The sequence below is a fragment of the Ruegeria sp. BC3 genome, assembly GCF_056539265.1.
In genome coordinates this window covers 1-57076 of record NZ_JBQFUP010000010.1, presented here as the reverse complement: position 1 = coordinate 57076, position 57076 = coordinate 1, and the positions used below count along the sequence as shown (strand labels likewise).

General features: G+C 56.3%; 55 protein-coding genes, 2 tRNA genes and 1 pseudogene (1 of these 58 cut by a window edge). 14 read left to right on the top strand and 44 right to left on the bottom strand.

The features are described from left to right. The 4 genes in view from ACR0MV_RS20005 to ACR0MV_RS19990 are tightly spaced (at most 18 nt apart) and all read left to right on the top strand, a layout consistent with a single transcriptional unit that may run on beyond the window. On the top strand, nucleotides 1-11 hold the final stretch of the coding sequence (locus ACR0MV_RS20005) for a fumarylacetoacetate hydrolase family protein (RefSeq protein ID WP_480703443.1). It extends 1102 nt beyond the left edge of the window; the window shows 11 of its 1113 coding nt (coding positions 1103-1113); its start codon lies off the left edge, out of view; it ends in the stop codon at nucleotides 9-11. Between the two features lie 12 nt (nucleotides 12-23). After that, nucleotides 24-1526, top strand: coding sequence for an aldehyde dehydrogenase (NADP(+)) (locus tag ACR0MV_RS20000; protein WP_480703442.1), 1503 nt, complete (start codon nucleotides 24-26; stop codon nucleotides 1524-1526). 8 nt (nucleotides 1527-1534) lie between these two features. After that, the gene (locus ACR0MV_RS19995) at nucleotides 1535-2290 is read left to right on the top strand and encodes an SDR family oxidoreductase (protein ID WP_170427186.1); all 756 of its coding nucleotides are present in this window, start codon (nucleotides 1535-1537) and stop codon (nucleotides 2288-2290) included. A gap of 18 nt (nucleotides 2291-2308) precedes the next feature. Next, entirely contained in the window at nucleotides 2309-3151 is an 843-nt protein-coding gene (locus ACR0MV_RS19990; RefSeq protein ID WP_480703440.1) for a fumarylacetoacetate hydrolase family protein, read from the top strand. 129 nt (nucleotides 3152-3280) lie between these two features. Here the strand turns inward: ACR0MV_RS19990 and tcuB are convergent, their stop codons facing one another. Genes tcuB through ACR0MV_RS19975 form a run of 3 tightly spaced genes read right to left on the bottom strand, consistent with a single transcriptional unit; the run spans nucleotide 3281 to nucleotide 6424 of the window. Beyond that, nucleotides 3281-4348 (bottom strand): tricarballylate utilization 4Fe-4S protein TcuB, encoded by a 1068-nt coding sequence (gene tcuB / locus ACR0MV_RS19985; protein WP_480703439.1) that lies wholly within the window; start codon nucleotides 4346-4348, stop codon nucleotides 3281-3283. Beyond that, nucleotides 4338-5732, bottom strand: a complete 1395-nt coding sequence (tcuA, locus tag ACR0MV_RS19980; protein WP_480703438.1) for an FAD-dependent tricarballylate dehydrogenase TcuA — start codon at nucleotides 5730-5732, stop codon at nucleotides 4338-4340. The genes tcuB and tcuA overlap by 11 nt, the downstream gene beginning before the upstream one ends. Nucleotides 5733-5743: 11 nt before the next feature. Beyond that, nucleotides 5744-6424, bottom strand: a complete 681-nt coding sequence (locus tag ACR0MV_RS19975) for a GntR family transcriptional regulator (RefSeq protein ID WP_480703486.1) — start codon at nucleotides 6422-6424, stop codon at nucleotides 5744-5746. 207 nt (nucleotides 6425-6631) lie between these two features. Between ACR0MV_RS19975 and ACR0MV_RS19970 the strand changes: the two genes are divergently transcribed. The 3 genes from ACR0MV_RS19970 (at nucleotide 6632) to ACR0MV_RS19960 (ending at nucleotide 10407) form a co-directional block, all read left to right on the top strand. Beyond that, a complete protein-coding gene (locus ACR0MV_RS19970) occupies nucleotides 6632-8299 on the top strand; it encodes a sulfatase-like hydrolase/transferase (RefSeq protein ID WP_480703437.1) in 1668 nt (555 codons plus the stop codon). A gap of 63 nt (nucleotides 8300-8362) precedes the next feature. Continuing rightward, nucleotides 8363-9607 carry a DUF3179 domain-containing (seleno)protein gene (locus ACR0MV_RS19965; RefSeq protein ID WP_480703436.1) on the top strand — a complete coding sequence of 415 codons (1245 nt, stop codon included), beginning with the start codon at nucleotides 8363-8365 and terminating at the stop codon, nucleotides 9605-9607. Between the two features lie 47 nt (nucleotides 9608-9654). Then, nucleotides 9655-10407, top strand: a complete 753-nt coding sequence (locus ACR0MV_RS19960; RefSeq protein ID WP_480703435.1) for an outer membrane protein — start codon at nucleotides 9655-9657, stop codon at nucleotides 10405-10407. A gap of 117 nt (nucleotides 10408-10524) precedes the next feature. Here the strand turns inward: ACR0MV_RS19960 and comE are convergent, their stop codons facing one another. From comE to ACR0MV_RS19910, 10 genes are all read right to left on the bottom strand, one after another. Then, nucleotides 10525-11082, bottom strand: coding sequence for a sulfopyruvate decarboxylase subunit beta (comE, locus tag ACR0MV_RS19955; protein ID WP_480703434.1), 558 nt, complete (start codon nucleotides 11080-11082; stop codon nucleotides 10525-10527). Further along, nucleotides 11079-11585, bottom strand: coding sequence for a sulfopyruvate decarboxylase subunit alpha (gene comD / locus ACR0MV_RS19950; protein ID WP_170427194.1), 507 nt, complete (start codon nucleotides 11583-11585; stop codon nucleotides 11079-11081). Before comD ends, comE begins: the two co-directional genes overlap by 4 nt. 48 nt (nucleotides 11586-11633) lie before the next feature. Further along, on the bottom strand, nucleotides 11634-12044 hold the full coding sequence (locus ACR0MV_RS19945; RefSeq protein WP_480703433.1) for a universal stress protein: 411 nt from the start codon (nucleotides 12042-12044) through the stop codon (nucleotides 11634-11636). 23 nt (nucleotides 12045-12067) lie between these two features. Beyond that, a complete protein-coding gene (locus tag ACR0MV_RS19940; RefSeq protein ID WP_480703432.1) occupies nucleotides 12068-13048 on the bottom strand; it encodes a zinc-dependent alcohol dehydrogenase in 981 nt (326 codons plus the stop codon). Beyond that, complete coding sequence (locus ACR0MV_RS19935; protein WP_480703431.1) at nucleotides 13045-13806, bottom strand: SDR family NAD(P)-dependent oxidoreductase; 762 nt, start codon at nucleotides 13804-13806, stop codon at nucleotides 13045-13047. Before ACR0MV_RS19935 ends, ACR0MV_RS19940 begins: the two co-directional genes overlap by 4 nt. Then, nucleotides 13799-15106 carry a histidinol dehydrogenase gene (gene hisD, locus ACR0MV_RS19930; protein WP_170468965.1) on the bottom strand — a complete coding sequence of 436 codons (1308 nt, stop codon included), beginning with the start codon at nucleotides 15104-15106 and terminating at the stop codon, nucleotides 13799-13801. The genes ACR0MV_RS19935 and hisD (ACR0MV_RS19930) overlap by 8 nt, the downstream gene beginning before the upstream one ends. Nucleotides 15107-15118: 12 nt before the next feature. After that, nucleotides 15119-16447 carry a TRAP transporter large permease gene (locus ACR0MV_RS19925; RefSeq protein ID WP_170427199.1) on the bottom strand — a complete coding sequence of 443 codons (1329 nt, stop codon included), beginning with the start codon at nucleotides 16445-16447 and terminating at the stop codon, nucleotides 15119-15121. Between the two features lie 11 nt (nucleotides 16448-16458). Further along, nucleotides 16459-16971, bottom strand: coding sequence for a TRAP transporter small permease (locus ACR0MV_RS19920; protein ID WP_170427200.1), 513 nt, complete (start codon nucleotides 16969-16971; stop codon nucleotides 16459-16461). A gap of 112 nt (nucleotides 16972-17083) precedes the next feature. Beyond that, entirely contained in the window at nucleotides 17084-18229 is a 1146-nt protein-coding gene (locus ACR0MV_RS19915) for a TRAP transporter substrate-binding protein (RefSeq protein ID WP_170427201.1), read from the bottom strand. A gap of 23 nt (nucleotides 18230-18252) precedes the next feature. Further along, nucleotides 18253-18438: a hypothetical protein gene (locus ACR0MV_RS19910; RefSeq protein ID WP_170427202.1), complete on the bottom strand. Its 186-nt coding sequence runs from the start codon at nucleotides 18436-18438 to the stop codon at nucleotides 18253-18255. A 137-nt stretch (nucleotides 18439-18575) separates the two neighbouring features. On the opposite strand from ACR0MV_RS19910, the gene ACR0MV_RS19905 reads away from it, so the two are divergent. After that, nucleotides 18576-19595 (top strand): LacI family DNA-binding transcriptional regulator, encoded by a 1020-nt coding sequence (locus ACR0MV_RS19905; protein ID WP_480703430.1) that lies wholly within the window; start codon nucleotides 18576-18578, stop codon nucleotides 19593-19595. Here ACR0MV_RS19905 and ACR0MV_RS19900 read toward each other — a convergent pair. Together ACR0MV_RS19900 and ACR0MV_RS19895 are read right to left on the bottom strand one after the other, a co-directional pair. Continuing rightward, nucleotides 19592-20563, bottom strand: coding sequence for a LysR family transcriptional regulator (locus tag ACR0MV_RS19900; protein ID WP_480703429.1), 972 nt, complete (start codon nucleotides 20561-20563; stop codon nucleotides 19592-19594). The two genes, ACR0MV_RS19905 and ACR0MV_RS19900, sit on opposite strands and share 4 nt — an antisense overlap. Nucleotides 20564-20639: 76 nt before the next feature. After that, entirely contained in the window at nucleotides 20640-23075 is a 2436-nt protein-coding gene (locus tag ACR0MV_RS19895) for a GcvT family protein (RefSeq protein ID WP_480703428.1), read from the bottom strand. 183 nt (nucleotides 23076-23258) lie between these two features. Here ACR0MV_RS19895 and ACR0MV_RS19890 point away from each other — a divergent pair, with 183 nt between their 5' ends. Both ACR0MV_RS19890 and ACR0MV_RS19885 read left to right on the top strand, forming a co-directional pair. Then, complete coding sequence (locus ACR0MV_RS19890; RefSeq protein WP_480703426.1) at nucleotides 23259-24779, top strand: trimethylamine methyltransferase family protein; 1521 nt, start codon at nucleotides 23259-23261, stop codon at nucleotides 24777-24779. A 40-nt stretch (nucleotides 24780-24819) separates the two neighbouring features. Continuing rightward, nucleotides 24820-25788, top strand: coding sequence for an agmatinase (locus ACR0MV_RS19885; RefSeq protein ID WP_480703424.1), 969 nt, complete (start codon nucleotides 24820-24822; stop codon nucleotides 25786-25788). Here ACR0MV_RS19885 and ACR0MV_RS19880 read toward each other — a convergent pair. The 21 genes from ACR0MV_RS19880 to ACR0MV_RS19780 all read right to left on the bottom strand — a co-directional run bounded on the left by ACR0MV_RS19880 (nucleotide 25785) and on the right by ACR0MV_RS19780 (nucleotide 43677). Then, nucleotides 25785-26759 carry an arginase family protein gene (locus ACR0MV_RS19880; RefSeq protein WP_480703423.1) on the bottom strand — a complete coding sequence of 325 codons (975 nt, stop codon included), beginning with the start codon at nucleotides 26757-26759 and terminating at the stop codon, nucleotides 25785-25787. The genes ACR0MV_RS19885 and ACR0MV_RS19880 overlap by 4 nt on opposite strands. Before the next feature lie 54 nt (nucleotides 26760-26813). Beyond that, nucleotides 26814-28403 (bottom strand): ABC transporter permease, encoded by a 1590-nt coding sequence (locus ACR0MV_RS19875; RefSeq protein ID WP_480703421.1) that lies wholly within the window; start codon nucleotides 28401-28403, stop codon nucleotides 26814-26816. Beyond that, a complete protein-coding gene (locus tag ACR0MV_RS19870; protein WP_170427210.1) occupies nucleotides 28396-29433 on the bottom strand; it encodes a quaternary amine ABC transporter ATP-binding protein in 1038 nt (345 codons plus the stop codon). The genes ACR0MV_RS19875 and ACR0MV_RS19870 overlap by 8 nt, the downstream gene beginning before the upstream one ends. Nucleotides 29434-29517: 84 nt before the next feature. Beyond that, a complete protein-coding gene (locus tag ACR0MV_RS19865) occupies nucleotides 29518-30468 on the bottom strand; it encodes an ABC transporter substrate-binding protein (protein WP_170427211.1) in 951 nt (316 codons plus the stop codon). 405 nt (nucleotides 30469-30873) lie between these two features. Then, nucleotides 30874-32847, bottom strand: coding sequence for a DEAD/DEAH box helicase (locus ACR0MV_RS19860; protein ID WP_480703419.1), 1974 nt, complete (start codon nucleotides 32845-32847; stop codon nucleotides 30874-30876). Between the two features lie 815 nt (nucleotides 32848-33662). Continuing rightward, nucleotides 33663-33737, bottom strand: a tRNA-Phe gene (locus tag ACR0MV_RS19855). Nucleotides 33738-33816: 79 nt separating this feature from the next. Next, a complete protein-coding gene (locus tag ACR0MV_RS19850; RefSeq protein ID WP_170427229.1) occupies nucleotides 33817-33999 on the bottom strand; it encodes a DNA gyrase inhibitor YacG in 183 nt (60 codons plus the stop codon). Beyond that, nucleotides 33996-35018: a ribonuclease E/G gene (locus ACR0MV_RS19845; RefSeq protein ID WP_480703418.1), complete on the bottom strand. Its 1023-nt coding sequence runs from the start codon at nucleotides 35016-35018 to the stop codon at nucleotides 33996-33998. Before ACR0MV_RS19845 ends, ACR0MV_RS19850 begins: the two co-directional genes overlap by 4 nt. Continuing rightward, on the bottom strand, nucleotides 35015-35593 hold the full coding sequence (locus ACR0MV_RS19840; RefSeq protein ID WP_480703417.1) for a Maf family protein: 579 nt from the start codon (nucleotides 35591-35593) through the stop codon (nucleotides 35015-35017). Before ACR0MV_RS19840 ends, ACR0MV_RS19845 begins: the two co-directional genes overlap by 4 nt. Before the next feature lie 11 nt (nucleotides 35594-35604). After that, nucleotides 35605-35823 (bottom strand): translation initiation factor IF-1, encoded by a 219-nt coding sequence (gene infA / locus ACR0MV_RS19835; RefSeq protein ID WP_005978431.1) that lies wholly within the window; start codon nucleotides 35821-35823, stop codon nucleotides 35605-35607. Nucleotides 35824-35914: 91 nt separating this feature from the next. Continuing rightward, on the bottom strand, nucleotides 35915-36790 hold the full coding sequence (locus ACR0MV_RS19830) for a carbon-nitrogen hydrolase family protein (RefSeq protein WP_480703416.1): 876 nt from the start codon (nucleotides 36788-36790) through the stop codon (nucleotides 35915-35917). A gap of 193 nt (nucleotides 36791-36983) precedes the next feature. Next, the gene (locus ACR0MV_RS19825; protein ID WP_480703415.1) at nucleotides 36984-37577 is read right to left on the bottom strand and encodes a GNAT family N-acetyltransferase; all 594 of its coding nucleotides are present in this window, start codon (nucleotides 37575-37577) and stop codon (nucleotides 36984-36986) included. Continuing rightward, the gene (locus tag ACR0MV_RS19820) at nucleotides 37570-37968 is read right to left on the bottom strand and encodes a ketosteroid isomerase-related protein (RefSeq protein WP_480703414.1); all 399 of its coding nucleotides are present in this window, start codon (nucleotides 37966-37968) and stop codon (nucleotides 37570-37572) included. Before ACR0MV_RS19820 ends, ACR0MV_RS19825 begins: the two co-directional genes overlap by 8 nt. Next, complete coding sequence (locus tag ACR0MV_RS19815; protein WP_170427235.1) at nucleotides 37965-38423, bottom strand: arsenate-mycothiol transferase ArsC; 459 nt, start codon at nucleotides 38421-38423, stop codon at nucleotides 37965-37967. The genes ACR0MV_RS19820 and ACR0MV_RS19815 overlap by 4 nt, the downstream gene beginning before the upstream one ends. A gap of 3 nt (nucleotides 38424-38426) precedes the next feature. Next, a complete protein-coding gene (locus ACR0MV_RS19810; protein WP_170468915.1) occupies nucleotides 38427-38906 on the bottom strand; it encodes a UPF0262 family protein in 480 nt (159 codons plus the stop codon). A gap of 71 nt (nucleotides 38907-38977) precedes the next feature. After that, a complete protein-coding gene (locus ACR0MV_RS19805; RefSeq protein WP_480703413.1) occupies nucleotides 38978-39778 on the bottom strand; it encodes a hypothetical protein in 801 nt (266 codons plus the stop codon). A gap of 122 nt (nucleotides 39779-39900) precedes the next feature. Further along, a complete protein-coding gene (hisD, locus tag ACR0MV_RS19800; protein ID WP_480703412.1) occupies nucleotides 39901-41202 on the bottom strand; it encodes a histidinol dehydrogenase in 1302 nt (433 codons plus the stop codon). A gap of 60 nt (nucleotides 41203-41262) precedes the next feature. After that, a complete protein-coding gene (locus tag ACR0MV_RS19795; protein ID WP_480703411.1) occupies nucleotides 41263-41712 on the bottom strand; it encodes a GNAT family N-acetyltransferase in 450 nt (149 codons plus the stop codon). A gap of 61 nt (nucleotides 41713-41773) precedes the next feature. Next, nucleotides 41774-42250, bottom strand: a complete 477-nt coding sequence (locus tag ACR0MV_RS19790; RefSeq protein WP_480703410.1) for a DUF2948 family protein — start codon at nucleotides 42248-42250, stop codon at nucleotides 41774-41776. Next, nucleotides 42247-43515, bottom strand: a complete 1269-nt coding sequence (gene murA / locus ACR0MV_RS19785) for a UDP-N-acetylglucosamine 1-carboxyvinyltransferase (protein WP_480703409.1) — start codon at nucleotides 43513-43515, stop codon at nucleotides 42247-42249. Before murA ends, ACR0MV_RS19790 begins: the two co-directional genes overlap by 4 nt. Before the next feature lie 6 nt (nucleotides 43516-43521). Next, nucleotides 43522-43677: a hypothetical protein gene (locus ACR0MV_RS19780; protein ID WP_170427241.1), complete on the bottom strand. Its 156-nt coding sequence runs from the start codon at nucleotides 43675-43677 to the stop codon at nucleotides 43522-43524. Between the two features lie 83 nt (nucleotides 43678-43760). On the opposite strand from ACR0MV_RS19780, the gene ACR0MV_RS19775 reads away from it, so the two are divergent. Continuing rightward, nucleotides 43761-43835: transfer RNA gene (locus tag ACR0MV_RS19775), tRNA-Thr, on the top strand. A gap of 1307 nt (nucleotides 43836-45142) precedes the next feature. On the opposite strand, the gene ACR0MV_RS19770 is transcribed toward ACR0MV_RS19775, so the two are convergent. The 6 genes and pseudogenes from ACR0MV_RS19770 to ACR0MV_RS19745 form a co-directional block, all read right to left on the bottom strand. Continuing rightward, nucleotides 45143-45793, bottom strand: coding sequence for a sulfotransferase family 2 domain-containing protein (locus tag ACR0MV_RS19770; protein WP_480703408.1), 651 nt, complete (start codon nucleotides 45791-45793; stop codon nucleotides 45143-45145). A gap of 93 nt (nucleotides 45794-45886) precedes the next feature. After that, nucleotides 45887-46555: an outer membrane protein gene (locus ACR0MV_RS19765; RefSeq protein WP_480703407.1), complete on the bottom strand. Its 669-nt coding sequence runs from the start codon at nucleotides 46553-46555 to the stop codon at nucleotides 45887-45889. Nucleotides 46556-46903: 348 nt separating this feature from the next. Beyond that, nucleotides 46904-47128 (bottom strand): annotated as a pseudogene (locus ACR0MV_RS19760) (IS6 family transposase); the annotation flags it as partial. A gap of 230 nt (nucleotides 47129-47358) precedes the next feature. Beyond that, nucleotides 47359-47964, bottom strand: coding sequence for a YrbL family protein (locus ACR0MV_RS19755; RefSeq protein WP_480703406.1), 606 nt, complete (start codon nucleotides 47962-47964; stop codon nucleotides 47359-47361). A 202-nt stretch (nucleotides 47965-48166) separates the two neighbouring features. Further along, entirely contained in the window at nucleotides 48167-48724 is a 558-nt protein-coding gene (locus tag ACR0MV_RS19750) for a hypothetical protein (RefSeq protein WP_480703404.1), read from the bottom strand. Nucleotides 48725-48768: 44 nt separating this feature from the next. Further along, nucleotides 48769-50373, bottom strand: a complete 1605-nt coding sequence (locus tag ACR0MV_RS19745) for an amidohydrolase (protein WP_480703403.1) — start codon at nucleotides 50371-50373, stop codon at nucleotides 48769-48771. 519 nt (nucleotides 50374-50892) lie between these two features. Here ACR0MV_RS19745 and ACR0MV_RS19740 point away from each other — a divergent pair. After that, nucleotides 50893-51345 carry a hypothetical protein gene (locus ACR0MV_RS19740; RefSeq protein ID WP_480703402.1) on the top strand — a complete coding sequence of 151 codons (453 nt, stop codon included), beginning with the start codon at nucleotides 50893-50895 and terminating at the stop codon, nucleotides 51343-51345. A gap of 273 nt (nucleotides 51346-51618) precedes the next feature. Here ACR0MV_RS19740 and ACR0MV_RS19735 read toward each other — a convergent pair whose 3' ends face one another. After that, entirely contained in the window at nucleotides 51619-52959 is a 1341-nt protein-coding gene (locus ACR0MV_RS19735; RefSeq protein ID WP_480703401.1) for a mechanosensitive ion channel family protein, read from the bottom strand. A 97-nt stretch (nucleotides 52960-53056) separates the two neighbouring features. Further along, nucleotides 53057-54595, bottom strand: coding sequence for a hypothetical protein (locus ACR0MV_RS19730; protein ID WP_480703400.1), 1539 nt, complete (start codon nucleotides 54593-54595; stop codon nucleotides 53057-53059). A gap of 381 nt (nucleotides 54596-54976) precedes the next feature. Here ACR0MV_RS19730 and ACR0MV_RS19725 point away from each other — a divergent pair, with 381 nt between their 5' ends. After that, nucleotides 54977-56245: an agmatinase family protein gene (locus tag ACR0MV_RS19725; RefSeq protein ID WP_480703399.1), complete on the top strand. Its 1269-nt coding sequence runs from the start codon at nucleotides 54977-54979 to the stop codon at nucleotides 56243-56245. Next, nucleotides 56235-56768, top strand: coding sequence for a DUF3299 domain-containing protein (locus ACR0MV_RS19720; protein ID WP_480703398.1), 534 nt, complete (start codon nucleotides 56235-56237; stop codon nucleotides 56766-56768). Before ACR0MV_RS19725 ends, ACR0MV_RS19720 begins: the two co-directional genes overlap by 11 nt. Nucleotides 56769-57076: the final 308 nt, after the last annotated feature.

Below are 57076 nucleotides of genomic sequence, written 5' to 3'. Positions count from 1 at the left end.
GCCTGCTGTAAGAGAGAACAAATATGTTGACTGGAAAACACCTGATCGCCGGCGAATGGGTCGGCGCAGATGCGACTTTTGCATCCGAACCTGCGCATGGACCAAGCCATGACTTTTCTGTGGGGACAGCGGCATTGGTCGATACCGCGGTGGAAGCGGCCGAAGCGGCGTTTTCCGCTTTCGGGTGGTCTTCTCGTACCGAACGCGCCGCGCTTCTACGCAAGATCGCGGATGAAATTGACGCGCGCGGGGATGCCATCACCGAGATTGGCACTCAGGAAACCGGCTTGCCCGAGGCGCGTTTGCAGGGGGAACGTGGCCGTACGGTTGGCCAGCTGCGCCTCTTCGCCGATCACATCGAAGCGGGTGATTATCTGGACAGACGCCATGACCCGGCGATGCCGGATCGAGCACCCCTGCCTCGCCCTGACTTGCGTATGATCCAGCGCCCGCTGGGTCCTGTTGCGGTGTTTGGCGCGTCGAACTTCCCATTGGCCTTCTCGGTTGCGGGGGGCGATACGGCGGCGGCGCTGGCCGCAGGATGCCCGGTTGTCGTCAAAGGCCATTCGGCCCATCCCGGCACGGGCGAGATCGTGGCGAAAGCCATCGACGCCGCCATTAAGGCGACCGGGGTTCACCCCGGAGTGTTTTCTCTGGTTCAAGGCGGCAAACGGGATGTCGGCACGCGCCTGGTGCAGCATCCGCTGATCCGGGCGGTGGGCTTTACCGGCAGCCTGGCGGGCGGCCGCGCCCTGTTTGACCTGTGCGCACAAAGGGATGAACCCATTCCGTTCTTTGGCGAGCTGGGCTCAGTCAATCCAATGTTTATCTTGCCGCAAGCAGCAGCCGCGCGAGGGGCCGAGATCGGCACAAGTTGGGCGGCTTCGCTGACGATGGGCGCCGGTCAGTTCTGCACCAATCCCGGCATTGCCGTGATCATTGACGGACCCGATGCCGAAGCGTTTCAGGCGGCAGCCGAGACCGGCCTATCCGCCGTAGCCGAACAGACAATGCTGACCGACGGAATTGCGGCTGCGTATCGCGACGGCGTTTCGCGCGTCGCCGCCGGAACAGGTGTTTCCAAGATCATGGGCACCAGTTGCGAGACACGCGATGCCGCGCCTTACCTGTTCGCTGTTTCCGGCGATGACTGGCTGGCCGACCACAAGCTGCAGGAAGAAGTTTTCGGACCGTTAGGCATCATCGTGCGCGTGAAAGACACCGCTCAGATGCAACAGATAGCTCGCGCCATCGAGGGGCAACTGACCTGCACACTACATCTGGACGCAGGCGACAAACCCGACGCTCAGGCGCTGCTTCCGCTGCTGGAACGAAAGGCGGGGCGTCTGCTGGCCAACAGCTTCCCAACCGGCGTCGAAGTCTGCGACAGCATGGTCCACGGCGGCCCCTACCCCGCCTCAACCAACTTTGGCGCGACTTCCGTTGGCACATTGTCAATCCGGCGTTTTCTGCGGCCGGTTTGCTATCAGGACATCCCAACCGACCTTCTGCCCGAGAAACTGTGAGGCACCCAATGACGACATTCGAACCATCCAACCGGCTTGCAGGCAAAACCGCCCTGATCACGGCTGCGGGGCAGGGCATTGGCCGCGCTACGGCTGAATTGTTTGCAGCCGAAGGTGCACGTGTGATCGCCAGCGACATCAACGATGCTTCGCTTGCAGAATTGGGCGGTATCGCGGGTATCGAGCCGCTCAAGCTGGACGTAACAGACGGTGAGGCTGTGACGGCCGCTGTGGCCGACCTGCCGAACCTGGACGTTCTGTTTAACTGTGCGGGCTATGTTGCGGGAGGCTCAATCCTTGAGTGCAGCGAAAAGGACTGGGACTTCAGTTTCGATCTCAACGTCAAAGCCATGTTCACGCTGATCCGCCTGACCCTTCCGGGAATGCTGGAAGCAGGCGGTGGGTCGATCATCAACATGTCGTCGGTCGCATCATCCATGAAGGGCGTGCCCAACCGATTTGCATATTGCGCATCAAAGGCAGCGGTCATCGGCCTGACCAAATCCGTGGCCGCCGATTTCGTAACTCAAGGCATCCGATGCAATGCGATTTGCCCCGGAACCGTCGACAGCCCCAGCCTCCATGACAGGCTACGCGCCACTGGTAATTATGAAAAAGCAATGACGGATTTCATTGCACGTCAACCGATGGGTCGTATTGGTACAGCGGAAGAAATCGCAGAACTGGCTTTGTATTTGGCCAGCGATGCCAGCAAATACACTTCGGGTCAGCCTTTTGCCATTGATGGCGGCTGGACGATCTGAGCAGGAAGGAACCTTACAATGAAACTGCTACGTTATGGCGCTAAAGGCGCTGAAAAACCCGGTATTTTGGCGTCGGACGGCTCAGTTCGTGACCTTTCCGGCGTTATCGGTGACATCTCGGGCGACACGCTTGGCGACACCGTTCTTAAGAAATTGCGGGCAACAGATGTGGACAGCCTACCGGTGGTAGATGGCGATCCACGCATCGGCCCTTGCGTTGGCAATGTCGGCAAATTCATCTGTATAGGTCTGAACTATGCCGATCACGCCGCGGAAAGCGGAATGGAACTTCCTGCTGAGCCAGTGATTTTCTTCAAGGCCACCTCGGCCATCATCGGCCCCAACGATACGGTCGAAATCCCGCGCGGCTCGGTCAAAACCGACTGGGAAGTGGAACTGGGCGTGGTCATCGGCAAGGAAGCCAAATACGTATCCGAGGCCGAAGCCATGGATCACGTCGCGGGATACTGCGTTATCAACGACCTGTCAGAACGTGATTTTCAGCTTCATCGCTCGGGCCAATGGGTCAAAGGAAAGTCGGCGGACACATTCGGCCCAATTGGCCCTTGGCTGGTGACAAAAGACGAGGTACCTGATCCGCAAAACCTGCCCATGTATCTTGAGGTGAACGGACACCGGTACCAGGATGGGTCGACCAAAACGATGCATTTTGGTGTGGCAACTGTGATCTCACACTTGTCGCAGTTCATGTCTCTGCAACCCGGTGACGTGATTTCAACAGGAACACCTCCGGGTGTCGGCATGGGGCAGAACCCACAGACCTACCTGAAACCCGGTGACAAAATGGAGCTGGGCATCGAAGGGCTGGGCGTACAAAGGCAGCACGTTGTGGCCGGGTAACCGGACCGCAGTCAACTGAAGAAAACGCCATCCAGATCATGTCGGGACGTGTTTTACTGCCGTTAGAAGCGGGCTTTTGATACTGCAGTCAAATAACGCGTTCCGACCACTTGGTTAGACGCAAGGAACCTAAACCCCACGTTTCCGTTGCGCATCCCGAACAAGCGCGGCCATGCGATAAAACCCATGAGCCATTTTTGTGTAGGGCGTAAGGAGGAAAAACGTAAGGACCGATCCGAGATGGATGGCCAGCAGTGCGGGCATCAGAGGCGTTGAACCGAGGGCATAGAGAACCAGCCCGCTCAGCCCAACAAACCCGAGCAACAGGATGAAGCCGATATCACCGCCCCACGCAGACGGGTCGCCAAGTTCGCGATCCGACTTTTGCTTGAGCAGAACCATGGCTCCGCAACCCGCTGTCAGTAGAATGCCTCCGGAAACCCCGAAGAGTTTTGGCAGGGACCAGAACCCGTAGGGCGCGTGCAACCCGAACCCGTAGTGCATAATCGTCGCCACCGAGGTCGACGCAAAGCACAGCAGGAACCCGTACATGATGGCGTGGTGAATGTGGCGTCGGCCCTGACTGAAACGGTCTTCGTCCTCGAAGTTGCAACCCTCGCCATGGCCTGCGGCCAAGTCTTGCATCTTGCCAGCGCGTTTGAACGCAGCAGTCAGATCAGACATTTGGATGGGTTTGCCACCGACCTCCGCCCAATATCGCCTCAGGCTGATAGCCAAGCTGAAGAGTGGCACCAAGAATGCCGGCGCAAAGATTGCGATCATCGCATTGTGGGACAGAACGGCATAGAACCCTTCGCCTCCGCTGGAACCAATGGTGCGGATGGCCCAGAACAGCAGGGCAAAACCGATCACCAGCGCCAAGGCAATGGCCCCGCCGTGGGTATGAAACCGCCGCGCCAGAGGTTGCGGCCAGGCGAAGCTTTCCCAACTGTCCCGCCGCACTTCGGCCAGAGCTTTCGGCAGGTTTAGATCGAACTCATGCGGAGAAGTGTACTGACAGGCGTAGTAACACCCCCTGCAGTTGTGGCACAGGTTAGCCAGTTGCGTAATGTCTCCATCCGAGAACGCGCGTTCCGCGTGCAGCGACGGGAAAACCGAACAATAGCCCTCGCAGTACCGGCAGGCGTTGCAGATCTCGGCCTGACGGCGGGCTTCTTGAATAAGATCAGTTTGCATAGGCTGCAGCCTCACGTCCTGCGATGCGTCCAAAAACGGTTCCGATGGTCATGCCGAAGCCGGCCAGATACCCCTGCCCCAGGATCGAACCCGCCATCGTCTCGCCTGCGGCCCACAGGTTTTTGATCTTGCCGCTGGGGGTCGAACACTGGGCCGTATCGTCGACCTTCAGCCCCAGATAGGTGAAAGTCACGCCAGTGCGCAGCGAGTAGCCGTAGAAGGGCGGATCGGTGATCGGACGAGCCCAGTTGGTCTTGGGTGGCGTCAGACCCGAGGTGGTGACCCCGTCCAACTCGGTTGGATGAAATCCACTGGTGTCGCCGCATGCTTCGTTGAATTCAGCAACGGTTGCTTTCAACTTGTCCGCAGGCAAATCCATCATTCCAGCCAGGTCTTCCAAGGTATCCGCCTTCAACGGAGGGAACACCGAGGGCATAAACAGGTTCAGCGACTTCGCGTCGATGATCACATAGCCCACCTGATCAGGCTGCGCGGCGACCAGACGCCCCCAAATCGCATAGCGTTTGGGCCAGACATCTTCGCCCTCGTTATAGAACCGTTCGGCATTCTTATTCACGACGATCGAAAACGGCACGCAGTCCAAACGGGTGACGATGCCGCCGTCGAACTTCGGCGCGCGCCCGTCAATGGCGACGGCGTGGCATTGGGTCGGATCGCCGACGCTCTCGACGCCTTGATCCAACAGATCAGCCAGCACAACCCCCCGGTTATAGGGCGTGCCCCGGATCAGGAAGTTCTTTGCAGGCTCGCCCCATGCACGGGTGAGCCAATCCGTGTCGGCCTGAAACCCGCCCGAAGCAACGATGACGGCCTTGGGAGTGATGCGATGAGACTGGCCTTCATAGGTGTAGTCGACCCAATCGATCTGGTCGCCGTTCAGCTCAAGATGCGTCACGGCAGCTTCGTAAAGAACATCCACGCCTAAAGCTGCCGCAGTCCGATAATAGGCGTTCACCAGAGATTTCCCGCCCCCCATGAAGAAGGCGTTGGTCCGCGCCAGAGACAGTGTCCCGGAAAGCGATGGCTGGAAGCGAACGCCATGCTCTTCCATCCAGGGCAAGCATTCTTCCGATGTGCGGATTGCCAATCGCGCAAGATGCTCGTCCGTCTTGCCATCTGTAACCTTCAGCAGGTCCGCGAGGTACTCATCTTCACTGTATTCCTCGATGAGCGGGCCCAACGGCGATTTGTGCATGCAACGAAAGTTGCGCGTGTGGCGAGAGTTTCCCCCGCGATACGGTTTCGGAGCCGTTTCCAGGATCAACACGCGCGCACCAGCCTCGGCGGCTGTCATCGCGGCGCAGAGGGCCGCGTTGCCGCCCCCAATCACAGCAATATCGTAAGCTTCCCTTTGGGTGGCCATATCCTGTCTACCTATTGATTTTCGTCAATTGGACGGTCGCGATCCTGCAACGCGCGGATACGCATCCGCTGTGCAGCCTGAATATGCGCGCGCATCTCTGTCTCGGCCGCTGCGCCGTCACGGGCCTTCAATGCAGCCATGATGCGCCGATGTTCAGCAACGGCAGCTTCGGCGCGATCACTGTCCAGCAATTGTGATGGACCGAGGATCAGCAGCGCCTTTTGCAGGGACAGCATGGATTTCGCAAGAAACCTATTCTTGGCCGCATCCAACAGCGTGGCATGGAAAATCCGGTTGAGCCCCGCCGCATCCTGACTTGTACCTGCTTCGGCCAGTCGGTCATTCAGCACGTCCAATTCGTCCAGTTCGACGTCCGATGCCGCGCGAGCGGCCAGACGGGCTGCGGTGCCTTCAAGCACGGCGCGCATCTCGTAAAGCTCCATGACTTCGGCGTAGTCGAGGCTTCGCACTGTTGCGCCCTGCCTTGGGACATGGGTAACCAGCCCGTCAGCCTCCAACTGCCGGATCGCCTCGCGCACCGGTGTACGGCTGACGCCTAACCGTTCTGACAACTCAATCTCGCGCAGGCGATCTCCGGGCAGAAGGCTGCCGCCGCGAATCTCGTCCAGCAGGCGTTGATACGCGGAATTGCCCTGCGGGCCGGGTTGTATAGAGGCGTCTTGAATGGTCATCGAGGGTTCTTTTGTCATCTTGCGTCCAATTGCATACACTTGGATACATATTGAGTCAACAGCACTGAAACGCATACCCGTGCGTCTTGTCCCCGCCCAATCTCACCAAATTGAACAGCGCGTAGAAATTCTTCTAAAGACATAGTAATATCTCAATGTGAAAGACGCCCAGCAGTGTAAAATCAGGGGCGCTTGGGGGAGATTGGAATGAAGTTTCTATGTTTGGCCATTCTACCGATAGGCCTTGCTGTATCGGCGGCTGTTGCTCAGGAAAGCCCAATTCAGCACGATTCAGAGTTTTACATCCTGCAGGCACAGCACGCAGAGCAATGGGCGCAGGACGACGCCGCTGTCGATGAAGCTCTGGCCGCCTTTCGGGACGGAAACGCAGGAAAACCGCCCAACATCGTTAGTGTCTTGATCGACGACATGGGCTTTGGCGACATGGGTATTCCCGAACTGAACGCAGTGCGCGGGTATGAAACACCCAACATCAACGACTTTTCCGATCAAGCCATGCGCATGGTGCGAATGTATACTGAACCTTCGTGCACCCCTACCCGCGTGGCGCAGATGACTGGGCGGCTGCCTGTTCGCATGGGCATGGGCGACACAACCGTCGACATAGCCGGGTTCGGCCTGCCAAGCGATGAGGTCACGCTTGCCGAAGTGCTGAAACAGGCCGGGTACGCCACCAGCCATGTTGGTAAGTGGCACATGGGTGACATCGCTGAAAGCTGGGCGATGAACCAAGGGTTCGATTATGCCCAGCACGCCATCCACCAGCAGGGCCAACTGACGATCTTCAATGATGATGCGATCAAGGAACAGGTCTCGGTCGCGATCAAAGACTATGATGACAAGTACACTCTGGACAGCTGGTTCCGCCCGGATGCGGCCGCGATGATGACCGTGATCGAAGGTGAGACCGGTGGGCCGATCCGCGAGATTCGAATGGAGCCGGGCGAGCGCTGGAATGCCGCCAAGTACGATGAGATGAACCAGGCCTTTCAGGACAAGACACTAGAGGAACTGGACCGCCTGGCAGCTGGCGACACGCCTTTCTTCCTTCAGTATTGGCCGATGATCCCACTCGATAACACGCGCGCTGGCCGGTCAGGACCTGAAAGCGTGAATGGCGGTCTTTATGTGGATAAGATGCAGTTGTTGGATGAATGGCTCGGCGATCTGTTTGCGCGGCTGGACGAGCTCGGGCTGACCGAGAACACCGTCGTGGTTGTCATGGGCGACAACGGTCATTTCACCAAATACGCGCCGCAGTCCGGCTTCACTCCGCTCATCTACGCGGGTGGCAAGGGCGACACGACAGAGGGCGGCGTCCGCGTGGATGCGTTCATCCGCTGGCCCGGCATGATCGAGGCTGACGGGCTGCTGAACAGCATTATCCATGTCTCAGATCTTTACACAACGCTCTCGCGCTTTGCAGGGGCGGAGTCGTTTATACCGAGGGACCGATTGGTGGATGGCGTGGATCAGTCTGCCGCGCTGCTGTTTGCCGATGAGACCAAATCGCGCCGCGACCACGTCATCATCTATTCGGTCAATAAGCCCGAGGCGATCGTGAAGGATCAGCTTAAGCTGAAACTGCCAGGGCCGGGTGAAAGCGCAATTCTGGCGAAGTTCTTCGACCTTTATCGCGACACACGCGAACAGTATTCGGTCTCGACCGAAGTTGGCGCGTGGGGCGGACAGGAGTTCGCCAGAATTCTGGGGCGTCACATGGCGCGAAAGGAAAAGTTCCCTGACACAGCGCCCGCTTACGGCGTGCCCTATGAAGGGATCGAAAATTTGCGCCCGGAAACGCAGCAGGCGGTCGAGGCCTTCATGATCAAACGCGCCTCGCCCCAGCAATAACAACCGGCCAATCGGGCATCGCGCCCCGTTTGGCTTTCGAATTTGAACGATTAGGGTATCCAAATGGCAGGAAACATCATTTTCGCACTGGGGCTGCTTGTGTCGCTGGGTATCGGGTTCGTCTATTTTCGCGATCTGGGCGATGTCTCGCAAATGCTGCTGAAGGTTAAGCGCGAGAACATGATCCGATTCATTCGGCACGAATACCGCCTGATCGCGGTTGGATTGGGCGGATTTCTGGTCGCAACGCTCGCGCATTTCCTGCTTGGCGGTGGTCCGTTTTGGCTGTGGTTTGTTAGCGCGCTGCTGGTGCTGGTGCTCTATGGATTTCCTTATGTTTGGGTTCACTTGGGGCTGCGAAATCAGCTGAATGACGCGGCTTTTTTCCCAATCTCCGAAGCCCGAAAATACATCGGCCCGACCGCGCCCGTAATCGTGATCGAAAACAATGGCCATGCCCGCGCCCACCCCGATGCGCAAATCATGCGCCCTCATCTGGCCGGGAACGCCGATGGGTTGGGCGGCGAGGACATCGTCATGACCTTTTGCGCAATGGCGAACCTGGGACAAGGTTACGCCCCGCGCATCGAAGGCAACCGTCTGGACCTTGAGGTTCTGGCCCAGCATGGCAACAACCTGATCCTGCGGGACAACGAAACCGGAGAGCCGATCCAACAGATATACGGGTTTCGCGAGGCGGATCGCGACGCCGACGCCGACGGCCCCGCCTGCCCTTTGCGCCCCGAGGCCAAGATGCAGCCTTGGCCAACATTTCGAATGACATTTCGAGGCTTTCAAAAGGCATATCCGGACGGTGAGGTGTATATGAACGTCCCCTCGTCCAACCCTCTGCTGCGGCTCTTGGATATGGTGACCGAGATCACCTTTGGCTGGGGGATTGCCCGTCAGCATCAAGAGGACGCGCCGGTCATGGACAACATGGACCGCTCGGACGATCGGCTGCCGAACAAGACCTATGTCTGGGGCATAACGATCGGACAGGACGCCACCTGCTGGACCGATGATTTCGTGGTCGAGAACAACTGGATCGTGAATGCCAATGTCGGCGGGCGGGACGTCGTTGTCAGCCTGGACCCAAAATACGAAAGCCTTGGCGTTTGGTACAACGACAGCGGGCAGCCCGTGACCCGCTGCGATTTCTGGGGGATGTCGGATCGCGGAAAGTTGCAGCGCGTCGAAACCCTGCGCGCAGGTATTTTCTGGCATGTCTGGTCCGAGTTCTTTCCGGAAACCGATATTAACCGCGTCGGACCACGCGCGCAGCAGGCTGGTGAAGCAGCCGAATAACAACGAATTCAGTAAGACTGATATTTTGGAAAAAATGGAGGGGCAAAATGGTCTTGAAGAGGTTTTTTACAACTGCCGCAATTGCCGCGGCGTCCTACATGCCATTGGCCACGGCCTCGTGGGCGCAACTGTCCGATTGGTCCTATGCGGCGACCATCTATCTGTTTACGCCCGAAACAGACGTCTCTCAGCAAACGGCACGGGGCAAAGTGGAAGGTACGCTCAGTTTCTCGGACGCGCTGGAAAATCTGGACTTGGCGTTTATGGGCACCTTTTCTGCTACGAACGGGCGCTGGTCGATTCTGGCGGACTATAACTATACGGATTTGACGTTCAGCAATGACACTCCGGGGGGCGTCAGCTCAGGGGTGGAAACTGCGCTCACCACTCAGTTCTTTAGCGGCTACCTCGGCTACCGAGTCTATTCAAGCGATACGACCCTGGTCGACGTGGCTGGTGGTTTCCGTTGGTTCAAAACAGAAACAGGGTTCACCGTTCTGCCCGGCACCGCACCAGGTCGATCTGTCAACGTAAACTCCAACTGGACTGATCCGGTGATCGGGATCAGAGCTCGCACGGCCTTTAACGACAGGTGGTCGGGCACCGGCTTTTTTGACTATGGCGGCTTCACCAATGACAGTGAAACCTGGCAGGTGTTGCTGACGGCCGACTATGCAATCAACGAACGATGGCTGCTTCGGCTCGGATACCGCTACATCTCATTCGATCATGAAATCAACGGAAACGATTTCAAGTTCTCGCAATCGGGGCCTGTGATTGGGGCGACTTATCGATTCTGACGTATCGACCAGTCGGTTCCTGCCAAGACTGCCCGTCCGCTGAACCTGGATTGCCCGAACTGCCTTAAGGAAAACGCCGCCCTGGAATGGGCGGCGTTTGAGTTCGGGTGCCTGCACTTAGCCGGCTTGAACTGCTTTCATGAACCGATCACGGATCACCACCGGGTCCATCGTGATCGGAGGCATCTTGGCGTTTCCGCTTTCACATTTACTGACGATGATGGTCATCTGCTTGGCGTCCAGCGCCTCTTGCAGAACGCGCCCGGTGTCTTCGGCCTGACACTCGATGACCCGGTCGCAGCCAGCCGCCTCGGCCATTTTTGCCAGCGAGGTTTTCTGTCCCGCATAAGTGGGCTGATCCCCGGTCGAACCGTAAGAGCCATTGTCGACGATCAGCAGGATGTAGTTGTCAGCCACATTGTTCGCGATTGTCGGCAGCGTGCCCAGGTTGGTCAGAACCGATCCATCCCCATCGATTACGATCACCGGCTTAGGCTGCGACAGAGCCAACCCCAAACCTATGGACGAAGCCAGACCCATTGTGCCCAGCATGTAAAAATTGGTCGGCTGGTCGTCGATCGCGTGCAATTCCTGGCTGGGAATACCAATGTTACATACCACAAGCTGCTCCCGCAGGATCGGCGCGATTTCTTTCAGGATTTCAGAACGGATCATTGGTCGCCGTAGCCTCCCCAGAAATTGGCATCGGTCAGGATGGCGACCGGCTTGTTGCACATGAAGGTGTATTTCAGGATCGCGTCCAGTTCCGCGACATCTTCCTGATTGTGGAAGTGATAGGTCGGGATATTCAGCTGCGCCAGCAGCGCCTTGGTGTGAACCGCCATTTCGACCTGACAGGCGATCGGCTCGCGCAGTTCACCTCGGTACGAAATCAGCATCGGCAACGGCATCCGGTAGTACTGAATCAGAGTTGCAAGCGTGTTGATGGTCACGCCGATGGCCGTGTTCTGCATGATGATGGCGGGTCGTTTTCCACCCATCCAAGCACCGGCGCACAGCCCCATCCCTTCGTCCTCTTTGTTAGAGGGGATGTGATAGATACCATCGCGCTCGTCGATTTCCGCGATGACCCCGGCCAATTGCTTGCACGGAACCGTGGTGACGAACGAGATGTCGTTGGCCACCAGATCGTCGGTGATCTTCTTGTCTATGTTCATATCCGATATGTCAGTCCTGTATGGGGCGCACGAGGCGCGATTGACGGGTTATAGCCTGCGGTGCACATGCACGGCGCAAGGCGCGTGACGGACGACGCGCGAGGCAGTCGATCCAAGAAAGTAGTCGCTGATGCCCGGCTTGTGTGAGCCGATGACGATACAGTCAAAGCTGTTGTCTGTTGCATAGTCGATGATGGTCCGGGCTGTGTGCCCTTTGACGATTTCGGGTTGAACGCCCTCAAGCGCTGAAACCTTGTCACGCAGCAGATTGCGCGCGTCGCGGAACCCTTCGGCAACCACATCTTTGTCGAGATAGGCGCTCACGCTCCCCTGTGGCATCTCATAGACATGCAGGGCGACAATTTCGGCACCTTCGGCCGACAAGGCCTGCGCAACTTCCAGCGTGTGCGGGGAAATTCCATGATCCAATGCCATCGGAACCAGAATTTTCTTATACATGATTACCTCCGTTTCTGCCCGGTCTAATCCCAGGGTGCGAGGATGATCTTGGGGGCGGCAACCGCGCCGCTCCGTAATTCCCGAAACGCATCTGGTGCGTCAGACAAAGCGCGCTGTTCGATCCAGTCCAGCGCACCCAAACGCCCATCGAAAATGGCTTGCGCGGTGTTGCGAAAATCCTCGGCCGTATACGTATAGGTGCCGATAAATGTGATTTCCTGCAAGGTCATACGGCGCACATCCAGACCGCCGGTGTCTTCGCCAAGGCCAACATGAGCAATCACGCCACCCGGCGCGACCAATTGCGAGGCGGCGACACGGGTTGCGGAATATCCCACCGCGTCGATCACCAAAGCGAAACTTTCGGTGGTTGCCTCTACCGCGCGGAAGGCATCAAACCTTTGCAGATAGGCCCGCCTTGCCGCGTTCGGCTCAACGATGACTACATCCTGAACATCCGCGGCGTTCAGCGCCAAGGCCGCGGCCACCCCGATCGCACCGCCACCGATCACCAGCGCTTGCCGGTCCATCGCAGGGTGCAGCGCTTCAAGACCCAAACGAACGGCGTGCCAGCTAACGGCCAGTGGTTCGGCCAGCGCGGCTTGTTCAAAACTCACGTGATCCGGCACCTCGACGAGGTTGGATTCTGGCATGGCAACAAACTGGGCAAAGGCTCCTTCGCGCGGCGGCATCGAGATAATCTGGCGATCCGGGCACAGGTTTTCCCGTCCGGCTTTGCAGGCCGGGCAAACGCCACAGTTCACCAGCGGGTTGATCGTCACACGTGCCCCGTCGCGTGGGCCACCAACGATTGTACCTGCAGCCTCATGCCCCAGTATAAGAGGCGCAGGACGGCGCGCATCGTGACCCAGATATGCATGCATGTCCGAGCCGCAAATTCCGACGGCCTCGATCCGGATCAGATGCTCACCGAATCCCGGTGTGGCATCGGGAACATCCTCGTAGACCAGAGTTTCAACGCCTTGATACACAACCGCTTTCATTTCGCCGTGAATCCTCCATCAACCATCAGCACTTGCCCGGTGACATAGTCAGAGGCAGGTGAGCACAGGAACAGGATCGGGCCATCTATGTCTTGCATCCGCCCATTTCGGTTCGTGCAGGTTTGCGCGGCATTGCGGGCGGCGCGGTCGGGGTCATCAAACACGGCCTGGGTCAGCTCAGTCGGGAAGAAACCCGGCCCAATCGCATTGGCCGTGATGCCATGTGATGACCACGCTTCGGCCATGGCCCTGGTCAACTGGCCCACCCCGGCCTTGCTGGCCCCGTAAGCGATACCGCCGGGAAAAGCACGGGTTGTCTGCAACGAGGCGAAATTCACGATCCGACCCCATCCTTTGGATTTCATCGTTGGCACCATGGCCTGGCTCAGAAAGAACGGCGCGCTCAGGTTCAGCGCCAGCGTCTGGTCCCAGCCTTGGGCGGTCACATCGTCAGCCACTTCGCGTGTGTTGATACCCGCAGCATGCACAACGATGTCCGGTGCGCCAAAGGGCTGGGCGATCTGATCAACCAGCTTTTCAATGCCGGCCCGATCCGCAACGTCGGCGGCAACAGTCTCTACGTTGTCGCCAGCTTCAGCCTTCAGTTCGGCCAATGCCTCTGCCCGACGCGCCACGCCGACCACACGCGCGCCGGCGGCAGCCAGCACCAGTGCAACCCGTCGGCCAAGGCCCGAGCTTGCCCCGGTGACACAAGCGACCCGCCCCGTCAGATCAAACAACGCACGCAGGTCATCCATCGGCAGTCAGGTCGAACTGTTCGTCGGGGAAGTACTTTGCCAATCGAATATCCGCCGCGCGGGCATGCCCCTCCATCCCTTCAAGACGCGAGATACGCGCGGTTGCCTCGGCGATGGATTTTGACCCTTCGCGCGTGGCGCGCTGCCAGGTCACGATCTTCATGTACTTGTGGACGCTTAAACCGCCGGTATAGCTGGCCGCGCCAGAGGTCGGCAGCACATGGTTCGTGCCCGTCGCCTTGTCACCATAAGAAACCGTGGTTTCTTCGCCCAAAAACAATGACCCATAGCATGTGAGACGACCCAGCCACCAATCCAGATCCTCGGCCTGAACGGTCAGGTGCTCGGGCGCGTATTCGTCAGAGCAGGCTGCCATTTCCTCGCGATCCGAGCAGACAATGACCTCGGCATAGTCGCGCCACGCAGCGGCGGCGTTTTCGCGGTTCAGTTCGGGAAGGTCGTCGATCAGTGTCGGCACCAATTCCATGACTTTCTGCGCCAGATTGCGGTCATCTGTCACCAGCCAAACGGGGGAATTATAGCCATGCTCGGCCTGGCTTACCAAGTCGGTGGCCACTACCATCGCATCTGCTGAACCATCCGCCAGGATCAGGCTGTCGGTCGGGCCCGCAATCATGTCGATGCCAACCTTGCCGTAGAGAATTCGCTTGGCTTCGGCAACGAACTGGTTGCCCGGACCCACCAGGATGTTCGCGCGCGGCAGACCGAACAACCCATAGGTCATGGCAGCCACACCCTGAACGCCCCCCATCGCCAGAATGCTGTCCGCTCCACAGATATGTGCCGCGTAGACGATTGCGGGCGCAACACCCTCACCCGGGCGGGGCGGAGAACACGCGGTGATATGGCGGCAACCTGCAACTTTGGCTGTGGTGACCGTCATGATGGCACTGGCGATGTGGCTATAGCGGCCACCGGGCACATAACACCCCGCGGCGTCGACCGGGATAGCCTTCTGACCAGCGATGAAGCCAGGCACAATCTCCATCTGCACATCGGAAACAGTGGCTTTCTGCGTTTCGGCAAAACGGCGCACATTGTCGTGGGCGAAGCGGATGTCGGCCTTGAGCTTTTCTGGCACCTTTGCAATGGCCGCGTCGATTTCGTCCTGGGTCATCAGGACATTGCCTTCGAACTTGTCGAACTTGGCCGCGTACTCCAGCGCCTTGGCATTTCCACCGGCCTCGATATCGGCCAGGATGGTCTTGACCGTATCATGCACCTCGGAGGCATGGGATTGCGCCGTCAGGGTCGCCTTTTTCAGATAGTCACGAGGCATGGTCAGCAGGTCCTATTGGTAGATTTCAGGTAGCAAGGTGGTCGAGACCGCCGGAACGTAGGCGATCAGAAGAACAACGATCAGCATCGTCAGTACGAAAGGCACGGCCCGGGCGGCAATCTTCAGAATGGACTCACCCGTAATACCAGATACGACGAACAGGTTCAGGCCCAGCGGCGGGGTGATGAACCCGACGCCCAGCGCGGTGATCATCATGATACAGAACTGGATCTCGTTCATGCCGATATTGTCCGCTAACGGCTTCAGGATCGGCGCAAGGATAACGATGTTTGGCGTCGTTTCCATGACGCAGCCCGCAGCGATTAGGATGCCAATCATCAAAAGGATCAGCAGGTAGGGATCATCCGTCATGGCGGTGACTGAGGCGACGAAGCCCTGAGGCACCCCCATGATCGCCAGCGCCTCGGCCAGCGGTGCCGAAAACGCGATGATCGGAAGGATAACACCGTTCACCTTGGCGGAACTGACCAGCATCGACGGGAAATCTGCCAGTGTCAGTGTGCGCAGAATGAAGCCCATGATGATCGTTACAACGACGGCCGTCGCACCGGCCTCGGTCGGGGTCAGACGGCCCGAGAAAATACCATAGAAGATGATGCCGGGCACGATGAAGGCGTACCAGCCGGACTTCAAAGCCTTGCCCAGATTGGCCAGCCATTCGCCCATGGTCATCATGCCACCGCCCTCGTAGGCGTAGAGACGGTTCATGATGATGTTGGTGATCAGGATCGAGACCAGAATGGCCAGACCGGGGATCAGCGCCGCAAGGAACAGGGTCGATGCAGAGATACCCAGCACAAGGCCAATAATGATGTACGCAATCGACGGCGGGATCAGGATGCCGGTACAGGCCCCCGCCGCGACCAGTGCGCAGGCATAGGGGCGCGGATAGCCGCTTTCGACCAACCGATTGATCGTCATGCGCCCCACAGCGGCAGCACCAGCCGCGTCCGAGCCCGAAATCGCGGCGAACATGCCGCAGACCAGAACAGTGGCTGAACCGAAGCCGCCCTTGGCAAAGCAGGTTAGCGCCTCAGCGACGTCCAAGAATTTTCGCGACAACCCGGTGCGGACCAGCACGTCGCCAGTCAGGATGAACAACGGAACGGCGGTCAGGGCAAAGGCGTCGATGCCGGTAAACAGGCTCTCGCCGACCAGGCTTAGCGGCAGATCCCCGGACATGACCAGCATAACAATTGCGGCTGAACCAATAGCGGCCCAGACCGGGACGGCCATCGCGATCAAGGCAACAAACAGGATAACGGGAACGTAAAAATCCCATCCCAGTTCAACGGTTTGGTTGAGAGAATTCCAAAGCATCAGCGTTTCCCTCAGTCAAACAGCTTGTCGCCTTCGAAGACGGGTGTTCCGTCTCGCAGGCATTTCAGGTCACGCATCAGGGACTGGATCAGACGCCAGATCATCAGTGCAAAACCGGTCGGGACCGCCATCAGGAACCAGACCTTTGACACCCGAAGTCCGTCCGTTACCGATCCGAACTTGGCTGAGACGTGAACCGCCTCATACGACCAGTAGAGCGCGATGACAGCCACGACGAACATCACCAGATCGCCAAAGATATACAGCAGCGCTTTGGGGCGCGGTCCGAGGTAATGCATGATCACATCAATGCGGATATGCGCGCGTTCCTTGACCGCTGCCGCCGCCCCGATCCAGGCGAGATAGATAAAGGAATACCGGACGATCTCTTCGCCCCAGATCGAGGAATAGGCAAAAATTTCGCGCCGCAGAACCTCGATGGCCATGGTGATGACCAGCATCACGTAGAACACCAGCAACAGCCAGCGTTCGGCGTTGCGGTCTATGTTTTGAAGTAAGGTCATCACGTCCCTCGGCGAAAGAACAGTCAGGCGCAAGCCTTCTGTTTCGGGCCTTTTTTGGCCTGACTGAATTGGGGTGAATGCGGACGCCCGAATGACGTCCGCGAAATTAGGATCAGGCGTCGTGGACGTAGTATTTGCCCTGCGTCCCGGCGGCTTCGACGAGTTTCTCGAAGGCGTCCATTGATCCGGCCAGTTCTGTCTTGAACGGATCCCAATCGGCGTTTTGATATCCGCCAACGCTTTCCCATTCGGCCAGTTGATCCGCGCTGAGCGAATGGAATTCCACACCAGCCTTGTTCAGTTCGGCCATTGCATAGGCACGGGCTGACGGTACTTTGGCAAGGTTTTGGTGGCTGGTCATTTCCGACCCCCACATGATGCCTTCCTGCACGTCCGGCGGCATCGAATTGAACCATTCCAGATTGCAGGAATAGACTTGGCTGTCAGGCACGGCCTGCGTAAAGGTCACATGGCTGAGGATGTCCTTGAAGCCGAACACATACAGCGCGCCAACCGAGGGATCCAGCGCATCCGCGACCCCTTGCTTGATGGCCGAGGGGGTCTCACCCCAAGCAACAGGCGTTGGGTTTGCACCGACCATACGATAATATTGCTGCAGCATTTTCGATCCCGGCACGCGGAATTTAATGCCACTCATGTCTCCGGGCGTGATAATGGCATTGCCACCCTGACGCACGGCAACGACACGCGGGTCGATCACCACATAAAACAGCGCTTTGAATCCGGCGGCTTCGACCTTGGGGTGCACCTCGTTCTGCCAGGTGTCCGAGTGCACCAGGTTGGTGAATTTTTGGTTTGAACCGCACAGGTACGGCATGTTGATCAGGTCTACGGTTGACGCAAATGGCGCGAAGTTGGACAGCGAATGCTGCGCGGCCTGAATGGTTCCGCCCTGCACTTTCTGCACCAAGGCCCCGCCTGCACCCAACTGCCCACCGGGGGCCAGCTTGACATAGACCTTGCCGTTGGTGGCGTTCTGAATGTTTTCCTTCAGGTCCAGCTGCATGATCGGATAGCTGCGCGATGCGCCCAGCACATAGGCCGTGGCCACGGTCATCACGTGATCAGCGGCTTGCTCGCGCTCGCGTTCTTCCTTGGCGGTTTGCGCCGCGGCTTCGGAAGACCACAATACGCCCCCTGCCCCGGCGACCAGAGCAGCCGTAAATGCACCACTGGCGCTAAGCTTCAGGAAATTGCGACGCTCTTCCGACGCCAATTCGTTTCTGTCGTTGTTCATTTAGTGCCCTCCCAAGCGAAAATTCAGCTGTCGCTTTCTGCGTCGCGGTCAGCCTCCTTTTTCAGAATTGCGACAACGAACAGGATCGACGCCGCGAACAGGACCAACATTTCTCCCACGTCTCCAAGAAATGCGCTGCTGGCAAACGCCCCCATCGCCACGTTCGCAAAGTAGATGGCAAACACGATTATGGACGCAGCCAGAAACATCTTTTGGACTCCTTTTGGATTCGGCCCTGCATCACTTGTAAGCGCTTACATGCAAAATGCAAGCGCTTACATAATTGCTTTCATCGGACAGCGGATACGTTTAGACTTATAGGCAAAAGCAAAATGCGGGTTTGGAAATGGCGAAACTTCGGTCGGCGCCGACCTTGGATGACGTTGCCAAGATGGCGGGTGTTTCGACGGCAACGGTGTCGCGTTGCCTCAACAATCCTGACCGCGTGGTCGAAGCAACGCGCCAGCGCGTTCAGACGGCAGTTGATGCACTGGGATACACACCCAACTTTGCGGCACGAGTGATGGCCGCCAAACGGTCTTTCACGATCGGCGCGATCATTCCCACCATGGAGAACGCGATTTTCGCCCGCGGCCTTCAAGCTTTTCAGGAAGAGCTGCACCAGCGCGGATACACTCTGCTTGTTTCAAGTTCCGCCTATAAACCCGAGATTGAAGAGGAACAAATCCGCACCCTTATCGCGCGCGGAGCAGATGGGCTGTTGCTCATTGGTCATGATCGCGACCCAAAGATCTATGACTATCTGAACCAACGGAAAATCCCGGTTCTTAGTGCCTGGTCCTATGCGCCAGAGGCCCCGGTGCCTTCGGTCGGATTTGACAACCGCGCGGCCATGTTTGAGCTTGCGCGCCACGTGATCCAACTGGGGCACAAAAGGATCGGCGTGATTTCGGGCATCGTCGAAGGCAATGACCGTGCCCGAATGAGGGTCGAGGGTATTCGCGACGCGGTCAACAGGCTGGGCGCCGAAGCCCTGGCACTTATTGAAACCCCGTATGAGATTGAAAACGGTGCCAGCGCATTTCGTGATCTGATGCAGCGCGAAAGGCCGCCGACCGCGATCCTCTGTGGCAATGACGTTCTCGCCGTTGGTGCCTTGCGGCAGGCGCAAGAGATGGGGCTGGATGTGCCCGGCGATGTATCGATCACCGGATTTGACGACATCGAACTGGCCCGGATTGTCTCGCCCGCGCTGACGACCGTCCATGTCCCCCACCGCGAAATGGGGCGCAAAGCGGCCCAAAAGTTGATTGACATGGTCGAGACCCAAACTGCTGCCGAAGGAGAGCAACTGGCGACGCATATCGTCAATCGCCCATCCTTGGGCAAACCTGCTTTGACCTAGGCCGCCTCACCCTCCATCGTGCGGAAATCATCTTTCAGCCAGGGGTGTTTGGCGCACATCGGTCGGGTAAAATGCTGCCGGATCAGCTTGACCAGAACTTTCTGAAGCAGCTCCGACGTCGCCTCGGGATAAACCTCGGTCGTGAACAACGATACGGTGCGCACAAAGTTTCTGCCCGGAAACGGCGTGGCTTTGACACTGTTATGGAAGCGCTGTGTTCTATGGAAACAGGCGGCCGTCGTTATCGCCCAGCCACTGCCCTGCGCGACCAAACCGATGATGGATTGGTTGCACTCCAGCTCGAACCTGTTCGGCAGACTGAACTTGCTGCGGGTCAGCTGAGTCTCAATCTGCTTTCCGATCATGTAGTCGCGTGAATACCGCAGCAATGGCAGATCAGCATCCTCATCGAATAGGTCTTCGGTCGTGCCGTTATAGCTGTTGGGCAAAACGACTATGAACGGATCGCGCATCAAGGGATACTCGATCAACCCTTCTGTGCGCTCGGTCGGTCGCGTGGCGACCCCCACATCCAGTTTGTGCTCTTCCAGCTTGGCAATGATTTCGTGGCTGGGGCGCGTGAAATGACGAAAATTGCAGCGTGGCAAAGCCTGCGCCATGAAGCGGACCAGATCGGGCGCGATCTGGTTATCGAAATCGTTGATCAGTGCCAGTCGAAGGTCGGTTGCATGCTGCCAATTGCCAGTGCGGATTTCGGCTTCACCACGCTTCAGAACCATCAGACCATCGCGGACATAGCGCGAAAAGACTTCGCCTGCGGGGGTCAACCCCATGGGCCTGCGCCCATGATCGACCAGTTCGATGCCCAGCGCCTTTTCGAGGCTGCGCAGGTGGTTCGAAACCGTACTGATCGACAGCCCGGTTTCTGAGGCGACCTGTTGAATCGACCCGGACTTGGCAATCAACTGGAACACTTCCAGCCATCTCAGGCTCAGGGATTTGGACATGGGCATAGACCATTGTTTCGATTTATTCGAAACAACGAAGCAGAGAAACTTCATCACGGCAATGGTGAAATTCCCCTTAACCCTTCATCCGATCAAAGCCCGGATCGCAGGGGGACGGTGGAATGACGGTCGCCTGGACGCGTTCCCCGCAGCTATCCAACTCCATCTCACAACCGATCTCAGACAACGCGGGGTCAACAAACGCGTGCGCCAGATTCAGGCCCGTGCGATGGCCCCATTCACCCGAGGTGACGGTGCCCACAACCCGATCACCTTGCATCAGCGATGCGCCGGGATGCGCCGGGCCGCGGGTTGTGCCGATCTGCAGTGCGACAAGCTTTTTCCTCAGGCCCTCTGATTGTCGCTTCAGAAGCGCGTCTCGCCCGATGAAATCACCTTTCTCTAGCCGAACAAACCGGTCCAATCCGGTCTCAAACGGGTCGAACTCTGTGATCAGGTCCGCTTTCCAATGCAAAAAGCTCTTCTCCATCCGCATCGAGTCGATCGCGCGTGCGCCGAACAATTTCAGCCCGAACGCCTCACCCGCCTGACGCAACGCGAGGTAGGCAGCGTATAGCGAGGCGTTGGGCACGTGGATTTCATAAGCCAACTCTCCGGAAAAGCTCAGGTTCATGACTGTGGCTGGGGCAATCCCCACGAAACACTCGCGCAAGCTGAGCCAAGGGAATGCAGCCGCCGACCAATCCCCACGCGCGCAAGCCGACAGCACATCCCGCGCTTTGGGGCCTGCGAGGACCAGAATAGTCTGATCATTCGTGAGGCTTCTCAGGTGCACGTCTTCACCGTCCTGAAGGTGCAGGCGCAGCCAATCCATATCGTGAAACTCACTGGCCGCGGCAGAACCATACCAAACGCGCGCTGGCCCCCGGTCACTGGATGGCAGATTGGCAACTGTGGCCTCGGCTTTGACCATCCCGTTCTGGTTCAACAGATAACCCAACCCGACGCGCCCATCGCGACGGGTTACGGCACCGCAAAACATCCGGTCAAGAAAGGCGTGCCTGTCTGCGCCGGTGATTTCAATCCGGTTGAACCCGTTCACTTCGGCCAGACCAACGCCGGTTTGGATGTTCCGAACCTCGGCGGCGACCACGTCGAATGTTTCGTCAAAATCGAAACTATGCGTTGGCTCGAAATCTGGCGCGGGCTTGATGTAATCTACCCTCTCCCACCCATTGACCACTGTGAACTCCACGCCCTCAGCCGCTAGAACAGGTGTCAGAGGTGTCGTCTTAGCCGGACGCCCAGCGGGGCGATGTTCGTGCGGAAAGTGGAACCGGAATTCATTCTGGTAGTCTTCGATGGCCTTAAGCGCCGTCAGTTCTACATTTACGTGTCCGGTGAAGCGCCGAGGGTCGAGGCACCAGGTGTCATAGCACGCCTCGCCATGCACGATCTGTTGGGCCAGCAACCAACCGTGTCCGCCGCCCTCACCCAGACCGGCGCGCAGTCCGATGATGCAAAAGGCGTTGCGCTTGCCCGGGATTGGCCCAACCAACGGCGCTCCGTCGATCGTGTATGTGATCGGTCCGTTGACCACGGTATGAATGCCAACCTCCATCAGAGCAGGCATCCGCGCAAACGCGCCTTCCAGCACATCTGTCACCCGATCTAGGTCATCCGGACACAAGGCGTTCACAAAGTTCGGATCAATCCCGTCCATGCCCCAGGTCTTGCAATCCTGTTCGTAAAAACCGACGAGCAGGCCATTCTTCTCCTGTCGACAATAATAGTCACTGATCGGACAGCGCAGCAGAGGCATCCGATGCCCGGCATCGCGGATCGCCTGTATCTCTTCGGTCAGGAAATACTGATGCTCCATCGACGAGACGGGGTGATGCACCCCCATCATGGCCCCGACTTCGTTGACCCGGTAACCGCAGGCATTGACGACGATGTCGCAATCAATATCGCCCTGCTCGGTCTGCACCGTCCATGTATCATCGCTGTGTTGCACCAACCCCGTGACAGGCGTGTTGCGATACACCTCGGCCCCGGCTTTGCGGGCGCGACGGGCTAAAGCCTGACACAGCTGCGCTGGATCAATGTCGCCATCCAAGGGATCCCACAGCCCGCCGATCAGGTTCTCGGTTGAAATCAGCGGGTGTCGCCGCGCGCATTCATCGGCGTCAATCACTTCGAAATGCACATCCATGCCACGCGCCATCGAGGCGAAGTGGCGGTAGCCCTGCATCTGCCCTTCGGTATTCGCCAGGCGTATCCCGCCGTCCCCGTGGTGATAGTTGATCGGATAGTCCGGGTCGTCGGCCAGTTCCTTATACAGTCGGATCGAATGCGACTTCAGGCCCACCATCGTCTGGTTCATGCCAAAGTTGGTCACTTGCGCCGCGGAATGCCATGTTGTGCCCGAAGTCAGCTCATTCCGTTCGACCAGCACAACATCGGTCCAACCTTCCTGCGTCAGATGATACAGAGTTGAACATCCGGCGATCCCCCCACCGATCACAACAACTCGGGTGCGCGACTTCATTGGCTTTGCTCCGTTAGGTCTGGCCAAACCTTGCGGAAGAACGGGTTCATGCGACAACCGCGCAGATGCGCGTCCTGAAAAATCGAAACTGCGATTTCGGATTCTGAAAACAGCATTTCTTCTTTGCTGACGGGTTATCCTGCCGCTTACGCTGCTGAAAACCGCAAAATGGGGTCGGGCCGGATGACATCCGAGGGATCTAAACGCAGTGGACGAAAAGCGCGGCATGCGCAACGTGCCGCAAAACCTGTCATTGATCCGTGCCCGCCCGGCCAGACAGGCGGGACGTACAAACCTCTGCCCCAAGCCGAGATCGAACGAATTTACGACACCGCCCTGCAGTTGCTGGAACACCTTGGCATGGGCAATGTGCCCGACCGCCTTGCTGCCGATCTTCGGGCGGCAGGGGCGCAAGGTGGCCCGCAGGATCGACTGTTGTTTCCACGCGAAATGGTACAGCGCGCGATCAATACCGCCGCCAAGAGTTTTGTGTTCCACGGCCGGGACCAGAGCCGCTCGATCACGGTGGGCGGTGACCGAGTTTATTTTGGAACCGGCGGGGCCGCAGTGCAGACGCTGGACATTGACACTGGACTCTACCGTCCGTCAACGCTGGCCGACCTGCATGATTTTACCCGATTGCAAGACACGTTGGCCAACGTCAGTTGGTTCACTCGATGCTGCGTGGCGACGGACGTGCCGGATGTGTACGATCTGGACGTCAACACGGTTTACGCGCTGGTCCGCAACACAACCAAACCTGTGGCGACGTCTTTCACTCTGGCTGAACATGTCCGGCCAATTGTCGAGATGCTGGACATTGTGGCCGGCGGTCCGGGCGAACTTGCCAAACGTCCTTTTTTGAAAGCCCATATCAGTCCGGTGATTTCTCCGCTGCGTTACGGCGAAGATGCGGTGGACGTTGTCTACGAATGCGTCGCGCATAACATCCCGATGTCTTGCATCACGGCAGCGCAGGCCGGTGCCACCGCCCCTGCAACGCTGGCCGGGTTTCTGGCACAATCGCTGGCCGAGACTTTGGCGAGCCTTGTGATGGTCAATACCATCAAGCCGGGCTTTCCCATGGTGTTTTCCAACTGGCCTTTCATAGTGGATCTGCGCACCGGGTCCTTTGCCGGTGGCAGCGGAGAAACCGCCGTCCTGAACGCGGCTTCGGCGCAAATTACCAACTGGTTGGGCCTGCCTTCGGGCGTCGCAGCCTCGATGACGGACGCGAAGGCAATCGACGCGCAGTACGGCGCGGAAAAAGGCATGACCTCTCTGGCCGCTGCCCTGGCAGGAGGGAACCTGATCTATGAAAGCTCAGGCATGACCGCATCTCTTTTGGGGGCCAGCTTCGAAGGGTTTGTACTGGACAATGAAATGCACTCGCACACCTATCGGGCCTTGCGCGGGATAGAGGTGACCGACGAAAACCTGGGGTTTGACGCTATCTGTCATTCGGTTCTTGGGGACGGGCATTTCCTTGGCAGCGAACAAACCTATGCGGCGATGGAGCGAGACTACTTCTACCCCGAACTCGCCGACCGGCAAGAGCCGCGTACATGGCAGGAGGATGGGGCAAAGGACGCGTGGTCATCCGCCCGCGACCACGCCAAAGAGGTCCTGACCAGCCACCACCCGCAATACCTTACTGCCGAGCAAGATGTCGAAATACGCAAACGTTTCCGTATTCTGATCTGAGCCGTTAGGTTCACCGCGAATAACAGCAAAGGATGGGGCCATGGCCGATTCATTTTTTCAACCTGTATCGGCGATGGAGCTTGCGCGGTTTGCCGGCATCCCCTCATTCATGCGCTTGCCCAGTCTGGATCTGGAACACGACCGCATTTCGGATGTAGATGTCGGGCTGGTTGGCATTCCATGGGACGGCGGCACCACCAATCGTCCCGGCGCACGGCATGGGCCGCGACAGTTGCGCGACTTTTCCACGATGATCCGGGCGATGAACCCGGTGACCGGTGTCGCACCGTTCTCGCTGGTCAATTGCGCAGATTTGGGTGATGTCGCGCCCAACCCCGTCGATATCGAAGACACCCTGAACCGGGTCACCGACTTCTATGCGGCGCTGCGGGCCAAAGGCATTGCTCCGCTGACAGCTGGCGGGGACCACCTGACCACCCTTCCCGTTCTACGTGCGTTGGTCGCAAATGGCCCGGTGGGCCTGATCCAGTTCGACAGCCACACGGACCTGTTCGACGGTTATTTTGGCGGTCACAAGTTCACCCACGGGACTCCGTTCCGGCGCGCTGTCGAAGAAGGTCTGGTCGATCCCAAGCGCTTTGTGCAGGTTGGTATCCGCGGGACTGCCTACAACACCGAAGACATCGAATGGGGTGAGGCGCAGGGCGTCCGCATCATCCGCATCGAAGAGCTGTTCGACCGGGGCATCGACGACGTGATGGCGGAGGTGCGTGGCATCGTCGGCACAGAACCGACCTACTGCACCTATGACATCGACTTCGTTGACCCGACTTATGCGCCCGGCACCGGAACGCCCGAGATCGGCGGGCCGAACAGTTTTCAGGCACAACAAGTGATCCGGCAAATGTCCGGTGTGAACCTGATCGGCGCCGATCTGGTCGAGGTGTCACCCCCATTCGACCCGAACGGAGGCACAGCCTGGCTGGGCATTTCGCTGATGTTCGAACTGCTGTGTGTTCTGGCACAGGCCGTTGATGCGCGGCGCTAACTGACGTTTTCGGCGATCATCGAAATCATCTCGAACATCACCGCTGCTGCCGTTAACGCGGTGATGTTGTTGGGGCTGTCCTTGGTCGGCATCATGCAGACCACATCGCCACCCACGATATTCAACCCGCGCGCGGCGCGTAAAATACCAACCGCCTCGTCTATATCGAACCCTTTCTCGCCGGGTTCCAGATTGGACACCGCAGGCGCGACGGTCGGGTCGAGGCAATCCAGATCAAGGGTGATATAGACCGGTCGGTCGCCCAGAACCTCTTTGGTCTGGGCCACGACATCCTCAAGCCCGCGCTGGCGAAACTCGCGCATCGTGACGATGTTATAGCCATAGTCGTAGGACGGTTGCAGCCAATCCAAACTGCGAGGATGGCCACGCAGGCCGATCTGCATGGATCGCGTGGGGTCCACCTGTCCCTGGTCGGCCAGATACGCGCCCCAATGCGCCGCCGACTTCTTGGCGCCCAGAAAGTGATCGACCTTTGTGAACACGTCTGTATGGGCATCCAGATGCAGAAAGCTGATCGGCTCACCGCCTGCCAGTTTCCCACGACCCAGCGCCTGAACGATGCCGCCGGTGATTGAGTGATCGCCACCGATTGACACGGGTCGCGCACCTGCTGCGTCTATATCCTTGTAGAATTGGGTGATGCGCTCAATGCAGTCTTCGTTGTCATTGGCCCTGGGAAACGGAACATCACCAACATCGGCAATCCGCGCGCTGGTCCACGGGTCAATCTCGAACACCGAATGCACCCGACGCTGTACGGCCGAAACATGACGCAAAGCGCGTGGCCCCAAATGCTGATCCCGCTCGGTCGTTCCGTTGCCAGTGGAATGAGGCACGCCGACCAAGGCGATATCCTGTTCCTCGGGTCCGACGTTTGGACAGCGGAACATCGTCGGAATACCCCACCAATACAGGTTGTCCATCATGGACTGTTCATAGCGGTCAGCCATTTGCAACTCCGGTCAAAGAAAAACGCCCCCGATCGGAACCGGGGGCGTTTGAATTCAGATTTTTTCGTCTTCTCGCCGGAAGGCACCCTGGACGATCCGGTCCATGACCATCGCCAGGAACAGGATCGCAAACCCGCCCAGCAGGCCCGGCCCCTTGGCCGCGTATTGCAGAGCTTCAAGGATTTCCTTACCCAGACCGCCACCGCCAATCAGCGATATGATGACCACCATCGACAGACACATCAGGATGGTCTGGTTTACGCCCGTCATGATGGACGGAAGGGCCAGCGGGATTTCAACATCCTTGAGCAACTGCCATTTCGAGGCCCCAAAGGCCACAGCGGCCTCTTTGATGCTTTCGGGCACTCCGCGCATCCCCAAGGCCGTCAGGCGGATCACCGGCGGCATACCAAAGATGATGGTGGCCAGAATTCCCGGAGGGTTACCGGTGCCAAAGAAGGCAATGATCGGGATCAGGTACACGAACGCGGGCAGCGTCTGCATCAGGTCCAGAACCGGTTCGGCCGCGCGGTAGGCGCGTTTGGACTTGCCAAACCAAATACCCAGGGGGATGCCGAAGACTACGCAAAGCAGAACTGCCGCACCAACCAGAGCCACCGTCTCCATCGCGACGTCCCAATAGCCCAGCAGCGCGATGTATGCCAACGAAGCGGCGGTAAAGATCGCCACCCGAGGTCCAGCGGCACGCCACGCGGTCACGCAGATCACCAGCATCACGACCGGCCATGGTGAGCCGATCAGGGCTACCGTCAGCGCGTCCAGAACTGATCGCACCCCAGCCACGATACCGTCAAAGACGTCACCGCCCGCCGCGGCAGCAGCGTCGATCTGCGCCTCCATCCAGCTTGCTAAAGTCGAGAACAACGTTCCGTTGCCTTCGCCCAGGATCATCGCCGACACTTGCTGTTCGGGGAATGCATCCAGCAGCGGAAGCGACGCGTTAACGGTGAACTTGTAGACGATCAATGGCCCGATGGCGGCGACAAGAACAGCGCCCAGAACCGTGTTGCGCGTAGACCGACCGCTTTCGGTCTTGTCCGGGTTAATCCGCCAGTGAGAGTATTGCTTTTCATACACACGATCCGCGTAAAACCCTTGCACCAGCTTAAAAACCAGCAGCATCAGCAATCCGGTGACCATGATGCCGAACGCCTCGGACTGAGCCGCGGCGGCTTTTTCCAAACTGGCATCTGCCGCCTTTTGGATATTCGCCGCAAGCTTGTTGAACCGGTCGATATCCGCCTTTTCGGTGGCCGCGGCCGCGCGCTCCAATAGTTCATTGGCGCGGGCCTGTTGGCGCTCGGCCCTTTCCGCCAGATCCGCGCCGGGGTTCCCCCAGGCACCGCGTCCGATCTGAACCCAGGCGATGATTTCCAGGATCAGGAACGTCCAGAACATCCCCCAAATTGCACGAGAGGCCGACCAGAACGGCCCCAGAACAGCCGCCCAGATATTGAACGTATTGGGAATACCGCTGGTTGCATCGTGGATCTTGTGGAACGCGTTGACGTAATACTCGCCGTTCGGGCCCGCAAATTCATGGATCGAGCGGTCCAGCGTCTCGCGATCGACTTCAATATCCGAGGCGGCGGTGACCTTCAGTTCGGTGGTTGCATCAGTCATTTTTGCCCCCTTGGATTCCGCGCAGCAGTCGCGGTTTTGTCACCACGCCCACATCACTGCCTGAATCGGTGATGATGACCGGCAGGTCGGTATTGACGGCAAGGTCGATCAACTGGTCCAGATCGGCCCCTTCATCCGCGCGCGGCGCGCCTTCGGTCGGGCCAGAGTAGCTGTCCAGCGGCTCCATGATCGAATGCGCCTTGACCAGTTTCAGCTTTGAGATGCCCTGCACGAATTCGCGGACATAATCGTCCGCCGGGTTCATGACGATGTCCTCGGGCGTGCCGATCTGTACGATCACACCATCCTTCATGATGGCGATGCGATGGCCAATGCGAATGGCCTCATCCAGATCGTGCGTGATGAACAGTGTGGTCTTTTTCAACTGCGCCACCAGCGCCTTGAACTGATCCTGCAGCTGAAGGCGGATCAGTGGATCCAGGGCCGAGAACGGCTCGTCCATCAACAAAATCTCGGGGTCCGAGGCAAGGGCACGGGCAATCCCCACCCGCTGCTGCATCCCGCCCGACAATTCTTTGGGCAGGCGATCTTCGTAACCTGTCAGGTCCACCAGCCCCAAGGCGTGATCCGAAACCGCCCAGCGTTTCGATTTCGAAACCTTCCGGATTTCCAGCGGGTAGGCGACATTATCGCGGACCGAACGGTGCGGCATCAGCGCCATATGCTGAAATACCATCCCGATCTGCATGGCCCGAATGCGGCGCAGCTCGGCCTCAGAAATTTTGGAGACATCCCGCCCCATGATTTCGATCTTACCGGCGGTCGGTTCGATCAGGCGATTGACGTGACGCACCAGGGTCGACTTGCCGGACCCGGACAGGCCCATGATGCAAAATATCTCGCCTCGCGGCACTTCGAAAGTCGCGCCTTGTACCCCGACGACGCAGTTATATCTCTCCAGAACTTCAGGTTTTCCAATCCCCTCGCTCCGAACCGCTGCCATGGCTTCTTCGGCCCTTGCGCCAAAGATTTTCCATACATTTTCTAGCTTTACGACAGGTTCGTCCATTTGCCCCTCATCTACGGAGACTATCCCCGGCAAAAACGCAAAAGGCCGCCGCGAACTTTCGCGACGGCCCTAAGAGTGTGTGCTTTAGTTGGTCAGCCAGCCGATAACGGTGTCTTCGTTATCAGCGACCCACTGCTTGGCAAAATCAGCCGCTTCGACATTGTCCACGGCAAGCGCTTTACCCATCGCGCTCAGGTCATCACCCTGCATCTGGTAGTTCCGGAACAGAGCCGCGACCTCCGGGTAATTTTCCTCCAGCTCTTTGGCATAGTGCAGGTGCAAGGTCGCGCCGTTCCATGCGCTGGACGCCTCGGATTTGCTCAGCCAATCCGGGTCGTCGGTGGGCTGCACGATAGTCCAGGTGGCCGGATCATGCGCTGGCTCTTCCAAAACGGTCAGGTCCTGCGTCACGAAGATGTAGTGAGGGCTGTAGCAGAACCCGATCCAAGGCTCGCCGGCTTTTGTCGCATTCGCAAGGTTGGCGTAGGCAATGGTTTCTTCGTATTCAGTCAGATCGAAAATCTGGTCATAGCCATAGGACTTGGCCCGGATCTTTTCGACCACGGTCGAGGCCCATCCGGGTGCACCGATCCAGACTTCTGGCGTTCCATTCCCGTCCGTGTCGAAAATGGCCATCTTGTCCGGATCACTCAGATCATCAATGGATGTGATGTCATTCTGCTCGGCGATATAGGTCGGGACGCACATCCCCTGCTCGGCCTGAACCGGGTTTTCGTTCATGACAACAGTGCCGTTGTCTTTGACATACGTGTCGTGCAGGTTCTGCTGGTTCGGCATCCACACTTCCGGGTGAACGTGCATTGCACCGGAATCCATCGCCTCGAACACAATTGGGTTTGTTCCGTTCTGAAGCTCTACATCCAGGCCCAGGTTTTCTTCGATCACGACTTCAAGGATATGCGCGGTGGCATTCACCGAGGCCCAGTTCGGCACGCCGATCACAATGTCTGCGGCAAGAGCTGGACCAGCGACGACAGCGGATGCGCCTCCCAGTAACGTGGCTAGTTTGTTCATTTGGTGTCTCCATGTTGGGCGTCTGCGGTGCCGTTCTTCCGTGCCCATGGGCAGTTGCGCACCTTACAAACAGTGTCGGAAAGCCGTTACTTCCCCCGTTTTTTGGTCAACGGCGCAGCGCGCCCAGCTGACACCAAAATTCAAGCACGCGGACGCGCCACCCATCAAGGGTTACCTCCTACAAACCCCCTTATTCGGAATTATCATAGGTGAGTTTTTGTTTTTCGAAATTTAGATTTGTGCAGCACGAACAAAGGAATTCTCGATTTTTGGGCGGTTTACCGACCCAATCAGGTGCCCGTAGCAAAGGAGTTGAACCCTAAAACGCAAACGCGGAGCAGCCAGATCGGCAGCTCCGCGACGCACAGTTTTTCTAGCTGCTCGGCCCATAGGTCAGGCCCAAAATCAGCTTTTTCGCCGTTTTGGCACCGCATCCCCACCCTTACCAGCTTTTGCAGCTGCAGCACGAGCACGGTTCTTCTTGCTGTTTGGTTTACCCTTAGGAGGTAGCGGACCTTTTGCAACCTTGCCGCCAAACTTTGGCTTATCGTCCTTGGCTTTATCATCGCGCGGGCTGCGCGGTTTGGATTTGACGCCTTTAGCCTGGAACTTACCGTCACCGGGCTCGGCACGCTCGGCTCTTACCGGCTTTGCTGTACTCTCCGTGTACCCGCGAGGTTTACGACCGTCGGGTTTCGAAGCGTCCTTGCGGCGCGGCGGGGTCTCTTTCCAATCGGGTCTACCGGTCTTTGGCCGTGGTTTTCCCTTGGGACCGCGCCCCGGCTTGGACCGCTCAAAGGCCGGGATGTCGGGCGCGCCCTCCAGTTGCACGACTTCCTTGGACCCTTCGATCATCATCTCAGAACCCAATGCGGTCAGAAAACCGGAAACACGGTCTGCGCGGATTTCGACATAAGAAAGATCATCGGCAATTCGGATTGCCCCTATATCATCCTTGGTCAAACCGCCTGCTTTGCAAATCATAGGCAACAAATGCCGGGGCGATGCGTTCTGGTTGCGCCCTTCCGACAAGGAGAACCAAACGCTTGGTCCAAAAGCCGCACGCGGTTTCGGACGCTCTGCCGTCACCGAGGCCAATTCTTCCGGCGCCGAATGGCGCAGCTTGTATTGGCGCAGATAGGCCGCCGCAATCTGTTCCGGCGCGAATGTATCGACCAGATGCTGAACCGCCGAGCGTTCGCTCTCCGTGATCTCGACCTGCCAGTCATCTGAGGCAAACATCCGGTCCTGATCGCGTGCGTTCACCTCATCCGCCGATGGGGCCGTCCCCCAATCCGCAGTGAGTTTGGCAAACTTCAGGATACGTTCAGCCTTTTTGCGCGAGGACGGTTCGACCACCAGCGCGCTGACACCTTTGCGCCCAGCCCGCCCTGTACGTCCTGAACGGTGCAACAGTGTTTCATGAGTCTTCGGCAATTCGGCATGCACAACCAGATCCAGGTTCGGCAGGTCGATCCCGCGAGCAGCAACGTCTGTAGCCACACAAACACGTGCCCGCCCATCCCGCATGGACTGCAGTGCATTGGAGCGCTCGCCCTGTGTCAGCTCGCCCGACAGCGCCACAACCGAGAACCCCCGGTTGGACAACCGCGTGGTCAAACGAGACACCATTGCGCGGGTATTGCAAAAGACGATGGCATTCGGCGCCTCGTAGTATCGCAATACGTTGATGATTGCATTTTCACCGTCCCGCGGAGCAACAATCATCGCACGGTATTCAATATCGGCATGCTGCGTTTGTTCGCTGACCGTACTGACCCGCGCCGCGTCTTGCTGGTACTTTGTCGCCAGATTGGCGATAGCGCGCGGGACGGTGGCAGAGAACAACAGGGTTTGGCGATCAGCAGGAGTTTCGTCCAGAATGAACTCCAGATCTTCGCGAAACCCGAGGTCAAGCATTTCGTCGGCCTCGTCCAGAACCACGGCCCGGATCGCAGTCAGATCGATGGATCCGCGCATGATATGGTCTCTGAGCCGCCCGGGTGTCGCGACAACTATATGCGCCCCGCGCGCCAGTGCTCGACGCTCGTCACGCATGTCCATACCACCAACGCAGGACGCCAGATAAGCGCCTGCGTCCGCATAGAGCCAGCTCAGTTCCCGCTTTACCTGCAACGCCAGTTCCCGCGTCGGCGCAACAACCAGAGCCAAGGGGGCACCAGACGCCCCGAATGTGTCACCATCACTCAGAATCTGCGGCGCAATCGCCAGCCCGAAACCGATGGTTTTACCCGAGCCGGTCTGTGCCGACACCAACATATCGCGCCCTTCCAAATCAGGCTGCGCCACAGCCTGTTGGACTTGTGTCAAAGTGTCATAACCCTTGCGGGCAAGCGCGTCTGCGATGGTTTTTTTCACGGTGGTATTCTTTGCGTAAGACGGGAGATACAGCCTAGAACTCAGCGCATCATCCATGGGTAAGGACCGCCCTTTATCTGGAGTTCTGGCCAATGTACAGCCGTGTCTTGCGCTCGGCCTTTTGAACATCGCCGACCCGCCTGGAACGGCAATAGGTAAAAAACGACAACACTGCGGTTCACACATTTAGTTGTGACACGTGCAACTAGTTGTGACACGTGCAACATAACGTATTTGCTTTTGAAAAGTGGTGCCGGGGGCGGAATCGAACCACCGACACGAGGATTTTCAACTCATAGGGAGTCTGTTGTTTTTATTTGGTATTTTCTCAGAGTGTGGGGGTAACGAGGATAATAGGTTCTCGTTTCTACCCCCAAAAGTACCCCCGTTTTCAATTGCTTAACTTATCACCAGGTTACGGACTACATAACGAGACAAAGTTGAGACAAAGAGGTACTATACTACCAGAGGCAGATTGCCATTTTTGAGAGGTTTGGGCGGGGGAGCTGTAGCATGGCTGATGTCACGCAGGCTCCAGAAACAACCAACAACTGCAATCAGGCAAGACTACCCTGACAGTAAACAAAACAAGTCTGTCCCCAGGAGTGGGTTCCCCTTGCCTCTCAAAAATGGCCATCAAGTGATAACTTCCGCAAAGCGGGATGCAAGAAAACCGGTTAGGATGAAACAGAGGGCCTATGCCGGTTCCTAGGTTTGCCCCGCCTTGCCGAGGTTGTGACTACAATTCCCAGAGACAAAAGTGAGACAATCGCCGTTTCCGGCTTTCTCAATTTTCCGTAAGTCTTTGATTTTGTTGGTGCCCGGGGGCGGAATCGAACCACCGACACGAGGATTTTCAATCCACTGCTCTACCCCTGAGCTACCCGGGCACGGGAACGGCGTTTGCCGTTGGGTGGAGGCCTTCTATGACTTGCTACAGGCAGTGTCCAGAGGCTTTTTTACATTTTTTCAATGCGGACGCGATTGCTCTGTTTCAACGTCCGAAACTTCTGCATCCAGCTCCTCTTCGCGCTGCGATGGAACGGCGTAGGAACCGTTCAGCCACTTGGCCAAGTCGATATCCGCGCAGCGTTTCGAACAGAAAGGGCGGAACTTGGTTATCGTCTCTTCTCCGCAGATTGGGCAGCTCATTTCAACACCTCAGCCAATGGGATACGACCGCGTTTGCGTTGCAGTTCGTAGTGACCCAGCGGTGTCCAGCCCGCCAGCGTGGTTTCAATGGAATCAGCCTTAAAAGCGGCGCGCAGGGCGGATTCGAACCCTCGGCGGTCTTTTTTCGGCATCGGCGCCAGATCCAGGGTGATTTGCCCGCCCAAACCTCGAACGCGTAAGGCACGCGCCAGAGCTTTGGCGCAGGCGAAGTTCGCCTTGGTTCCTGCTGCCAGCGACGTATCCGACCCGGTATTGACGTCCACGGCAACCAAAGCGCGGGTGGGCTGGATGTACAGATGCGCGCCGCCGGATAGCGGTTCCGAAACCCCGCGCACGACATCCAATGCGTCCAGAACGCCGTGGGATTCAAAACTGCCCGGTTGCGTCACAACCTCGGCCGGATCGGTCCAGTCGCGCCACGCAAGGACATGGGGGCCGTCGCCCTCTAGAAGCATCTCTGGCTCGGTTCCGGAGTCATTGAGGGCCTGATCTGCGTGCGCCAGCATCGTACCGATGTCATCGGCGATTTCGCCCGCATCTTCGCCAGCACAGCACGAGCGTAGAATCAGCCCATAATCGCTGCCTTCCATGCTCTCATGCGCAATTTCAAGCAGGCGGTCGCGTTCGTCCTCATCTCGGATCGAGCGAGAAATATTCAGACCCGGTGCATCGGGCGTGATGATTGCATAACGGCTTTTGAACAGAACGCGATCCGTCACCGGCAACGCTTTTCCGGGTTCGGCGTAACCGGTCACCTGAACCAGCATCAGCGCGCCCGGGGCCAATCCTTTAACCTGCCGCAGAAAGGCCGGTCCGTCGGGCGTGGTCAGGAACATACCACCCTGACCTTTGACCGGCCGGTCCGCGCGCGCGCGGTATATCGTACCCGGCGCAGGTGCATCAGCGGCGATCAGGAAATCATCCAATTGACCGTCGACCATAAGCGCCGCGGCTTCGCGGTTTTCGATGTGGTCCAGAACGATGGTGCGACCCTTCATGATGCCTCACGATACAGGGGATAGCCGATGCCTTGCAAAAGGGCGGCGGTTTCAGACAGAGGTAAGCCCACGATGCCGGTGAACGAGCCGGAAATCCACGGAATGAAAGCTCCGGCCGGGCCTTGAATAGCATAGGCCCCTGCTTTGCCTTGCCAGTCTCCGGTCGCCAGATAGGCGTTGATCTCAACATCCGACAGGCGCTTGACCTTGACCTGAGAAACCACATCACGCTGCAGCACCCGATCCCCGCGCCGCACAGCGACCGAGGTGATCACGCGGTGCCGCCGACCGGACAGTGCATGCAGGAATTCTGCGGCTTGTCCCGCGTCTTCGGGTTTGCCCAGAATTCGACGACCCAGCGCCACGGTGGTGTCCGCACACAGGGTAACGTCATCGCTATCGGCTTGAACTGCCTGAACTTTTGCGCGCGTAATGCGGCTGCAATAGGGCACCGGCAACTCGCCTTTCAAAGGCGTTTCATCGATGTCAGGCGCGCGAATTGCATCGGGCTGCACGCCAAGCTGGTCCAACAGGTCCAGCCGCCTTGGGCTGCCCGATCCTAAGATAAACGCCATTTCGGCAGGCGTTACTTGAAGCGGTAGTTGATCCGACCCTTGGTCAGATCATAGGGGGTCATCTCGACCTGAACCTTGTCGCCGGCCAGAACACGGATGCGGTTTTTGCGCATCTTGCCTGCCGTATGTGCGATGATCTCATGGCCGTTTTCCAGCTCGACCCGAAACGTCGCATTAGGCAGGAGTTCCTTCACGACACCGGGAAATTCGAGCGTATCTTCCTTGGCCATGTTGTCTCCATCATTACGTTGCACCCGCAGAATCTGCGGGGATGTGCGCTTAAATGAGCCTATTTCGGCCTTATTTCAAGGGCGGAATCACCTAAAGGGCGGATAATGTGACCGAATCGACTCGGGGTAACTGCTCGTCCCAGTGGGTTCGGTTAAGGACGTGGCCGTCCGCGCGCACGTTGGCGATGGCCGCCCGATCAACCTCAGCATAGGTCCAACCCGGCTGATTCAAAGTGCCTTCTGCCAGCACCCCGGTCGCCGGGAAACCCTTGTCCGGCGGGCCAAACACGCCGCCTGCTCCTGTATTCATGTCTACGGCCTGAGACCATTCGTTGTCGCCCACAAGCGACGACATTATGGTAACGCATTGATTTTCCAGCGCTCTGGACATCGCCCCGATCCGCACCCGCCAATATCCCGATAGAGCCTCGGTGCAGGACGGGACAAGGATGAAATCCGCATCCTGTAACGCCCGACCCAACAAAGGAAATTCGCTGTCGTAACAGATCAACACACCGATTTTGCCAAGCGCTGTATCGAAAAGCTTTAGCGGACCGCCAGCGGCGATGTCCCAGTCTTCACGCTCGAACCGGGTCATGATCTGTTTGTCCTGATGGTCCTGCCCACCATCCGGTGCATACAGAACGGCGCGATTTACCGGTCGATCGGGGCCGTCCACAACCGGGGCGGATGCACCCAGAATGTATGCTTGGTGGGCCCGCGCCAATCGTGCATGCAAGGCCTGCACGTCCTCCATCCGGTCAGAGACGGCACGGATCGAACGTTCCAGATCACCAGCAACCTCAGTTCCGTCCAGCGTCGACAGCTCCATCGCGCCGTATTCGGGAAACACCAGCAAGTCCGCACCCTGCCCCGCTGCGTCCGAGACCCAGCGGTCCAGTTTGTCCTCATACTGCGCCCAACTGTCGAGCCAATCGAGGTTGTAGGCGGCGGTGGCGACTTTCACAGGCTGCATCCTCTTTAAGTCAAAATCACCAGACCATAGTCGCGGATACCGCGCGCTGTACAGCGCCAATCAATTGGCAGTCGTCGGGTCGATAATCGTTGTGACCTCGGTGATGATATTGGCTGGGAAACCGCTGAGTTCTGCGTGCTTCTGGATCGCACCATAATTCGGAGAGTTTCTCAGCAGCTCAGCGTCACAGATCGCGTATCCAGAATTGCAGGGGCTTTCGCTTCTCGCCCTGCTCTCCGATATCCTTCCACGAAAACTCGGCAACTACGCCCGGAAGTGGCTCATAACCCCGTGCCCGCCAGAAGGCATCCAGAGGACGATAGTTCTCGGGCCGCAACGGGTGATCGGCTGGGCGCTGCACTCCGCAAAACACGCTTTTCTTAAATCCCAGCTCGCGGGCATGAGCCTCGCGCAGATCAAAGAAAGTGTGACCAACGCCCTGGCCGCGATAGTCGGACAATAGGACGGATTCGGCGCAGTAGAAAATTTCGGACAAATCCAGACCGGACCCTTCAAACGCGGCTGCAAAATCGTCAGCGTGATCAACCAGTGGCGCGCCGGTCGAAGCTCCGATCAGGCGGTCGCCTTCAAAGGCTCCGACCACGATGGCTTTGTCGCTGTCCCGGTAAGACTGCAGGTATTTGCGTTCGTATTCGAGGTCGCCATCGTAAAGGTACGGCCAAGCCCGAAACACCTCGATCCGCAGGCGCGCCACATCATCCAAGGCCTCTGCCAGAGCCGCTCCGACCAAGGGGCGGACGGCGGTGACCTCAGCCATTTGAAACCTGCTTGGTCCAGTCCGCGAGGTTATAGAACGTCGTGACACGGGTGATCTTGCCGTCCTTCAGGTCAAAGAACGACCCAGCGGGCAGGCGATAGGTCTGCCCATGCGCTTCGGGCAGGCCCTCGTCGGTTTGCAGATAGGTTCCGTTCACGATGAACTCGGCCGCTGCGCGGGTACCGTTTTCGGCTTCGAACACCACGATATCGGTCAGGTGTTCGTTGTAGCAGCGGTTCATATGCGCGCAAAACGCAGCGAATTGGTCTTTGCCGATACGGATCTGGCCTTCGTTCACGTGGTGGGCCACGTCATCGGACAGGCAAGCCAGCATGCCGTCGACATCGCCGGCGTTGAAGGCAGTGAAATAGGTTTTGACGGTCTCGCTCATATCCCCTCCGTTGGTTCGCCCCAGCTGTCTCTCAGATGCTGAATGATCTGATCGCGGGTCTGTCGGTAGTGGGTTAGCTTATCCGTTCGTGTCTCGCCCATCCCAGTAGGGTCCATTATTGGCCAATAATCGACATCCAGATGGAAAATTCTGGTCAGTTCCAACGCTCGACGCTGGCTGGCGGGTGACAAGGCAACGATCAGATCAAACGAGCTGAGATCGTCGCCCCATTCCTGCATTTCGTCGAACGAGCGGGACCGGTGACGGGACAGCTCGACACCCACCTCTTGGCAAACAGCGATACAAAAGCCGTCGATTTCCAGATCGTTGTGAACACCTGCCGACTGAACATAAGTCCCGGTGCCGTAGAATTTCTTCATGAGACCTTCGGCCATAGGAGACCGAACCGCGTTATGGTCGCAACAAAACAGGACCGACTGCGGCAAAGGCTTCACGCGTCAGCCTCCGAAATGCAGCACGCAGATTAGCGTGAACAAGCGACGCGCGGTATCGGTGTCAATCTCGGCCTTACCTTCAAGTCGCTCCTGCAAAACGCGGCTGCCTTCATTGTGAATGCCACGACGCGCCATGTCGATGGTTTCGATCTGACTGGGCGGCAGGGTTTTCACCGCGTCGAAATAGCTTTCGCAAATTTGGAAATAGTCTTTGACGACCTGCCGGAACGGCCCCAGCGACAGATGGAACTCAGCGGCTTTTTCCTCAGCCTCGGTTGCGATGTCAAAAACCAGCCGCTTGTCGCGGATTGACAGCTGCACCCGGTACGGACCATCGGGTACAACGCGATCATCGCGCGTGGGCAGCGCAAAGCTGTTTTCTTCCAGCAAGTCATAGATCGCAACCTTGCGCTCCTGCTCGATCTCAGGGGTCGGCGGGGGCAGGTTTCGGTCGTCCAGTTCGATATGCGAAATGCGGGTCATTTTTACGCTTGGTCCATTCAGGTCGGGAAAGCTTTATCGCACCAGAAATAAATGAACAACGCAGGAACCGATCAAATCGGAAACTCCGCAGGGTCGATTTTGTGGTTCTTTAGCAATTGATCGATCAACGAGCCCTGACTGAAGGCTGTCACGCCGGAAAACATGCGTCGAAACCATGATCCGTAGAAGTGCACCGACATCTTGTCCTGCCACTCCAGAAAGTCGAGTTTGGATATGTCAGGGTCATTCCACAACGCGCGAAATCTTGGCGGGATCGCATAGAGTTCGGTCCGCGGGACTGCGTTCGCTCCCTCTTCGCTTTTGGACACAAAGTGATAGAGCATCGGAGGGCCGAGGCTGAACAAAGGCAGGCTCCAATAGGTTGATCTGCCAAACAGGTCCAGGTAGGTCTGCTTTTGGTCGTCCGACCACCAGGGCGGCACGAGATCGCTGTCGAAGGCAAACTGGCACATGCGCTGCAACGCCGGACTTTCCGAAGGGAAGGCCAGCACTCCATTCATCATGCGCTTTCTCCTGTTGTTCCCCAAAGGGAACAAGTATCCATTCTGCGTCGCAAACGGCTTAAGCGCATAGGCGTCAGCGTCCACCCAGATATAGTCTGTATCGCGCAATAGCTTCAGACGAAAAAGGTCTGCATGTACGGCAACGGAACGGGTGACAGGGTCGCGGTAAATCTCGGACGTATCGAAGATTTCTCGGGCATCGCGGGCCTCGACGTAGTCGGGAATATCCTCAAGCTCACCATAGTGGTAGACGATCGGTTTCTGATCGACATCTGCGAAAGACTTCAAGCACAGATGTTCGAGGAAACTAAACCGCTTACCGATCCACAGAGTTGCCACACGTTCCAAGTTCAGTTCCTTCGCACCAAATCTTGCAGCCAAAGCGACGGTCAAAGGCAGGCGGGTTCAAGCACAATCGCCTACCAGTCTTTCAGGTTCACCTCAGGTGTGGCCCGCGGGCCATAAACCTTTTAGCCGTTCAGGCGTTTCAATCGCGCTGTTACCGACAGGCCATGCGCCTCAAGGCTCTCGGACTGTGCCAGCTTTTCGGCAGCTGGGCCTATTGCCCTCAAAGCCTCGGGGGTCATCTGGCTGATCGTTGTGCGCTTGAGAAAGTCCATCACGCTCAGACCCGAAGAGAACCGCGCCGAACGCGCCGTTGGCAGTACGTGGTTTGGCCCACCGACATAGTCGCCAATGGCTTCGGGGGTGTACTGACCCAAAAAGATAGCACCGGCGTGGATGGTCTTGGCACTCAGCGCCACAGGGTCGGCCACGCAAAGCTCCAAGTGCTCTGGAGCAATGCGATTTGACAACACCGCAGCCTCGTCCAGATCGCGCACTGTGATGATGGCACCAAAGTCCCGCCAGCTTGCCCCTGCGATGGCCCGGCGCTGCAGGGTTTCCAACCGTATGTCGACCGCTTCAGCAACAGCCTGGCCAAAACTCGCGTCGTCTGTGATCAGGATCGACTGCGCACTTTCATCGTGCTCTGCCTGGCTGAGCAGGTCCAATGCGATCCAGTCGGGGTCGTTGTCCTTGTCAGCGATCACCAGAATTTCGGACGGACCAGCGATCATGTCGATGCCAACCTTGCCGAACACACGTCGTTTGGCTGCAGCCACAAAGGCATTCCCAGGGCCAGTAATTTTGTCCACGGGCGCAATGCTGTTGGTGCCATAAGCCAACGCGGCGATCGCCTGCGCACCGCCGATACGATAGATTTCATCAACGCCGGAAAGTTGCGCGGCCAGCAGAACCAGCGGATTCGCCTGCCCGTCCGGCGTCGGCACCGCGATGGCCAGACGCTCGACGCCTGCCACCTTGGCCGGGATCGCGTTCATCAGGACCGACGACGGGTAAGACGCCAACCCACCCGGCACGTAGAGCCCAGCCGCAGAAACCGCTGACCAGCGCCAGCCCAGTGTCGCACCCGTGGCGTCGGTCCATTGTTGATCCTCTGGCAGCTGCTTTTCGTGATAGGCACGAATCCGGTCGGCGGCCAATTCCAGCGCTGCCCGATCCTCATCTGAGACCTGCGTGACCGCCGCCGCGATCTCATCCGCACTGAAGGCCAGTGTTTCAGGCGTAAGCTCCAACCGGTCGAACTTGGCGGTCAACTCGATGACTGCAGCGTCGCCACGCGATCGCACGTCGTCGATGATCTGGGCCACCACCGCGTCCACATCCGGGCTGTCTTCGCGCTTGGCGGACAGCAAGGTGGCGAAAGCGGTTTCAAACTCGGGCGACGTCGTGTCGAGGAAAACGGGCATATTCTGGCACTCCGGAGCGATTGACCGGGACATATCGCCCGGATGGGCTGGCCTCAACCCTCAGTGCTGGGGGTGCAGCGATTTGCGCATGTGCAAACAGGACAGTTCTGCGCGCTGGCTACATCCGCCGGTCGCCTGCCAGCCATGCCGTACATAAAACGCCTGCGCTGTTTTGGTCGCCTCCAGACGGCCTTCGGCATACCCCGCTCTGATCAATTCCTGCTCAAGCTTTTCCAACAGTGCCCGCCCCACGCCGCCGCCTGTGTGATCGGGATCAATGTACAACAGCGTGATGTCTCCGTTCCGCCCGAGGGCCCCAACCGCGGCAGGCTGCCCGGCCTGTTCGACCAGCCAGATCTGCGCCCCTGCGTCGATCCAGTCGCGGATGGTCGCCGGGTTCTTGTTGGCAGTCCACTGAGCGATGACCTCTGGATCATCTGCATGATCTGCAACACACAGTTTCGTAATCGATCTGATCAGAATGCGGCTGAGGTCGAAAACATCGAACACGGTCGCCCGGCGGATGCTCAGCCCCGTTGATGGCGCTGAGAACGCCTGAGCTATGCCGCGCTTATTCCGGATGGTGCGGGGCGTGACCCGATGGAGCCTGATAGGGCCGGGTCACATCTTTTAGGGTGGCGTCCAGTGCCTCGATGGACAGACGAATTGCACCATCGCCCGCCAAGGTCAGCGTAATCTCGCCCGCGCCGTCTTCGCCGGGTTCGAAATCGACCGACAACAGGGACATCACCAATTCCTTGTCTCTGCGGTCCACTCCCTGGCTGGCCACGGACAACACCGAGTCGAACACCAGAACCGATTGCACCCGCTCGAACGGGCGGTCGCGGCGCGTTGCGGCGTCTTTGTCCTCCCATCGGAACCGGTTCAGCAACAGGCCAAAACGGCGCTCCCACGGGCGCCATGTCATCTCGGTGATCGGAAACACCGCGTCCTGCGTCAGGGTCGAAATGACCTGAAGGTCATCGGCATCTTCGGCCCCCAGGTTCAGCGGGGCCTCACGTCCATCTTCGAAACTCGCGTCTGTCATTGGCCTTTGATCCGTTCAATCTTTGCGCCCACGCCTTCCAGCTTGCGCACCACATGCTCATATCCGCGGTCCAGATGATAGACCCGGCTGACTGTCGTCTCGCCTTCGGCGGCCAGCCCTGCGAGGATCAGCGAAACAGAAGCCCGCAAATCGGTCGCCATCACAGGGGCACCTTTCAGCTGGTCCACACCTGTCACCGTAGCTGTGCCGCCATGTACCTCGATATTCGCGCCCATGCGCACCAACTCGGGCGCGTGCATGAAGCGATTCTCGAAAATACGCTCTTCCAGAACCGAGGTGCCCTCGGCCGTGCACATCAGCGCCATCATCTGCGCCTGCAGATCAGTCGGGAAACCGGGGAACGGCTCAGTCACCACATCCACGGCGCTGACGCGACCGTTTTTTCGGCTGACTTTCAGACCGTTATTGGTTTCGGTGACATTCACACCCGCCGCATTCAGTTTGGCGGCAAAGGAGTCAACCAGAGACATCCGCCCGCCCAGCAGCTCAACCTCACCGCCACAAATGGCCGGAGCCAGCATATAGGTGCCAAGTTCGATCCGGTCGGTTACGACCTGATGGGTCGCACCATGCAACCGGTCGACGCCCTGAATCTCGATGGTCGAGGTTCCTTCGCCTGCGATTTGTGCGCCCATCTTGCGAAGGCACTCGACCAGATCGACGATCTCTGGCTCGCGCGCGGCATTTTTCAGAACCGTCGTGCCCTTGGCGAGCGTCGCCGCCATAACGATGTTTTCTGTCGCCCCGACCGAGGCAAAGCGCATCTCATGCACCGCGCCCTTCAACCCACCGGGGGCTTTGGCGTGCAGGTAACCATCCTTCAGTTCAATCTCAGCGCCCAGCGCCTCAAGCCCTTCGACATGCAGATCCATTGGCCGTGCACCGATCGCGCAGCCACCGGGCAATGACACAACGGCCTCTCCGAACCGAGCCAACAAAGGCCCCAGAACCAAATTCGAGGCCCGCATCTTGCGCACGATCTCATAGTCCGCGGTGTGGCTGGTCAGGTCGTGACTGGACATGGCCAGCACTTGACCGTCCTGCAGCGACGACACTTCGGCCCCGAGCGATTGCAGCAGAGCGGTCATAGTCTTGATGTCGCTCAGCCGCGGCGCATTGGTCAGCGTCAGCGGTTCTTCGCTCAGCAACGTCGCAGGCATCAGGGTCAGACATGCGTTCTTGGCCCCCGCAATAGGTATCTGCCCGTTCAACGGGCCGTTGCCCGTCACCAGAATCGAATCCATCTGCTCTTATCCCTCGTCCTTGCCGGTCTTGTCACCGGATGCAGCGCGTGCCTTGGCCTGCGCCTTGCGACGCGCCATATTCGCCTTCAAGGCGGCCTTCAGCCGCTCTTCGCGCGCGTCCCCGGATTTACCGTGTTTTTTGGGTGAATTTTTATCCGTCATGATCTTTCTCTACAGGAGGCGAAAAAAACCGTCCAGACACCCTTGCGCCCCGTTTCGTTTGAGTCTAATCACCCGCCCACAGCGCTGCTGTAGCTCAGAGGTAGAGCACTCCCTTGGTAAGGGAGAGGTCGAGAGTTCAATTCTCTCCAGCAGCACCATATCTCTTAAAAATTCATCTAATTTTCAATGCGTTGTGTTTTTGATTCCATTTACAGCCCACCCCTTGGCCCACCTTTTGAAGATTCTATTCCCAACTTCGTTGTTTGCTATCCGAAAAGTCGGCGCGAGTGCCAACTGTGGTATGCGAAATTGGTTTTCTCGAAGCCTTGCGACACTTCCACCTCAGAATTGGCAGGCCTTAACTGACAGAAAAGTAAGCTGATTCTCGGGGTTCTACACCTCAAGCTAAAGGACTATTCTTTAATTCTCACGTTCGTCCGAAACCTACGCATTCTGAAAAAATGTAGGTGGTGTTTTATTGAACATCCAAAATCAGAGCTTCACTTTAACCGCTAAAATTTCTCCACCACCAATTAATCACTTGAGTCGCTACAGTAATCGAGTTGCACAACGAAGGGGTCGGGTTGCGGGCAAAAGGAGCGTTGGCTGCAGCAAAAAGTAGGCAGCTGGCACATTACAGCTAAAGGTCACAATAAGGAGATGAGGTTTTTCGGTGAACACCAAATTCCCAGAGAAATCGCTGGTCCCTACAACCCAATCCATGCAATGCTATTCAGGTGAAAAGCCCAGCTAATACAAACGTTCAGGTGCTAAAATGTTAAAGCAGATGTGGGCGAAGATCACCTGGAAACCGTCGCATAAGCATCCGCAAGTTTTCCATTGCCTGACACCCTATCTGAACAGCCTAGACCCGATTGAAAATCCCCACACCCGGATCCGTGACGGACAAAAGGAACGCGAAGCTGGGCGAGACAGAAGGACCGGCAAAACAATCTGGTTGCCGCTTTCTGATTAAGCGTCCTTCGTGCGTCAGCGCTAGATCTGCCCCGACCATCGTAAGGTTCGCTAACCCGCGCCTTCGTTTCTCGACATTGAGCAGAAAACACAGCGACCTTGATTTGCGTAACACAAGCGGATGGAGCGCTCTTTATCAATTTCTTTTTCTTGTTCTTTGTCTATGTCTTGATGGAAGTACGGTCGCATCGCGTTCGTAGAAAACGCACATTGATTTCATTACAAAAACTCAAATCCTTTCGGTTTTGACGATCACTGATTGCTACTGAAACCGGTGCGTTATTTCCAACCTTGTATTGATTCGGAAGTTCCAACGGCCCTAACCGGCCCTTGACCGTCGGCAATCGGTGCTGCGACGCAGCCCGTCGAACCTGCCGTTTGCCGCAGGCGCAAATTCATCGGCTGGCTGAACTCACACAATGCGAACCCAGCAGCCATTGGCTCCTGTTAAGCCTTGGGCGGCACCAAACATCTTAAATGTAGAAAAAACCTAGTCGAGAAAACGAAGTAGGCTGGAATTTCTACGGCGCGTTCCGTTCTCGAACTCATAACTAAAAAGGTCAATGTCACGGGCATACACGCTCGCGATAACCCCACGGCTACTGCTACTATAGTAATCCCGGTAATCTTTGCGCTTGGTCTGTTTACGGTGACGGATGACGCTGCGTCGTAGGCCAATTGCTTTCAACGCGATCGCCAAGTCGTCTTCGAACTGTTCAAATCGACCGACGAAATCCATGGGCACCGAACCGGTGTGGTCAGTGAGGTATTTCCATTGCGGTTTGAAGTATCGGATACCCAAGAATCTATCAGGGTCGCGTGAGAATTCAGAAACGAAATTGTCAAAAGAACCTAAGGAAACCACTTCCTTGATCTCAGGACGCCTCTGACAAATGTAATGATATGCTGAAACAAAACGATCCCACGGGTTTCTAACAAAACTAAACTTGAAGTAACTCTCGGACTCGTCTTCTAGCGCCTGCAGGTAATCGGAGATTACTTCACAACCAGCACTACGCGGGTCCACACGGTTTACCCGCCTGCCTAGGAAACTATCGCGTTTCAATAACGTTGTGATTGTTGATCCGCCGTTCTTGGGGATATGAACAAAGACGGCGCGGTGATTAGGGTATATCGGCATCTAACTTCCCTTAACCCCTATTGTTTCGATTGATCGGTCGGGTGAGGGTCACAAGTGATTTCGTCCAGTTGCTAACCCTGTCTTTTGTCCTCTTTAAAACCGATAAGCCACACGAGCAGTTATTGTGCTTAGATCAATGTCGGAGTCTCGCGAAGCTTCGTCAAAACGACCGCTGATGTCGCGATAAGTATAATCCGCTCCAACGAACCAACGTTCGGAGAAATTATATTCCATACCCAAACCTATGTTGAACCCGTCTAAAGTCGTTTGGCTTTCGCGCCCTTCGAAGAAAAGGCTAGGATGGACGCGGAACCTGGCCCAAGACCAGCCTAACGCCCCATAGAAGAGAAAGTCTCCTTTAGCATAACCCACTCGACCTCTGATGTCGGCGAACTCCAAAACCTCACGGGTTTCCAGCGCCGGCGGGTTTTTTTGCAGAACATCGGTTAGGTTCGAGTACCGTACTTCCGCCCCATAGATGATGTCGCCGCGTTGCCAGTTGTAACCTGCCAGAGCTCCAAAACTTCGACCATTGCCCGGGTCGAAGGGCGCGTTGGATGTCCCCCCTGATACCAGCGGGTAATCGGTCGTACCGTCTGAAAATGCGGCACCAAGTTCTAGCCCGAAGTATGCCCCTTGGAAGGCGCTATAGTTAGCGATGTTCCCAGTCGCACCATTCTGCGCATTTGCCACGTCCGGAATGAACTGCAACAACGGGAAAACAAACACAGACGCGGCAAACCGCCAAAGTACGATCCTCAACGACAAACCCTTTTTGCAAAGTCAAACCAGCGCTCATAACATACAGGGCATCTGGCTGCGCGGAAATACATTCACTAGTCTTCTGTGCTATACAAATAATGCACAATGTCCAAAAGCGATCAAGACACCATTGCGGCGATGAATTTGTTAGCAAATTACAAAATCGTCATAGTCTTTAGGCTAAACTCGCTGCACTCACGTCGTGTCTCTCACCGCTGCGTTGTACCGCGAGGCTGAGTTTATGTTCGAATTAGGGGCGATCAGATACATTAGAACCAGTATCAGATAGGTCAATCAAAGCGTCCTTTAGACCGCGCCAAGTTCGCAACAATCGGCATTCGGGGCCGATCATATAAGCTTGAGTGTATCTCGGGTGGGTAGCGGCCTTTCTTGATTGAAGAGATTATAGACGGAGGAGTAAACGGTGGAGAATCTTGCAACCTGAGCATCCGCTTGCACCGGTGCATCGCGCGTTCTTGTCGTCAGAACGGGAATTGTGAGGTCTGAACCCGGTTATCGAGCCACCGTCCCAATCTCATATTTTTTTAGTGCACCCACTTCCCTGAACGCTGCTGTTCAGGAAGCGAACCTCTGGATTTGTCTTTAGCACTTAAATGGCGATCGTTTATTCATTAACAGGTGCAACGAAAGCACTCTACTCGCCACAACCCAACTTCTACTGACAACACCAGGGGCAACAATCAAGGTGATCGACGTCATGGGAAGACGCCTAATCATCTGGCGGCTTATGAAACGAAGTCAATTCGACGCGGGTTGATTGTTGCAGAAAGGGTTCGGGTCCATCAGCCCAGACCAAATTCACGGCCCATACGCGTCCGACGGCGCTCGATTGACTTGAGGAATGCTAGTTCAGAAACCAGCGTCAGCGGAAACAGAGTCCTTTCACCTAGGCCATCGATAACCACAAGTTTTCCATCGCGTTCTTGGGCTCGTACAATGTTGTCAAAACTCAGGTCACCCACGACAATCCTGCCACGTTCGAGGTCGCCCAAGAGTTCCATGAATTCACCGTGTAGCTGTTTTCGCTCTGACAAGTCATCGCCCAAAGCGACCCGTTCCGACTCCAGTGTCGGTGCCAAATCACCATTTGGACCGGTCATCTTCTCGACCACCAGCGCTGGTCCTTTCGACGTCGCAGAATATCCCATGAAGTTGGCAAGGCGTTCAATTTCAGGGCAGCCTCGCCTCAGTGCGGCTAAGTATTCGTTCGCTTCGCGGTTCCATTGACGGAGGTTACCGTAGCGTCTCTCTGCATAACGGGGAATCTTGTGTTTGCGCACGGGTACATCAACCCTGACCTTCAACAGCGCGCACTCAACCATCGGATGCTGATAAATCTCGTAGTTGCGACTTCTTATCAATGGCCGAAGTCCATTTAAGTCTATCATGTTGTTTTTCCGATCTAAAAAACGAAGGTCATCGACTAATAGAATCTTCCCGAACAAGAATTTCAGATTAGTTCTACTGATATTTGAGGGCAACCAGATGCCAGAGTCCGTTATGCCAGAACATTGCCGTTGTTACCCTTAGCTCTCGACGCTTCTACAGCTTTGGAAAACGTCTTCAGAAACCGGGCAAACTAAAGCAGCTTCAAGGCTTGAACGAAACCTTCGATACCTGACCAAAGACCGCTGAAAGCGTTTCAACAGCTTGAGGTCCTGAAATGACTAAGAGTTCGTTCTCCAACATTGAGTCAAATTTAAGGTCGTGCCGCCATCCTGAATGCAGAACGTTCACCGTTGTCGTAACATCGTAGTCCGAGATCGATTTGAGATCAGCGGCGGTGATAACTTCAGGTGCACGATCACCACTGTGAAAGCGAATGGCTGCAATTTCGATTGCAAGCAGGACGGTGAGTGTTTCGCCCCCCTGTAAATTGGCAGAAATCGACGGCGCCAACTCTAGCGCAAGCTTGTTCACGGACTTAATGGACCAGAAATGGTACGAAATTCCGGGTTGTTCGGTGTATGGTCTCGCTTGAATAAGACCCGACGTACGTGCCGCCAGATCTGCTGCAAAAGCAACCTTCGCTTCCGGGTGGCGCTCAAAAAGCATGGCCCATTGCATTGGGTTGCCGCACGCAGCTCCCTGTCCCGCCAAAGCAACCATCAAACCCGTTGCAATCACTACTCTTTGAAGGGACTTCATGGCAGTTCTCCATTTTTGAGTTGATGCCTAGATCCAGGGACCAGTCACTGCTTGGTATGATCCCAAGTCACTTGGCCATCCATAATCGTGTAGAGAATTTCGACCTCAGAAATCTCGTTCGGATCAATCTCGTAGAGGTTTTCACTAATGACCACGAGGTCCGCCTTTTTGCCGACTTCCAAACTGCCGATCTCGTCACCCATGCCCATGCCACGTGCTGCATTTATCGTATGGGCGTTGAGCGCTTGATCGACGGTCAGTCTAGCTTCTTCACCGCCGAGTGGGGGGACATCCTTGCGTCCGTCAAGCTGTCGGAGAACTGCCGCTTCGATGGCAGAAAGCGGCCGATATTCGGAAACATAGCCAGATACGGGCCAGTCAGAACCCAACGAAAAGGATCCGCCCGCGTCAATTACACTTGTTGCTGGGAATGCATTGTCCCGTCGTTCCTCGCCCACACGGTCCAGCGCGATGGATTGCATCAGTGGGTCCAAGCTCATCCAAGCGCCTGAAGAGTCGTATGTGACCCCTAACTCCCCGAAACGCGCGTAGTCATCGGGGTGAACATACACACCGTGCGTGATCTTGTGACTGCGTTCACGCGGCGGGTTGACCTCTATTGCAGTCTCAATGGCATCCAGAAGCTTGCGCACTGAAAGGTCACCGAAACAATGGCAAGTCACGTCAATCCCCGCTGCGTCTGCACGCACCACTGCATCTTCTACAACGTCATAGGGGATTATGGGTTCTGGAACCCTGTCAGGTTCGTCGACATATGGGTCGACCATAAGCGCGGTCCACTTGTCGTCACCGCCATCGATATTGATCTTTAGGTATTTTGCCTGCACGAGGTCGGAGTTGTAGTTCGCGCGCAACTCCATCGTGCCTGGCAAAGGGTCAATCGTCCCGTCATTCCAGTAATAAGACCCAACTACGCGAATTGGCAGTTTTCCCTCTTGCTCAAAGGCCTGCAACATCTGGAAGCCTTCGTCCTGCCCAAGACCCTGAATACCGTGATCATGAACGGCTGTGATGCCTGCGGCTGCAAAACGGCCCATCCACATTTCTACGCCTTTGGCAATAAATGCCGGATTAATATCGAGAAGCGCAGACAGAACTTGCAACTGAGCCGGAACCTCGACGATCCAGCCTGTGGGATTACCCTCATCGTCACGTTCAAAGAATGCAAAACCCGGAACGGTGTCCGGCGTGTCTTTGTTGACCCCGGCCAGTTCAAGAGCCTTCGAGTTCACCCGCGCTGCATGCCCGTCAATTGCCCAGAAAAACATTGGCCGCTCGGATTCAATTTCGTCCAGCATCGCAGCTGTTGGGTTGCCATCCGTCCAAGGATTAAATCGAACCCCAAAGCCAAGGATCAGATCGTCGTCATTGGTCTCAACCTCGTTTCGGATACGCGCGAACAGTTCATCCTTATCGTCTGTCTGCAGATCAACGCCCAACATGATGAGCCCACCTGCAGCAGCGTGTATATGACCATCCACGAACCCTGGCAGCACCATAGCCCCGCCAAGGTCGATAACTTCCGTTCCTAGCCCAATGATATTTGGAAGACCGTCGGCGCTTCCAACATACACGATTTCACCATCTTCAATGCCTATGGCCTCAGCGACAGATCCCGCTTCGTCCATAGTGTGGATCTGACCATTGATTAGAGCATAATCCGCAGTTGGGTTCTCTCGACCGGTTTGCGCGTGTGAAGCTGCGGCGAAAGTGGCCAAAAAACTTATTGCTACCATCGTATGTTTCACAATGCACACTCCCAACACAGCAAGTTTCATAGATCATGAAACATAATATCTGCATGTCAAATAAATTTGGTTTGCGTTTCGGAAGCTTAGCTCCGTGCAACAGATCGTATGAACCACGTGTAAGGAAGCAAAAATGCCGAGCAGCGCAGAAATCTTGATGAGGGAGTTAAGAAAAGCGACATTGAGAGTTTACCCCCCCATTTCGCGTGTTTTGAGAAATGGAAACCTTTCTCAAGATGCGTGACAATCGAGAACGTCTTGGACAAATTGCGGTTCCAAATGTCCCGATTTTCAAGAGGTTGCTGACTGTATGCTACAGTGGGGCTACAGTAGGACACCTGCTGTTTTCACTCGCTCTTTCCCACTTCTGTTTGGTGAAAACCGAAACAGGAGCGAAAGATGTCTCAATTCGAACTTCTGGAAGTCTTGAGGAATCAATATCCTTCGACCACCGCCGCTGCACATAACCTTGTACAAAAGGCTTCAGAACTTAGGCTGGCCCGCGAGAACCAAGTCTGGATCGATTTTCACGGGTCCAACAAAGTATCGGTCGCGTTTGAAGACGCGATGTGGGAAGCCTTACTTTGGGCAGCTCGCGAGACTGGAGAAACGAGCGCAGAACGCCTCTTAAAGTTCATGGCGAATTTCTTGGCCCAGTTCGCACTGGCGTGCCCCAGGTGGAACAGTGCATTGCCGGAAGTTGCGGACTACTTGTTCGATGCAGGCGGCCGAGACAAGTCCTTGTTAGTTGACGCTGTTGCGCAGGTTAAGGGTGAGCACTTGGTAATCAGAGGCCTAGGCAGGCCAGCGCTGGAAGAACACTCGGGACTTCACCCCAAAAGCCTTGGATAACCAAACGAAAGCAAAGCTAGTCAATTTATCGCCCGGCTGAAACTATCTCAAAGCGAAGCCTTGTTTCGCCGGGCGATTTCCAGCCAATCCAATAGATATTGCTCATGTCAAAGCGAAGCCTTGTTTCGCCGGGCGATTTCCAGCCAATCCAATAGATATTGCTCATGTCAAAAAAACTGCCGAAAAACCGTCGGGTTATTGGAGGCTTCCGAACTTTAGGAATTGGCTGGTCTTTTTCCGCCGACGTTCAGCAAGAATTAAACGCATCGCACTTTAACTGTCAGAAGTAGCCTTATCATTGGCGTGTACGTGCACATCCATTTGCGGGAACGCGATAGAGATGCCTTCATTCTGCAAACGGGTCTTTCCAATCTCCGTCAAATCCCACATCACATCCCAGTAATCATCCGTACGCACCCACGGCCTGCAACAAACGTTCACAGATGAGGGGCCCAATTCGCCGACAAAAATACGCGTTTCCGGGCTTCTCAGGCAACGCTTGTCAGCTTCAACTATCTTGGCAAGCGTCGCTTTGGCGCGCTCAATATCGTCTGAATATCCGATGCCGAAAACAAGATCGACGCGCCTCACTCGGTACTTGGAAAGGTTCTCCATGGCCCCTTGCCAGATAGATTGGTTAGGGATCTGCACCAGACGGTTGTCGAAAGTTCTGAGCTTTGTTGAAATCATGTTTATGTCGACGACGGTCCCAATCATTTGATTTATAGATACAATATCGCCTTTTGAGTAAGGGTTTGTTGCTTGTAGCAGAAGTCCGCCAATCACACTTTGAAACAAGTTCTGCAGCATGAATGCCAATAGGAACCCAAGTCCACCAATGATTGCTGTTGTGACGCCAAGGTTCACGCCAAGCCCCAACAAGGCGACAAACAAACCTAATACAAGAATGCTCCAGTGCAGAACGTTCGGAAAAACCACAGCTGCGATTTCGTTTTCAACATTTCGGCCACGTAACCATCTGCCGGACACTCTTTTGAGAAACCCTCCGACAAGGAAAGCAGCGGCCATGACTATTAAGGCTTGGACGACCCCGTTTAGCGCTCTTAGCCCACCCCTGCCTGACAAAACCCAGTCCTTTGAAAGGTGAAAAATCGCCGACCATTGGTATGAAAGCAAAAGCTCCGCTATGAAACCTTTGATAAACCCTTGGTGCTTTTTCAATTCCTCTTCAGAACCACCTTTGCGCTCCAGAGCGTTGACTACGACCAAGTAGTTCTGAGAGTCAGCGATGTTTTGGCGGTTTACAGCCTTTATTTGATCAACGATCTGAGGAACTTGATTATCCGGCACAATCTCCAACTGGGTTACGCCTTCGGCAATTCTCGCAAGGTTGGCCTGAACTCTTTGCTGCCAGATGTCTGCTATTTTCGTCAGATCTTCCGCACCTAACGCAACGACATGCCGAGAGAGGACGTCTTCGTCCACGTTTGCCTCACTCGCAACAGAAATTGAGTTTTGATATGGATCCGATTGAGCAGGTTGCTGCGCATTGGCAATGCCAAGAAACAGCGAGAAAAGATACAAGGCCGACAGTGTTGCAACTCGATTTAGACTAGAGATGCGCGTAACACTCTTCAGTTGGATAGGAACCATCGATTTTCCCGCTCATTTTCGGACTATCTTGGCACAAAATAACGTGGCTGTTGCAGTCTTTCCCGAAAACTTCGGGTTCGAAGTTGCTATTTGGGTTTTACATCTCAACGGAACCCAAGTTTCCAATACCCTTCCGAAGCATATCCACAACGCTGGATGCATAGGGGAGATCGCCGAGATACTCGTCGAGCGAAAACTGTTTTGTGGGTAAGTTCGAAAGCGCATCGCGTGCAAGTTCCGTCTCGCCAGCCAGATCATGAATGGCAGCAATCAACAACCAATCCGCTGCATATTCACGAGCATCAATCCGTCGCACCTTTTCTGAGGCCGTTGAATAGTCTCCGTTCTCTACGTCTTCCAAACATAGTGTGATGTTTGTCCAGATCGGCAAAAATGGGTTGATTTCTAAGGCCCGTCGCACCATCTCCGCACCCAGCTTGACATCACTCACCAGTGCAAACCATCCACCCGCCAATGCAAGCAATAGAGCACTGTTGGGATTGGCTTCAATTGCTGCATCTATTAAACGATTAAATCGTTGGTTGTCCCCGGCCAGCTGCGCATAAATCGCCGCTGCAAAAAGAGCTTCCTGGTTTTGAGGCTCCAAAGACACGGCCTTTTCAGCGTGAATTTGTCCTGGCTCTAAAACTTCTCTCAGGCGTTTCTTACCCAGCGCCACTTCCTCAACATAACCCAACGCCACCAGCGCATGTGCAAGTCCACTGGAATGATCGTTCTGAATTGCTGAACGCGCTAGATCCATCATTTGTTTCAAGCTGCCTGATCTCGAGGTGCGAAGATGGGCATGAAACGCTAGCAGGGCTTGATAGACGCTACTCTCAGCAGACGTCCGACCTGCTAAGCGACCTGCGGTATCTGTTGCGACAACCCCGTAGGCATCGACCAGCTTTGTTGCACACTGTTTTGCAATCTCTTCCTGGACTTTGAAACTATCGGTCGCATTTGGATTGATATCGCGCCGGTCGGCCCACAGTACCGAAGCATCAGCGATCCTTCTAAGTTGAACGATTAGGCGAAGGCTGGTTTGGTCGTCCCGGACTGAGCCGTCAAGAACATAGTCGCAACTAGCTATGGGTTTCTCACTTTGCCCACTAGCACTCTGGTCAAAGAACCCGGTCAAAACGCGGATATGAGCGAAACGCGCCAGTTCTAGCGCCAACTCTTCGGGAAAACCCTCGCGGAAGCGTTTCGCGCGTATCGTATCCGAACCGGTGAAAGTTCCGATCCCAAGAACAGGCCAATCTTTACTCCGCGATAGTGGTGAGTCCTTAGGCTCATCATTTTTGCTGTTTACTTCAAAAAGCGGGCGGTATTGCCCTTTGGGGATAGATATCGCAACCGGATCACTAATCCCTTCCGCCAAATAATAGTAACGTAGTGCTTTTCGCAGTTTGGCGGCTTCAGTTCTGACAACCGGATCATTGTTTGGATCAAAGTCAGCGCCCCTTCCAAACACATCCATTGCCAATGCAGTCCCATACAACTCATCACTTCGACCCTCGAGCTCTCGTTGGACAAGATGCTTTAGGAGCGACTTTGTCCGCGCACTGCACTGAAAGTCCTTTGACGTCGTGATGCGTTCAACTTGCTCAAGAATATCGACTTTTTCGACCACGACTATTTTCCTCCGCTAATCGAGGATAAATGCTCAATTCTCTTTTATTGTATGACTATGTGCACTTTCTTAACGCCGTTTTTTTCTAGTCGCCATCTTTTGTAACATGACGCTGCGCAGGTTGCTGCGAAGACGCCTTTCAGACGCTACGGTACGTTAGCGCGCATTGGGCTTGGTGCAGTCATTCGCTCCCGGCGGTATTAGAAACTGCTTAGCTGAAAAATTCGGTTCAGCAAAAGACCTCTGGATACGCTTGAACAGTTTTAGCCCAACAAAACGTCCTACTATTGGGTGTAAAGACACCATCGCGTCAAAATTTGCTTCAAACCACGATTTCGACAATAGTGTTGCTACAGCAAAAAATTTGAGGAGGGACTTCTGGTGTTTCATAGGCTCCATTCCGGACTGGTTGTTTTGACGGTTGTTCTTACAAGTTCCGCAAACGCTCAAATTTATGGTCATGAATTCGAGGGTACTCAAGCTCCGATCCGTGAAGGGGAACAACCCGTTATTCCTTTGGACACTGAAGATCCAACTTACAATGCATGGCGCACTCCTTTGCCAAGTTTTGAAGGAGAGCGTGAAGGACGAGAACCCGGAATTGTTGACCCTCAGCGTTTCCCTGGTCAGGGCTATATGCAACTCCCAACTTTCTTGCACCAGCCGTTAGCATTCACGCCCAGCGATCTAGCCGCTGCTGAAGTTGACGTCGCCATCATGGGTGCCTTTACTGACATGGGGACCGGCGCACGCGGGGCGTCGCGCGGTCCGAATGCAGTTCGTAACTCCTCATTGTATCTCGGCCGTGGGGCGCGGCAGCCGCATATGCACGTCATGGTTGATCCGCTGCAGGAAATGACTGTCGTTGACTACGGAAACGCCCCGAACGACATCATGAGCACCGAGCGCACAATCCATGCGGTCCGTTCTTTTGTTGGTCAGGCAGCGGCAGTGCAACACGCTGACGGCAGCCATGTGATACCTTTTATTGTTGGTGGTGATCATTCATTGATGTACCCAAACGTCGCTGCGATGACAGACGTTTATGGAAAAGGCAATGTGGGCGTCGTTCATTTCGATGCACATTACGATGCCGGCAAGTATGGCTTTGGACACCTGATCAACCATGGCATGCCTGTTTTCAGGTTGATCGAAGAAGACTTGGTCGAGGGCAAAAACTTTATTCAAGTCGCATTGCGCGGATACTACCCAGACGAAAAAGCATTTGAGTGGATGCGTTTGAATGGGTTCCGCTACCATACAATGGCGGAGATCGAACAACGCGGCTGGGATGCTGTTATGGAAGACGTCATCGCCGAGGCAAATGACGGGCCGGAGTATATCTATATTTCTTTCGACATCGACACCTTTGACCCGGCATTCGTACCTGGAACGGGTACGCCCGAGCCTGGCGGCCTGATGCCGCGAGAGGTTTTCCCAATTATTCGTCGCCTCTGCGCCGAGTCAAACGTGATTGGGTTTGAAATCGTTGAGCTCGCTCCGTTAATGGACCCAACCTACGTTTCCGCATTGAATGCCAACCGAACCATCAGGGAGTGTTTGACCGGTATTGCGATGCGCAAACAAGGATTGACCGAACCGGATTACAAAAGCCCACTCACTGTTTCGCACGGTCGGAATGACAATTAGACTTTCGGGTTGCTCGATCTCCCTAGTTGTCCTGACCGCTTTGGCCGCTCACTCCGAGCCACAGGAGATTTCGTGGTCTGATCTTCGGGAAGAGCGCCTTGTTGAGTGCTTTGATTTCTTGAATGATTACCTATCAAATCCGGGTTGCCTGCCGAGAGATTTGAGTGATCGCATGCTGTCAATGCAGATTGCTGAGTGCGTACCCGGGAATTCTAAACTGGAGGGAGATCTTGTTCGGATTGCTGGCTACGCTCACCCTCTTGAGTTCGAGTTCAAAAACGTAAAAAGATTTCTATTGATACCTCCACTGTCTCAGGGCTGCCGACATCCAACCGCCCCTCTTCCTGATCAAGTTATTTCGGTAGAGTATCCGGAGGGCGTCGACATAACAGCGGATCCCGTTTGGGTTACAGGTGAACTAAATATCCGACAAACTCAGAGTGAACTCGCTCCTTCAATCTACTGGATTGATGCTTCAGAAGTAATTTCAGCGACCATTCCTGACGTCACAGCTGCAGAGTGAGGCCATCCGCCGCCCGCAGACAAGCTACGGTTTGGGACACGATGCAGACGTTTGCCCTATCGGGACTGATGTCTACTTTGCGGACAAAGCCGTCGTTCGCCAAGAATGCACAAATGACCGCTTTCTGTCTCAGTGAACAAAGCAGAGAGTGTTGAAGTTTCGCCTCCAGGACGCCACCTCTTCTCCAACACTTTCGCCGTTGAGACCGCGTTTAACTTGTCTTTGCCCCGTAAAATTGGGCCACTACTTTGGTCGAGAGGGGGGAACAAGGGATGGCTCGGAAGCGATACTCGGACGAAGACATTCTG

Bases quoted from the DNA above. Each gene is read 5' to 3' on its own strand.
- ACR0MV_RS20000 (WP_480703442.1), top strand. From the start codon at position 24: ATGTTGACTGGAAAACACCTGATCGCCGGCGAATGGGTCGGCGCAGAT.
- ACR0MV_RS19995 (WP_170427186.1), top strand. From the start codon at position 1,535: ATGACGACATTCGAACCATCCAACCGGCTTGCAGGCAAAACCGCCCTG.
- ACR0MV_RS19990 (WP_480703440.1), top strand. From the start codon at position 2,309: ATGAAACTGCTACGTTATGGCGCTAAAGGCGCTGAAAAACCCGGTATT.
- tcuB (WP_480703439.1), bottom strand. From the start codon at position 4,348: ATGCAAACTGATCTTATTCAAGAAGCCCGCCGTCAGGCCGAGATCTGC.
- tcuA (WP_480703438.1), bottom strand. From the start codon at position 5,732: ATGGCCACCCAAAGGGAAGCTTACGATATTGCTGTGATTGGGGGCGGC.
- ACR0MV_RS19975 (WP_480703486.1), bottom strand. From the start codon at position 6,424: ATGACCATTCAAGACGCCTCTATACAACCCGGCCCGCAGGGCAATTCC.
- ACR0MV_RS19970 (WP_480703437.1), top strand. From the start codon at position 6,632: ATGAAGTTTCTATGTTTGGCCATTCTACCGATAGGCCTTGCTGTATCG.
- ACR0MV_RS19965 (WP_480703436.1), top strand. From the start codon at position 8,363: ATGGCAGGAAACATCATTTTCGCACTGGGGCTGCTTGTGTCGCTGGGT.
- ACR0MV_RS19960 (WP_480703435.1), top strand. From the start codon at position 9,655: ATGGTCTTGAAGAGGTTTTTTACAACTGCCGCAATTGCCGCGGCGTCC.
- comE (WP_480703434.1), bottom strand. From the start codon at position 11,082: ATGATCCGTTCTGAAATCCTGAAAGAAATCGCGCCGATCCTGCGGGAG.
- comD (WP_170427194.1), bottom strand. From the start codon at position 11,585: ATGAACATAGACAAGAAGATCACCGACGATCTGGTGGCCAACGACATC.
- ACR0MV_RS19945 (WP_480703433.1), bottom strand. From the start codon at position 12,044: ATGTATAAGAAAATTCTGGTTCCGATGGCATTGGATCATGGAATTTCC.
- ACR0MV_RS19940 (WP_480703432.1), bottom strand. From the start codon at position 13,048: ATGAAAGCGGTTGTGTATCAAGGCGTTGAAACTCTGGTCTACGAGGAT.
- ACR0MV_RS19935 (WP_480703431.1), bottom strand. From the start codon at position 13,806: ATGGATGACCTGCGTGCGTTGTTTGATCTGACGGGGCGGGTCGCTTGT.
- hisD (WP_170468965.1), bottom strand. From the start codon at position 15,106: ATGCCTCGTGACTATCTGAAAAAGGCGACCCTGACGGCGCAATCCCAT.
- ACR0MV_RS19925 (WP_170427199.1), bottom strand. From the start codon at position 16,447: ATGCTTTGGAATTCTCTCAACCAAACCGTTGAACTGGGATGGGATTTT.
- ACR0MV_RS19920 (WP_170427200.1), bottom strand. From the start codon at position 16,971: ATGACCTTACTTCAAAACATAGACCGCAACGCCGAACGCTGGCTGTTG.
- ACR0MV_RS19915 (WP_170427201.1), bottom strand. From the start codon at position 18,229: ATGAACAACGACAGAAACGAATTGGCGTCGGAAGAGCGTCGCAATTTC.
- ACR0MV_RS19910 (WP_170427202.1), bottom strand. From the start codon at position 18,438: ATGTTTCTGGCTGCGTCCATAATCGTGTTTGCCATCTACTTTGCGAAC.
- ACR0MV_RS19905 (WP_480703430.1), top strand. From the start codon at position 18,576: ATGGCGAAACTTCGGTCGGCGCCGACCTTGGATGACGTTGCCAAGATG.
- ACR0MV_RS19900 (WP_480703429.1), bottom strand. From the start codon at position 20,563: ATGTCCAAATCCCTGAGCCTGAGATGGCTGGAAGTGTTCCAGTTGATT.
- ACR0MV_RS19895 (WP_480703428.1), bottom strand. From the start codon at position 23,075: ATGAAGTCGCGCACCCGAGTTGTTGTGATCGGTGGGGGGATCGCCGGA.
- ACR0MV_RS19890 (WP_480703426.1), top strand. From the start codon at position 23,259: ATGACATCCGAGGGATCTAAACGCAGTGGACGAAAAGCGCGGCATGCG.
- ACR0MV_RS19885 (WP_480703424.1), top strand. From the start codon at position 24,820: ATGGCCGATTCATTTTTTCAACCTGTATCGGCGATGGAGCTTGCGCGG.
- ACR0MV_RS19880 (WP_480703423.1), bottom strand. From the start codon at position 26,759: ATGGCTGACCGCTATGAACAGTCCATGATGGACAACCTGTATTGGTGG.
- ACR0MV_RS19875 (WP_480703421.1), bottom strand. From the start codon at position 28,403: ATGACTGATGCAACCACCGAACTGAAGGTCACCGCCGCCTCGGATATT.
- ACR0MV_RS19870 (WP_170427210.1), bottom strand. From the start codon at position 29,433: ATGGACGAACCTGTCGTAAAGCTAGAAAATGTATGGAAAATCTTTGGC.
- ACR0MV_RS19865 (WP_170427211.1), bottom strand. From the start codon at position 30,468: ATGAACAAACTAGCCACGTTACTGGGAGGCGCATCCGCTGTCGTCGCT.
- ACR0MV_RS19850 (WP_170427229.1), bottom strand. From the start codon at position 33,999: ATGAGCTGCCCAATCTGCGGAGAAGAGACGATAACCAAGTTCCGCCCT.
- ACR0MV_RS19845 (WP_480703418.1), bottom strand. From the start codon at position 35,018: ATGAAGGGTCGCACCATCGTTCTGGACCACATCGAAAACCGCGAAGCC.
- ACR0MV_RS19840 (WP_480703417.1), bottom strand. From the start codon at position 35,593: ATGGCGTTTATCTTAGGATCGGGCAGCCCAAGGCGGCTGGACCTGTTG.
- infA (WP_005978431.1), bottom strand. From the start codon at position 35,823: ATGGCCAAGGAAGATACGCTCGAATTTCCCGGTGTCGTGAAGGAACTC.
- ACR0MV_RS19825 (WP_480703415.1), bottom strand. From the start codon at position 37,577: ATGGCTGAGGTCACCGCCGTCCGCCCCTTGGTCGGAGCGGCTCTGGCA.
- ACR0MV_RS19820 (WP_480703414.1), bottom strand. From the start codon at position 37,968: ATGAGCGAGACCGTCAAAACCTATTTCACTGCCTTCAACGCCGGCGAT.
- ACR0MV_RS19810 (WP_170468915.1), bottom strand. From the start codon at position 38,906: ATGACCCGCATTTCGCATATCGAACTGGACGACCGAAACCTGCCCCCG.
- hisD (WP_480703412.1), bottom strand. From the start codon at position 41,202: ATGCCCGTTTTCCTCGACACGACGTCGCCCGAGTTTGAAACCGCTTTC.
- ACR0MV_RS19790 (WP_480703410.1), bottom strand. From the start codon at position 42,250: ATGACAGACGCGAGTTTCGAAGATGGACGTGAGGCCCCGCTGAACCTG.
- murA (WP_480703409.1), bottom strand. From the start codon at position 43,515: ATGGATTCGATTCTGGTGACGGGCAACGGCCCGTTGAACGGGCAGATA.
- ACR0MV_RS19780 (WP_170427241.1), bottom strand. From the start codon at position 43,677: ATGACGGATAAAAATTCACCCAAAAAACACGGTAAATCCGGGGACGCG.
- ACR0MV_RS19770 (WP_480703408.1), bottom strand. From the start codon at position 45,793: ATGCCGATATACCCTAATCACCGCGCCGTCTTTGTTCATATCCCCAAG.
- ACR0MV_RS19755 (WP_480703406.1), bottom strand. From the start codon at position 47,964: ATGATAGACTTAAATGGACTTCGGCCATTGATAAGAAGTCGCAACTAC.
- ACR0MV_RS19750 (WP_480703404.1), bottom strand. From the start codon at position 48,724: ATGAAGTCCCTTCAAAGAGTAGTGATTGCAACGGGTTTGATGGTTGCT.
- ACR0MV_RS19745 (WP_480703403.1), bottom strand. From the start codon at position 50,373: ATGGACGAAGCGGGATCTGTCGCTGAGGCCATAGGCATTGAAGATGGT.
- ACR0MV_RS19740 (WP_480703402.1), top strand. From the start codon at position 50,893: ATGTCTCAATTCGAACTTCTGGAAGTCTTGAGGAATCAATATCCTTCG.
- ACR0MV_RS19735 (WP_480703401.1), bottom strand. From the start codon at position 52,959: ATGGTTCCTATCCAACTGAAGAGTGTTACGCGCATCTCTAGTCTAAAT.
- ACR0MV_RS19720 (WP_480703398.1), top strand. From the start codon at position 56,235: ATGACAATTAGACTTTCGGGTTGCTCGATCTCCCTAGTTGTCCTGACC.